General features: G+C 41.8%; 65 protein-coding genes (2 of these 65 only partly in view). 56 read left to right on the top strand and 9 right to left on the bottom strand.

Features of this window, described 5'->3' with window-relative positions:
- Positions 1-873, bottom strand: partial view of a hypothetical protein gene (locus GPM24_RS02160; RefSeq protein WP_158825095.1) — the 5' portion only. Its footprint begins 705 nt before the window's first position; the window shows 873 of its 1,578 coding nt (coding positions 1-873); it begins with the start codon at positions 871-873; the stop codon falls past the left edge of the window.
- A gap of 156 nt (positions 874-1,029) precedes the next feature.
- Between GPM24_RS02160 and gap the strand changes: the two genes are divergently transcribed.
- Positions 1,030-2,025, top strand: a complete 996-nt coding sequence (gap, locus tag GPM24_RS02155) for a type I glyceraldehyde-3-phosphate dehydrogenase (protein WP_158825094.1) — start codon at positions 1,030-1,032, stop codon at positions 2,023-2,025.
- A gap of 55 nt (positions 2,026-2,080) precedes the next feature.
- On the opposite strand, the gene GPM24_RS02150 is transcribed toward gap, so the two are convergent.
- Positions 2,081-2,704: a hypothetical protein gene (locus tag GPM24_RS02150; RefSeq protein ID WP_158825093.1), complete on the bottom strand. Its 624-nt coding sequence runs from the start codon at positions 2,702-2,704 to the stop codon at positions 2,081-2,083.
- A 235-nt stretch (positions 2,705-2,939) separates the two neighbouring features.
- Between GPM24_RS02150 and GPM24_RS02145 the strand changes: the two genes are divergently transcribed.
- Positions 2,940-3,374 (top strand): GNAT family N-acetyltransferase, encoded by a 435-nt coding sequence (locus GPM24_RS02145; RefSeq protein ID WP_158825092.1) that lies wholly within the window; start codon positions 2,940-2,942, stop codon positions 3,372-3,374.
- A gap of 105 nt (positions 3,375-3,479) precedes the next feature.
- Here GPM24_RS02145 and GPM24_RS02140 read toward each other — a convergent pair whose 3' ends face one another.
- Entirely contained in the window at positions 3,480-4,022 is a 543-nt protein-coding gene (locus GPM24_RS02140; RefSeq protein WP_158825091.1) for a glycine zipper domain-containing protein, read from the bottom strand.
- A gap of 385 nt (positions 4,023-4,407) precedes the next feature.
- Here GPM24_RS02140 and GPM24_RS02135 point away from each other — a divergent pair, with 385 nt between their 5' ends.
- The 6 genes from GPM24_RS02135 (at position 4,408) to GPM24_RS02110 (ending at position 9,311) form a co-directional block, all read left to right on the top strand.
- Positions 4,408-5,598: a phosphoglycerate kinase gene (locus tag GPM24_RS02135; RefSeq protein ID WP_158825090.1), complete on the top strand. Its 1,191-nt coding sequence runs from the start codon at positions 4,408-4,410 to the stop codon at positions 5,596-5,598.
- Between the two features lie 181 nt (positions 5,599-5,779).
- Entirely contained in the window at positions 5,780-6,076 is a 297-nt protein-coding gene (locus tag GPM24_RS02130) for a GIY-YIG nuclease family protein (RefSeq protein WP_158825089.1), read from the top strand.
- Between the two features lie 119 nt (positions 6,077-6,195).
- Positions 6,196-8,058, top strand: coding sequence for a CocE/NonD family hydrolase (locus tag GPM24_RS02125; protein ID WP_158825088.1), 1,863 nt, complete (start codon positions 6,196-6,198; stop codon positions 8,056-8,058).
- Positions 8,058-8,342 (top strand): DUF7710 domain-containing protein, encoded by a 285-nt coding sequence (locus GPM24_RS02120; protein WP_158825087.1) that lies wholly within the window; start codon positions 8,058-8,060, stop codon positions 8,340-8,342. The genes GPM24_RS02125 and GPM24_RS02120 overlap by 1 nt, the downstream gene beginning before the upstream one ends.
- 7 nt (positions 8,343-8,349) lie before the next feature.
- Entirely contained in the window at positions 8,350-8,754 is a 405-nt protein-coding gene (locus GPM24_RS02115) for a hypothetical protein (protein ID WP_158825086.1), read from the top strand.
- A 113-nt stretch (positions 8,755-8,867) separates the two neighbouring features.
- Positions 8,868-9,311: a VOC family protein gene (locus tag GPM24_RS02110; protein WP_158825085.1), complete on the top strand. Its 444-nt coding sequence runs from the start codon at positions 8,868-8,870 to the stop codon at positions 9,309-9,311.
- Between the two features lie 6 nt (positions 9,312-9,317).
- Here the strand turns inward: GPM24_RS02110 and GPM24_RS02105 are convergent, their stop codons facing one another.
- From GPM24_RS02105 to purU, 3 genes are all read right to left on the bottom strand, one after another.
- Entirely contained in the window at positions 9,318-9,878 is a 561-nt protein-coding gene (locus tag GPM24_RS02105) for a DUF4256 domain-containing protein (protein WP_158825084.1), read from the bottom strand.
- A gap of 34 nt (positions 9,879-9,912) precedes the next feature.
- Positions 9,913-10,563: a YceH family protein gene (locus tag GPM24_RS02100; RefSeq protein ID WP_158825083.1), complete on the bottom strand. Its 651-nt coding sequence runs from the start codon at positions 10,561-10,563 to the stop codon at positions 9,913-9,915.
- An 80-nt stretch (positions 10,564-10,643) separates the two neighbouring features.
- Entirely contained in the window at positions 10,644-11,471 is an 828-nt protein-coding gene (gene purU / locus GPM24_RS02095; protein WP_158825082.1) for a formyltetrahydrofolate deformylase, read from the bottom strand.
- A 141-nt stretch (positions 11,472-11,612) separates the two neighbouring features.
- Here purU and GPM24_RS02090 point away from each other — a divergent pair, with 141 nt between their 5' ends.
- The 16 genes from GPM24_RS02090 to GPM24_RS02015 all read left to right on the top strand — a co-directional run bounded on the left by GPM24_RS02090 (position 11,613) and on the right by GPM24_RS02015 (position 29,996).
- Positions 11,613-11,993, top strand: coding sequence for a hypothetical protein (locus tag GPM24_RS02090; protein WP_158825081.1), 381 nt, complete (start codon positions 11,613-11,615; stop codon positions 11,991-11,993).
- Between the two features lie 251 nt (positions 11,994-12,244).
- Positions 12,245-12,709, top strand: coding sequence for a division/cell wall cluster transcriptional repressor MraZ (mraZ, locus tag GPM24_RS02085; RefSeq protein WP_158825080.1), 465 nt, complete (start codon positions 12,245-12,247; stop codon positions 12,707-12,709).
- On the top strand, positions 12,699-13,604 hold the full coding sequence (gene rsmH, locus GPM24_RS02080) for a 16S rRNA (cytosine(1402)-N(4))-methyltransferase RsmH (protein WP_158825079.1): 906 nt from the start codon (positions 12,699-12,701) through the stop codon (positions 13,602-13,604). The genes mraZ and rsmH overlap by 11 nt, the downstream gene beginning before the upstream one ends.
- On the top strand, positions 13,601-14,008 hold the full coding sequence (locus tag GPM24_RS02075) for an FtsL-like putative cell division protein (protein ID WP_158825078.1): 408 nt from the start codon (positions 13,601-13,603) through the stop codon (positions 14,006-14,008). Before rsmH ends, GPM24_RS02075 begins: the two co-directional genes overlap by 4 nt.
- Positions 14,005-16,098, top strand: a complete 2,094-nt coding sequence (locus GPM24_RS02070; RefSeq protein WP_158825077.1) for a PASTA domain-containing penicillin-binding protein — start codon at positions 14,005-14,007, stop codon at positions 16,096-16,098. The genes GPM24_RS02075 and GPM24_RS02070 overlap by 4 nt, the downstream gene beginning before the upstream one ends.
- Positions 16,095-17,558 carry a UDP-N-acetylmuramoyl-L-alanyl-D-glutamate--2,6-diaminopimelate ligase gene (locus tag GPM24_RS02065; RefSeq protein WP_158825076.1) on the top strand — a complete coding sequence of 488 codons (1,464 nt, stop codon included), beginning with the start codon at positions 16,095-16,097 and terminating at the stop codon, positions 17,556-17,558. The genes GPM24_RS02070 and GPM24_RS02065 overlap by 4 nt, the downstream gene beginning before the upstream one ends.
- A gap of 25 nt (positions 17,559-17,583) precedes the next feature.
- Entirely contained in the window at positions 17,584-18,825 is a 1,242-nt protein-coding gene (gene mraY, locus GPM24_RS02060; protein ID WP_158825075.1) for a phospho-N-acetylmuramoyl-pentapeptide-transferase, read from the top strand.
- 19 nt (positions 18,826-18,844) lie between these two features.
- On the top strand, positions 18,845-20,236 hold the full coding sequence (gene murD, locus GPM24_RS02055) for a UDP-N-acetylmuramoyl-L-alanine--D-glutamate ligase (RefSeq protein WP_158825074.1): 1,392 nt from the start codon (positions 18,845-18,847) through the stop codon (positions 20,234-20,236).
- Positions 20,237-20,302: 66 nt separating this feature from the next.
- A complete protein-coding gene (locus GPM24_RS02050) occupies positions 20,303-21,481 on the top strand; it encodes an FtsW/RodA/SpoVE family cell cycle protein (protein ID WP_158825073.1) in 1,179 nt (392 codons plus the stop codon).
- Between the two features lie 51 nt (positions 21,482-21,532).
- On the top strand, positions 21,533-22,690 hold the full coding sequence (murG, locus tag GPM24_RS02045; RefSeq protein WP_158825072.1) for an undecaprenyldiphospho-muramoylpentapeptide beta-N-acetylglucosaminyltransferase: 1,158 nt from the start codon (positions 21,533-21,535) through the stop codon (positions 22,688-22,690).
- 29 nt (positions 22,691-22,719) lie between these two features.
- A complete protein-coding gene (gene murC, locus GPM24_RS02040; RefSeq protein ID WP_158825071.1) occupies positions 22,720-24,090 on the top strand; it encodes a UDP-N-acetylmuramate--L-alanine ligase in 1,371 nt (456 codons plus the stop codon).
- Positions 24,080-24,949, top strand: coding sequence for a cell division protein FtsQ/DivIB (locus GPM24_RS02035; RefSeq protein WP_158825070.1), 870 nt, complete (start codon positions 24,080-24,082; stop codon positions 24,947-24,949). The genes murC and GPM24_RS02035 overlap by 11 nt, the downstream gene beginning before the upstream one ends.
- A 3-nt stretch (positions 24,950-24,952) precedes the next feature.
- On the top strand, positions 24,953-26,299 hold the full coding sequence (gene ftsA / locus GPM24_RS02030) for a cell division protein FtsA (protein ID WP_199269678.1): 1,347 nt from the start codon (positions 24,953-24,955) through the stop codon (positions 26,297-26,299).
- 124 nt (positions 26,300-26,423) lie between these two features.
- Positions 26,424-28,004, top strand: a complete 1,581-nt coding sequence (gene ftsZ, locus GPM24_RS02025; protein WP_158826022.1) for a cell division protein FtsZ — start codon at positions 26,424-26,426, stop codon at positions 28,002-28,004.
- Between the two features lie 175 nt (positions 28,005-28,179).
- Positions 28,180-29,424: an aminotransferase class I/II-fold pyridoxal phosphate-dependent enzyme gene (locus GPM24_RS02020; RefSeq protein ID WP_158825069.1), complete on the top strand. Its 1,245-nt coding sequence runs from the start codon at positions 28,180-28,182 to the stop codon at positions 29,422-29,424.
- A gap of 389 nt (positions 29,425-29,813) precedes the next feature.
- Positions 29,814-29,996, top strand: a complete 183-nt coding sequence (locus GPM24_RS02015; protein ID WP_158825068.1) for a BF3379 family histone-like protein — start codon at positions 29,814-29,816, stop codon at positions 29,994-29,996.
- Between the two features lie 92 nt (positions 29,997-30,088).
- Here GPM24_RS02015 and dapA read toward each other — a convergent pair whose 3' ends face one another.
- Together dapA and GPM24_RS02005 are read right to left on the bottom strand one after the other, a co-directional pair.
- On the bottom strand, positions 30,089-30,967 hold the full coding sequence (gene dapA, locus GPM24_RS02010) for a 4-hydroxy-tetrahydrodipicolinate synthase (protein ID WP_158825067.1): 879 nt from the start codon (positions 30,965-30,967) through the stop codon (positions 30,089-30,091).
- A 75-nt stretch (positions 30,968-31,042) separates the two neighbouring features.
- A complete protein-coding gene (locus GPM24_RS02005) occupies positions 31,043-33,496 on the bottom strand; it encodes a DUF5686 and carboxypeptidase regulatory-like domain-containing protein (RefSeq protein WP_158825066.1) in 2,454 nt (817 codons plus the stop codon).
- 382 nt (positions 33,497-33,878) lie between these two features.
- Here GPM24_RS02005 and GPM24_RS02000 point away from each other — a divergent pair, with 382 nt between their 5' ends.
- The 8 genes from GPM24_RS02000 (at position 33,879) to GPM24_RS01965 (ending at position 42,802) form a co-directional block, all read left to right on the top strand.
- The gene (locus GPM24_RS02000) at positions 33,879-35,183 is read left to right on the top strand and encodes a PAS domain-containing protein (protein ID WP_158825065.1); all 1,305 of its coding nucleotides are present in this window, start codon (positions 33,879-33,881) and stop codon (positions 35,181-35,183) included.
- Between the two features lie 134 nt (positions 35,184-35,317).
- The gene (locus GPM24_RS01995; RefSeq protein WP_158825064.1) at positions 35,318-35,848 is read left to right on the top strand and encodes a hypothetical protein; all 531 of its coding nucleotides are present in this window, start codon (positions 35,318-35,320) and stop codon (positions 35,846-35,848) included.
- Between the two features lie 175 nt (positions 35,849-36,023).
- Positions 36,024-36,395: a hypothetical protein gene (locus GPM24_RS01990; protein WP_158825063.1), complete on the top strand. Its 372-nt coding sequence runs from the start codon at positions 36,024-36,026 to the stop codon at positions 36,393-36,395.
- 260 nt (positions 36,396-36,655) lie between these two features.
- Entirely contained in the window at positions 36,656-37,081 is a 426-nt protein-coding gene (rpsL, locus tag GPM24_RS01985) for a 30S ribosomal protein S12 (protein WP_158825062.1), read from the top strand.
- A gap of 19 nt (positions 37,082-37,100) precedes the next feature.
- Positions 37,101-37,568 carry a 30S ribosomal protein S7 gene (gene rpsG / locus GPM24_RS01980; protein ID WP_158825061.1) on the top strand — a complete coding sequence of 156 codons (468 nt, stop codon included), beginning with the start codon at positions 37,101-37,103 and terminating at the stop codon, positions 37,566-37,568.
- 58 nt (positions 37,569-37,626) lie between these two features.
- Positions 37,627-39,738 carry an elongation factor G gene (gene fusA / locus GPM24_RS01975; RefSeq protein ID WP_158825060.1) on the top strand — a complete coding sequence of 704 codons (2,112 nt, stop codon included), beginning with the start codon at positions 37,627-37,629 and terminating at the stop codon, positions 39,736-39,738.
- A 108-nt stretch (positions 39,739-39,846) separates the two neighbouring features.
- A complete protein-coding gene (gene rpsJ / locus GPM24_RS01970) occupies positions 39,847-40,152 on the top strand; it encodes a 30S ribosomal protein S10 (RefSeq protein WP_158825059.1) in 306 nt (101 codons plus the stop codon).
- A gap of 277 nt (positions 40,153-40,429) precedes the next feature.
- Entirely contained in the window at positions 40,430-42,802 is a 2,373-nt protein-coding gene (locus GPM24_RS01965) for an ABC transporter permease (RefSeq protein ID WP_158825058.1), read from the top strand.
- A gap of 60 nt (positions 42,803-42,862) precedes the next feature.
- Here the strand turns inward: GPM24_RS01965 and GPM24_RS01960 are convergent, their stop codons facing one another.
- Positions 42,863-43,585: a hypothetical protein gene (locus GPM24_RS01960; RefSeq protein WP_158825057.1), complete on the bottom strand. Its 723-nt coding sequence runs from the start codon at positions 43,583-43,585 to the stop codon at positions 42,863-42,865.
- A 159-nt stretch (positions 43,586-43,744) separates the two neighbouring features.
- Between GPM24_RS01960 and GPM24_RS01955 the strand changes: the two genes are divergently transcribed.
- The 24 genes from GPM24_RS01955 to infA all read left to right on the top strand — a co-directional run.
- On the top strand, positions 43,745-45,004 hold the full coding sequence (locus GPM24_RS01955; protein ID WP_158825056.1) for a prephenate dehydrogenase: 1,260 nt from the start codon (positions 43,745-43,747) through the stop codon (positions 45,002-45,004).
- A 361-nt stretch (positions 45,005-45,365) separates the two neighbouring features.
- Complete coding sequence (gene rplC / locus GPM24_RS01950) at positions 45,366-45,983, top strand: 50S ribosomal protein L3 (RefSeq protein ID WP_158825055.1); 618 nt, start codon at positions 45,366-45,368, stop codon at positions 45,981-45,983.
- Between the two features lies 1 nt (position 45,984).
- Complete coding sequence (rplD, locus tag GPM24_RS01945) at positions 45,985-46,614, top strand: 50S ribosomal protein L4 (protein ID WP_158825054.1); 630 nt, start codon at positions 45,985-45,987, stop codon at positions 46,612-46,614.
- 2 nt (positions 46,615-46,616) lie between these two features.
- Positions 46,617-46,907 carry a 50S ribosomal protein L23 gene (gene rplW / locus GPM24_RS01940; RefSeq protein ID WP_158825053.1) on the top strand — a complete coding sequence of 97 codons (291 nt, stop codon included), beginning with the start codon at positions 46,617-46,619 and terminating at the stop codon, positions 46,905-46,907.
- Between the two features lie 8 nt (positions 46,908-46,915).
- Positions 46,916-47,740: a 50S ribosomal protein L2 gene (rplB, locus tag GPM24_RS01935; protein WP_158825052.1), complete on the top strand. Its 825-nt coding sequence runs from the start codon at positions 46,916-46,918 to the stop codon at positions 47,738-47,740.
- Positions 47,740-48,006 carry a 30S ribosomal protein S19 gene (rpsS, locus tag GPM24_RS01930; protein WP_076377419.1) on the top strand — a complete coding sequence of 89 codons (267 nt, stop codon included), beginning with the start codon at positions 47,740-47,742 and terminating at the stop codon, positions 48,004-48,006. The genes rplB and rpsS overlap by 1 nt, the downstream gene beginning before the upstream one ends.
- A gap of 6 nt (positions 48,007-48,012) precedes the next feature.
- Complete coding sequence (rplV, locus tag GPM24_RS01925; RefSeq protein WP_158825051.1) at positions 48,013-48,441, top strand: 50S ribosomal protein L22; 429 nt, start codon at positions 48,013-48,015, stop codon at positions 48,439-48,441.
- Positions 48,442-48,445: 4 nt separating this feature from the next.
- A complete protein-coding gene (rpsC, locus tag GPM24_RS01920) occupies positions 48,446-49,333 on the top strand; it encodes a 30S ribosomal protein S3 (RefSeq protein WP_158825050.1) in 888 nt (295 codons plus the stop codon).
- Between the two features lie 48 nt (positions 49,334-49,381).
- The gene (gene rplP / locus GPM24_RS01915) at positions 49,382-49,804 is read left to right on the top strand and encodes a 50S ribosomal protein L16 (protein ID WP_158825049.1); all 423 of its coding nucleotides are present in this window, start codon (positions 49,382-49,384) and stop codon (positions 49,802-49,804) included.
- Between the two features lie 134 nt (positions 49,805-49,938).
- Entirely contained in the window at positions 49,939-50,148 is a 210-nt protein-coding gene (gene rpmC, locus GPM24_RS01910) for a 50S ribosomal protein L29 (RefSeq protein WP_158825048.1), read from the top strand.
- Between the two features lie 17 nt (positions 50,149-50,165).
- Positions 50,166-50,420, top strand: a complete 255-nt coding sequence (rpsQ, locus tag GPM24_RS01905; RefSeq protein WP_158825047.1) for a 30S ribosomal protein S17 — start codon at positions 50,166-50,168, stop codon at positions 50,418-50,420.
- 1 nt (position 50,421) lies between these two features.
- Positions 50,422-50,790 carry a 50S ribosomal protein L14 gene (gene rplN / locus GPM24_RS01900; RefSeq protein ID WP_158825046.1) on the top strand — a complete coding sequence of 123 codons (369 nt, stop codon included), beginning with the start codon at positions 50,422-50,424 and terminating at the stop codon, positions 50,788-50,790.
- Position 50,791: 1 nt separating this feature from the next.
- On the top strand, positions 50,792-51,124 hold the full coding sequence (gene rplX, locus GPM24_RS01895; RefSeq protein WP_158825045.1) for a 50S ribosomal protein L24: 333 nt from the start codon (positions 50,792-50,794) through the stop codon (positions 51,122-51,124).
- Positions 51,124-51,690, top strand: coding sequence for a 50S ribosomal protein L5 (rplE, locus tag GPM24_RS01890; RefSeq protein WP_158825044.1), 567 nt, complete (start codon positions 51,124-51,126; stop codon positions 51,688-51,690). Before rplX ends, rplE begins: the two co-directional genes overlap by 1 nt.
- The gene (rpsN, locus tag GPM24_RS01885) at positions 51,690-51,959 is read left to right on the top strand and encodes a 30S ribosomal protein S14 (RefSeq protein ID WP_158825043.1); all 270 of its coding nucleotides are present in this window, start codon (positions 51,690-51,692) and stop codon (positions 51,957-51,959) included. Before rplE ends, rpsN begins: the two co-directional genes overlap by 1 nt.
- A 168-nt stretch (positions 51,960-52,127) precedes the next feature.
- Positions 52,128-52,526, top strand: a complete 399-nt coding sequence (gene rpsH, locus GPM24_RS01880) for a 30S ribosomal protein S8 (RefSeq protein ID WP_158825042.1) — start codon at positions 52,128-52,130, stop codon at positions 52,524-52,526.
- A 20-nt stretch (positions 52,527-52,546) separates the two neighbouring features.
- Entirely contained in the window at positions 52,547-53,104 is a 558-nt protein-coding gene (gene rplF, locus GPM24_RS01875; RefSeq protein ID WP_158825041.1) for a 50S ribosomal protein L6, read from the top strand.
- Positions 53,105-53,109: 5 nt separating this feature from the next.
- The gene (gene rplR, locus GPM24_RS01870; RefSeq protein ID WP_158825040.1) at positions 53,110-53,460 is read left to right on the top strand and encodes a 50S ribosomal protein L18; all 351 of its coding nucleotides are present in this window, start codon (positions 53,110-53,112) and stop codon (positions 53,458-53,460) included.
- A 12-nt stretch (positions 53,461-53,472) separates the two neighbouring features.
- Positions 53,473-53,991 carry a 30S ribosomal protein S5 gene (rpsE, locus tag GPM24_RS01865; protein WP_158825039.1) on the top strand — a complete coding sequence of 173 codons (519 nt, stop codon included), beginning with the start codon at positions 53,473-53,475 and terminating at the stop codon, positions 53,989-53,991.
- Between the two features lie 6 nt (positions 53,992-53,997).
- Positions 53,998-54,177, top strand: coding sequence for a 50S ribosomal protein L30 (gene rpmD / locus GPM24_RS01860; RefSeq protein ID WP_158825038.1), 180 nt, complete (start codon positions 53,998-54,000; stop codon positions 54,175-54,177).
- A 4-nt stretch (positions 54,178-54,181) separates the two neighbouring features.
- On the top strand, positions 54,182-54,628 hold the full coding sequence (gene rplO / locus GPM24_RS01855) for a 50S ribosomal protein L15 (RefSeq protein ID WP_158825037.1): 447 nt from the start codon (positions 54,182-54,184) through the stop codon (positions 54,626-54,628).
- A 6-nt stretch (positions 54,629-54,634) separates the two neighbouring features.
- On the top strand, positions 54,635-55,993 hold the full coding sequence (gene secY, locus GPM24_RS01850) for a preprotein translocase subunit SecY (RefSeq protein WP_158825036.1): 1,359 nt from the start codon (positions 54,635-54,637) through the stop codon (positions 55,991-55,993).
- Between the two features lie 7 nt (positions 55,994-56,000).
- Positions 56,001-56,789, top strand: coding sequence for a type I methionyl aminopeptidase (gene map / locus GPM24_RS01845; RefSeq protein WP_158825035.1), 789 nt, complete (start codon positions 56,001-56,003; stop codon positions 56,787-56,789).
- Positions 56,790-56,856: 67 nt separating this feature from the next.
- Positions 56,857-56,976: the 5' portion of a translation initiation factor IF-1 gene (infA, locus tag GPM24_RS01840; protein WP_022833270.1), read on the top strand. Its footprint extends 99 nt past the window's final position; 120 of the gene's 219 nt are visible here — the first part of the coding sequence; its start codon is at positions 56,857-56,859; its stop codon lies off the right edge, out of view.

The following is a 56,976-nucleotide window of genomic DNA, read 5'->3' as shown; positions in this document are numbered from 1 at the left end:
GGGCCCATCAGGGTGGTAAATTAAACCATGTGTTAATTCATCTACCGAAAAACCTGATAAAAGAGGTGAGGCCAGCGGAAAACCAAAAGTTTCCCAAGCCAGGCGTATACCAGCATGGGTAGAAGCAGGCGTTTGGCCTTTACTTAAATAAAAAACGTAAATGGCAGCAACAGATAATATAGCCGGTGGAGCCATCCAAATGCCGTTCCTGATCCATTGCCACCAGTTTTTTTCGTAGTACGACAGGTTGATCCATAAGCACAGCAACCCAGACGCATAAATCCACATCATAGAAGATTTACAGAAAAAGCCTGCCCAACCCGATAACAGGATAAATAGCAGCATGCCCACATTTATTTTGCGGAAGCTTAAACAACCGTACAAAAACCATCCGGCATAAGCAAATAACAACACTTCGCCGCCATTATAAAATGAATAAGGTATATAAAAATACTGTTGGCAAACAATTACCGCTACGCTAATGGCTGCTATCAACCGGCTGAAGCCAACTTTTTTAAATAAGTTATAAAAACCTGCTATCCCCAATAACTGGCATGCCGTGACAGTAATTACAGCAGCTTGCGCGGTATTGGTATGAAAAAGCGTTTTAAAAAGGTAAGGTGCAAGATATTGCCCCGGCGACCACCAGGAGATAAACTCTGCCGCGTTTTTGCTAACGTCTTCGGCACTCGGGCCAATCAATAAGTTAAAACCGCCACCCCGCTCCATGCTGCGCATTACTTGAAAGCCCCAGCTGGGGTCGGGAAAAATGGCAGGCGGCCCCATATAACTGATAACACCCAATACAACTGTAAGGGTACTTAGAATATATAAAATTATACGCGGTAACTGTTTTTCTAGGGTAGAGGTCATATATAAAGTTTTGTATATGGCAGCTGCAAAGGTAAGCAATCTGGATTTAATGCGTTTTTGTGTGATTTTTACTGGATAATGCGCCTTTATAAAGCTGACATTCAAACCATAAGCAAGCTTTAATTTTTATATAGTTTTGCAACACAAATACACTATATGAGAATTGCCATTAATGGGTTTGGCCGTATAGGCCGGATCTTTTTACGAAATATATTAAACAAGCCAGGTATTGAAGTTGTGGCCATCAACGATATCACAGACACACGCACATTGGCCCACTTATTTAAATACGATTCTGTGCACCGTGGTTTTAAAGGCGATGTAAGTGCTGAAGAAAATGCTTTGATTGTGAACGGACGTGCAATTAAAGTATTGTCAGAGAGTATACCGGTGAATTTGCCCTGGGCTGAACTGGGTATTGATCTGGTTATTGAATCGACCGGCAAGTTTGCCTCTTTGCAGGGCGGTCAGCAGCACCTGGATGCCGGGGCAAAACAAGTGATTCTATCAGCACCTGCCGGCAGTAAAGGTGTGCCTACTGTAGTGCTTGGTGTTAATGATAATCAAATTGATTTGCGTTCGCCTATATTATCTAACGCATCTTGCACCACCAACAACGTAGCAGCTATGGTAAAGGTATTGGAAGATAACTGGGGCATCACCGAAGGTTATATCACCACTGTACACTCCATGACCGGCGACCAAAACCTGCACGATGCACCGCATAAAGATTTGCGACGGGCAAGAGCAGCGTCGGCTTCTATTATTCCTACCACCACTGGTGCGGCTAAAGCCATCACCTCTATCTTTCCACATCTGGAAGGCAAGCTGGGTGGTGCGGGCATTCGTGTGCCTGTGCTCAATGGTTCATTAACCGATTTTACCTGTAATTTAAAGAAGGAAACTACGGTAGAGGAAATTAATGCTGCCTTTAAGCAAGCTGCCGAAGGTGCCATGAAAAATATTTTGGAATATACCGAAGATCCAATTGTATCTACCGATATTCTGGATAATCCGCACAGCTGCATTTTTGATGCACAGCTTACCTCTATTGTAGGCGGATTAGTTAAAGTAGTAGGGTGGTATGATAATGAAATGGGCTACTCGAGCCGATTGGCGGATTTGGTTGAAAGAATTAAGCAAATAAATTAAAATTAATTACAGTCATACACTTAAATAACTGTGTGTATGACTGCAATTAAACAACCTAATTTTTTACATAAATCACCTGTGCTTTGGCAGTAGCCGGCGATATCTTTTTATCCTCCGAATAATAAAACGATGCAAAGCTGATGATATCGTTTTGACGTGCTAGTATAGCATTTTGCTCGGCAATAGCTAGTTGTGGTGTAGTATATTCTTTTGTAAAAGTGAATGCGCGTTCAATTTTTACCTTTACCTTTTTTACGCCGTTTACACTGGTATCGGCTTTGCCTTTTAATATTACGTTGTTTAAATTCTCATCTACCCAGTTCTTGGTTACGTGGCCTTCTTTAGTAACGGTGGTATAATCAAAAGATGCCAGGGCCGAGCTCGAAAAATTTTCAGTAAGGCGCAAGCCCCAAGCTCTATCATACTCCGATGGATCAACCAGTAAATTAACAGTTTCGTTATAAACCATTTTCAGGGTATTCTTATCAATCAATGTAATTACCTTTTGTACAGGTAATTCGAAACCGACATTATAAGTTAAAGTTGTGTTTACCGATGTGCTTTGCACAGGTACGCTGGTAGCAATATCCCGACTGCTGACGGTTGGTTTCACATTCTTTTCTTTTCCGCATCCCGCCAACATAACTGCTATGAAGCAGCCGCCAATTAATAGTTTCATAAAAATATCTCTCTATATCTGTGTGTATCCCGCTGATAGTATTGCAAGTGCTATGCCCCTATCTTAAGTATTGGGCCTTATGCACTTGTTTATAGTGAGTTTTGAATGTTTATTCACGATTTTATCACCAAAAGTTTTAAAAGCGACGCATATAGTAAAAGATTATGGAAACTTATATTATTAGTTTGAGTACTTATCTTCGCACATTGGGGCGTGTTTTACGCAATTGAAACTTATGGTTAAATTTATTTCAGGCGAAGATGTGCTCGCCATCCGTAATGAAGTTTTAAGGGAAGGCAGGCTGCAGTTGCATGAATGTGTTTTTCCGGGTGATGATTTGCCCGGCGCTTTTCATTTAGGCTATTTTCGGGAGGAAAAGTTGGTTGGTGTCGTTTCCTTTCATCCTCAAATTTATAAAGCCTATGCAGGTCGTGGCTACCAGCTTAGGGGGATGGCTACTTTACCAGCGTACCAAGGTAAAGGCTTAGGCACTCAACTGGTAAACTTTGCCACAGTATATCTTAAAGGCCAGGGCGTAAACTATATGTGGTGCAATGCCCGTAAAGTAGCGGTTAGTTTTTATCAGAACTCGGGTTTTGAAGTAATTTCTGATGAGTTTCAGATTGCAGGTATTGGCCCGCATTATGTCATGTATTTAAAGATACAATAGCTTGTGGTTTATAAGCTATTTTGTTAATACATGTATTGTACGAAATGATTATAAATAAAAAAAGCAACCTTATTGAGGTTGCTTTTTTTATATCTGAACTATCAATTACTGATTGTTCTTTTTCTTGTGTTCTACAATTTTACCAACACCAAAACCAGCGGCACCACCTGCAACACCGCCAATTAGCGCACCTACACCTCTGTTTTTCTTTGTAACCAGTGCACCAGTTAAAGCGCCGGCACCTGCACCTATCAACGCACCGTTACGTGCAGCGTGGCTTTTCTTCTTAGCAGTAGGGTAGTCTGCACTGCTGGCATAACCCGATGTGCCAGTTGATGTTCTTGAGCCGGATGAAGCGTACGATGATCTTGATCTGGACGTAGTAGCAGCGTAAGATGTTTTTGCACGGCGTTGCTCACGTTCACGCTGAGCACCTACGTTTTTTAAGCTATCTTCATAGCGGGCTTTCTTTTCAGCTTTAAAAGCAGCAAGTCCTGCAGTGTCTGCGTTACTAACAGCAGGGCTGTTTACAGTAGCTACCACAGTGGTATCAGATGTATTTTTTGCAACTGTATTAGGGTTTGAGTGACATGCTGCCAAACCAACCGATATGCCTGTAATTATTAACAAACGCTTAGCCTGTATCATAAAAATTGTTTTTAGGTAATGTAAATGAATATATGAATTAAGTAAATAGCAAAGGTTTAATTTACCCTAGCAATTAGTTTGCCAATTATTGAAAATAGTGACAATGTTGATAATATGCTATTTTACAACTTGTTAGTAAGTGTATAATGTTTTTATGTGTCTATTGTAAAAGAAATTGCCTTTGCGGTAACGAGTAGGCAAAGTAAGTAAACAAATACTGATGGTATCTAAAAAAGCACTAAAAACGATAGTAGCGAAACAACCTTCAAAGAATACTTAACATTCACTCACAGTGTATTTAAAACACTTTATTTCAATTTAGCGTTCAGTATTTAAATTTAATTGCTCAATTTGGCAGCATAAATTTGGACCGACATTCAATATCATGAAAACAATAGATCAAATCAGTTTTGCCGGAAAAAAGGCTCTTATCAGGGTCGACTTTAACGTTCCATTGGATAAAGAATATAATATTACAGACGATAACCGTATGACGGCGGCTTTACCAACCATCAAAAAGATTTTGAATGATGGTGGTGCCGTGATCCTGATGTCGCATTTGGGACGCCCAAAAGAAGGTCCGACTGAAAAATATTCCCTGAAACATATTGTACCGCATTTGTCTGATTTGCTAGGCACAGAAGTACAATTTGCCGACGATTGCATTGGTACACAGGCTACCGAAAAAGCTGAAGCTTTAAAAGGCGGTGAAGTTTTACTGTTGGAAAACCTGCGTTTTTATAAAGAAGAAGAAAAAGGTGATAAAGACTTTGCCGAGAAATTGTCTAAACTAGGCGATGTTTACGTAAACGATGCCTTTGGTACTGCACACCGTGCACATGCATCAACTGCCGTTATTGCCCAGTTTTTCCCTGAGTCTAAATATTTTGGTTACCTGATGGGTGCCGAGCTCGCTAATGCCGAAAAAGTACTGAATGGTGCTGCAAAACCCTTTACTGCCATTATGGGTGGTGCTAAAGTATCTGATAAGCTACTGCTGATCGAAAACATGCTCGATAAGGTAGATAACCTGATTATCGGCGGTGGTATGGCTTATACTTTTGCTAAAGCGCAAGGTGGCAACATCGGTAAATCATTGGTGGAAGATGATAAGTTGGATTTGACCTTAAGCTTAATTCAAAAAGCAAAAGATAAAGGTGTAAACCTGTTATTACCAACCGATTCTATCATTGCTGATGCTTTTGCGGCGGATGCCAATACGGATACTGCACCAAACAGCGATATCAAAGAAGGCTGGATGGGTCTGGATATCGGTCCGGATTCTATCGCTGCCTTTACCAAAGTGGTAGAAGAATCAAAAACCATTTTATGGAACGGTCCAATGGGTGTTTTCGAAATGGAAAAATTTGAGAAAGGTACCAAAGCCGTAGCCGAAGCCGTAGTTAAAGCAACTCAAAACGGTGCGTTCTCGTTGATAGGCGGTGGCGACTCAGCCGCAGCAGTAGCCAAGTTCAACCTGGTTGATGGCGTAAGCTATGTTTCAACCGGTGGCGGCGCTTTACTGGAATATATGGAAGGTAAAGAGTTGCCGGGTGTGAAGGCGATTAACGAGTAAGCTATAAATAGCATCTTAGATTTAGAGGCAGTCTGTTATGTTTTATCAACATAACAGACTGCCTTTTTTTCTTAAATTAACGGTAATTAAATCTGTTAATTTTAAATTGAAAATATATTCAGTCATGCCGAACTTGTTTCGGCACCCCACATGCTAAGTAATTAAGCTGATCTCGCAAATTATGCTGCACAAACAAGGGCATGTCTATATTATGTCTAATCAGTATCGTACTACTTTTTATATTGGCGTTACCAGTGATTTAAGAACCAGGATATGGCAACATATCAATGGAGAAGGATCAGCTTTTGTGAAAAAGTACCGCCTATATGATTTGGTTTACTATGAATACTTTGAACGTATTACAGATGCAATTGACCGCGAAAAGCAATTGAAAAACTGGCATCATGCATGGAAGGTAAATTTGATTCAATCTGTTAATGTAGAGATGAAAGACTTAAAACATGAACTGGAACTATAATAAGTCTGATTACCTGTCTTGTGGGGTGCCGAAACAAGTTCGGCATGACAACGGGTAACACTATAGATGCCGCTTTCCATAAAGCTGCCTTTTTTGTATGTTTAGCTATCTTTTATAAAATGAAAAAACTTACTTTCTTCATCATCTGCCTGTTTACCCTGCAGGCATTTGCCCAGCCCGGCAATAGTCCCGACGCTGCTTACGTTAAAGAAAACTATACCAAGTACGAATACCAGGTACCCATGCGCGATGGTAAGAAATTGTTTACCTCAGTGTATGTGCCTAAAGATCAAACTAAAAAATATCCTTTTATGATGGATCGTACCTGTTACAGCGTAGCACCGTACGGAGCAGATAAGTATAAGACGTCCTTAGGCCCGTCGCCACAATTTTCGCACGATGGTTATATTTTCGTGTATCAGGATGTGCGCGGTCGCTGGATGAGCGAAGGTATTTATGAGGAAATGACGCCCGAGCTGGAAAATCATAAATCGAACAAAGATGTAGATGAAGGCACCGATACTTACGATACTATCGACTGGCTGCTTAAAAACATTCCGAACAACAATGGTAAAGTAGGGGTTTGGGGCATTTCCTATCCTGGTTTTTACACCACCACAGCCTTGCTAAGCCGTCATCCCGCACTGGTGGCTGCGTCGCCGCAAGCGCCTATTGCCGATTTGTATCGGGATGATGCATTTCATAACGGCGCTTTTATGTTGGTGGCCAACTTTGGCTTTTATCCGGGTTTTACCAATCGACAGGATGATAAGCCTACCCAACGCAGGGGAAAGGAATTTGATCCGGGAACGGAAGATGGTTATGACTTTTTCCTGAAAATGGGTTCCATGAAAAACAGCAACGATAAATATTATAAAGATACCATCCGTCTGTGGAACGAAATGCTGGATCACCCAAATTACGATCAGCACTGGAAAGATCGCAATGTGCTTACCCATCTGCACGATATTAAAACGGCTACCCTGGTAACCGGCGGGTGGTATGATGCAGAGGATTTATATGGCGCTATTAATACCTATAAAGTACTTACCCAAAAAAATCCGAATACACCTGTATACTTTGCTATGGGCCCTTGGGTGCATGGTGGCTGGGCGCGTGGTGCCGGTGATCATTTGGGTGATGTGGATTTTGGCGGCCCGACTGGTCCGTTTTACCGTGAAAAAATTGAGTTTGCCTTTTTTAGTCACTACCTGAAAGGTACGCCGCTGGATATGCCCAAAGTATCTACTTTTGAAACCGGCGTTAACCAGTGGAAAACTTACAACACTTGGCCGCCTAAAGAAACAGAAGAAAAGAATCTATACTTTTTGCCTGGTGGAAAACTATCTTTCACTGCACCGACCGAGGCAAAGGAAACTTATAACGAGTATGTGTCCGACCCGGCCAACCCTGTACCTTTTGTAAACCGCAAAAGCATGGATATGGACCGCGATTATATGACGGCCGATCAACGTTTTGTAGTCCAGCGCCCCGATGTGCTGTCCTACCAAACCGATGTGCTGACTGACGATGTAACCCTGGCCGGTAACATCTGGGCTAACCTTAAAGTATCCACCACCGGTACCGATGCTGATTGGGTGGTAAAAGTAATTGATGTTTACCCCGACACTGCCCAAAATAACAAGTGGACCACCAAAGGCACGCAAATGGCGGGCTACCAACAAATGGTACGCAGCGAGGCCATGCGTGGTAAATTCCGCACCGGTTTTGATAGACCTACCGCCTTTGTACCCGGACAGGTATCGCCCGTAAACTTTGAATTGCAGGATGTGCTGCACACCTTCAAAAAAGGTCACCGCATTATGGTGCAGGTACAAAGCACCTGGTTCCCGCTTATTGATCGCAATACCCAGCAGTTTCAGGATATTATGAAAGCTAAAGATACTGATTTTAAAAAGGCTACCCATCGAGTGTATACCTCTAAGGTGCATCCAAGCTTTTTGAAGGTGAGGGTAATGTAATGACAGCAAAACAACAAGAAGCTGTTTGGATATTTCATGGTGCAGGCGCAAGATTTTCAAGCGGCGTATTTACGTCGCTTGAAAAAGCCCGGCATTGGATATCAAAGCACAAACTAAGTGGAGTACTAACTGAATATCCATTAGATGAAGGTGTGTATGATTGGGCGATTCAAAAGGAATTGTTTGAGGTGAAAAGTATTAAATATCAATCTGCACAATTTATACAAGCTTTTAGTAGTGCAAGTCAAGAGCACTATCATTTTGTAGATGGTAATATTGAATGAGCCTAATGTGAAAAACGGTCTTTATCATCAGCTTTTTGTTATGCTCAACTTTGTTATCATCGCTATAACAGCAGGTGAACTGGAAGCTAGTGGGCTATCATTTAACTTACTGTCTATAATCTGGATACTCACTTTGGCTGTACTGTTGTATGTGATAAACTGGATTTTTAATAAGTTTAACTTAAGTTTCAATCAAGCTTGGCAAATTTTATTACAATATGCTGTAACTTTTATTTTAGTACATTTTGTATTGTTGATTGTTGTATTAAAAAGGCTAAGCATAGGGGAAGTAGCACAAGTATATTTTAATGAAGATCTTTCAATGCTCTTCATTATTCCTTACATAATAAGTATTGTAATTACATTAGTGGCGTATTGGTGGCTACAGTTGAATGTGCATGCACAAGAGTGAGCAGCTAAGTTAACGTAGCGCTAATTTACAAAGTGCTATTTTTGTCTTTCGAAGTTTTGTAAAATATTAATGGTTGTTTAAATTGTATATTTAGCCAACCATTATTATCTTCCATGAAAAAAAGCATTATTCTCTTATGCGCATTGGCATGCTGTGCTGCTGTATTGAAAGCGCAAAGCTCGCAGACCGGCCTAGGTTACATTAAACTCAACCATGTAGCTTTACAGGTAAAAGATATTCCCACAAGCCGCAGCTTTTATCAAAATGTGGTTGGCCTAAAGCTTATTCCCGTACCAGATAGCCTGAAAAATACCCGTGCTTGGTTTGATGCCGGCAATGGTCAGCAAATACATTTGCTTAATGGTCGTAATTTTACTGTAGCCGATGACCGTAACGGCAGTCATTTCGCCATGTTTGTAGATGATATTAAAAAAGCAGAGGCTTGGCTGATTAACCAAAAAATTAAATACCACAAGCAGGTGCGCTTTGATGGCGTGGTACAAATTTACTTCGCCGACCCGGACGAATACTTAATTGAATTGCAGCAAAAGCGGTAGCAAGTATTAAACTGTCAGCATTCCACGAAAGCCCCTGGCTGCATAATATGACTCAGCCCCATTGTGATAGGTAAATACATTATCGTAACGCCTGTCACAAAAAAGAGCACCGCCAAGGTTTCTAATAGTATCAGGAGTTTTCACCCAGCTGGATGTTTTTAAATCGAATTTGCCTAACAGTTGAAGCGTCGCATATTGCTCAACTGTTAAGAGTTCAATGCCCATAGCAGCGGCCATATTCATGGCACTGTCGGCGGGCTTATTTTCCTTTCTTGCTTCCAGAGCTTTGTGGTCATAGCAAATACTTCTGCGTCCTTTGGGGCTTTCTGCCGAGCAGTCATAAAAAACGTATTTACCTGCTACAGTATCAATGTCCACAACATCAGGTTCGCCGCCGGTATTCTCCATTTCAGCAAGCGACCGAAGTTTTTCGGGATGAGCTTCCAGTTTGGTTTGTACTTCCGTCCATTTCAAGTTTGGATGGCGGTTCATATTTTTTTCAAAGCGGGCTTTTAGTATGGCTAATAAATCTTTCCGCTCCAACGGCGATGATGTTTTAGTATTCATTGTGACAGTGTTTATGTTTTAATCTAAATACAGCTTATCCCATCAACTCTTTCATCAGTTTGTTAAATTCTTCGCGCAGGTTGGTCAGTTCTTCTTCCAAATGTGCAACCCTGGCTTCCAAAGCAGTAACTGATGAGCCCGAAGGTAAAGTAGTTTCCGGCTCGTCATCCTCTGATATGTCCAGTGTTTCGCCCAGCAGGTGCATATACCGGGCTTCTTTCTGTCCGGTGCGGCGGGGCAACAGCGTAAGGTAAGGTATGTCGCCGCTACTCAGCTTTTCCAATGCCTGCTGTACATCATCCAATGATTCAAACTCGTATAACCTGCCCGAGTTGGTATTGATCTCGCCCGGTGTTTGTGGTCCGCGCAACAGTAATAAACATATAATAGCTACTTCGGATGGAATAACTGGAAACGCAATGGCAAAATTATGCTTGTATTTGGTAGCCCGGCTGGATCCGCCGGTGGCTGTTGATATCAGCCCTTTCTTTTTCAATGTGTCAAGCGTGCGTACTACGGTGTCATCATCATAATTAACCACAGGTTTGCGTGCCGATTTTTGGTTACAGGCTGTTACCAATGCGTTAAGAGTTAACGGATAATATTCGGGGGTAGTGCGGCTTTTCTCCATTAATGCGCCTAGTACGCGTATTTCTTCGTTAGTAAGTTTAGGTAAGCTTTCCATATAGTTGGCTAAAATAATTATTCATCCGTACAAAATGCACTGCGCGCATTTCTTGAGTGGTTGATTGTAACGTGTTGAATTTATTCAAATACTACCGTTTTATTCTTGTATACAAATACCCGGTCGTTAAAAACCAGGTTCAGGGCTTTGGCCAACACCGAAGTTTCAATTTCACGGCCGGCCTTAACCATGTCAGCAGCAGTATACGTATGATTTACCGGAATAATCTGCTGCGCGATGATGGGCCCTTCGTCTAAATCATTCGTAACAAAGTGAGCGGTAGCGCCAATCAGCTTCACGCCCCGTTCATAGGCCTGCCGATAGGGACTGGCACCCACAAAAGCCGGCAAAAAAGAATGGTGAATATTAATCAGCTGCATCGGATACCGCGCCACAAACTCGGGCGAGAGTATCCGCATAAATTTAGCGAGTACCACATAATCGGGTTGGTAAGTGGCTACACTCTCTGCAACACGTTCCTCAAATTCAGCTTTGCTGTAATCATTATGTGATATCAAAATAAAAGGAATGTCAAAACGCAGGCAAATATCCCGTAAAGTATCATGGTTGCCAATTACGCATTGTACCTGTGCACCTAAAGTGCCAAAATAATTGCGCACTAAAATATCTGCCAGGCAATGATATTCTTTGGTCACCAATACTACAATTCGCTTTTGTGGCTGCGGATCAATCTGAATATGGGCATTATCAGGTAATATCTGTTTTAACTCCTGTCTTAAGGCTTCATTATCAGCTATCTCTTCAACTTCTAAGCGTATAAAAAAGCGGTTTTCGGCTTTATCTACATATTCATCCATTGAAACAATGTTGAGTGAATGTTTTGCCAGCACACCCGAAACGCCGGCTACTAGTCCCACCTCATCTCGGCATTGTATTATAATGATCATATGTTGGGTAAGATAAATATAATTTATAAAAGCTTTTACCCTATGAATAGTGTAGCAGTGTATTAAACTTATGCGTAAAGGCTAAAAATATATCCTTACATGTTTAAAAAGCTATTCCTAATTATAAGTGTATTGTGCAGTATGGCCTGCAATAAATCAGGCTCAAGAAAGCCTTGTGCTACACAGGTGTGTACTCTAGAGTTTCAGTCGGTGGTAGTAAAGTTTGTGGATAAGCAGGGGCAGCCAGTTGTTGTTCAAAATTATCGTGCTGTTAACTTGACTACCGGTAGGGCGGTTAGTGGAGCAGGAGCTATTGATGCCGTTAAGAAACCCGGATATTATACTGTTATAAATGACAGTAGCATTGAACAATTATCTGGTTTAGGCAATGATATACAGGTAACGGCTGTTAATCCTGCTACAAATCAATCACTTACTGCTAATTTTGAAATTTCGGGTGGCAAATGTGCCTGCCATATAAATAAAATTTCTGGTCCGGAGCAGGTGGTTTTTTTCGAATAACGTCATGATCGTTCAAATTAATCTATCTTATAATGTTAATGTTTTAAAAATAAATTAACCGATTTAACTATATATTTAGAACCTGAAAATATAATTTAATTTGAAAACAGCCTGGTGCCAGCCAGGCTGTTTTTGTTTGGTGGGAAAAAAAGTTTTTAACATTCATGTTAATAACTTTTTGGTGGAGAAAAGTGGAGGAAAGTGGAAATTCTGTGTTACTTTTACATTTGAATTTTACCCTAGTTGTAAATATGTCTCACTTTTTAGGTGAATTTGAGTGTAAACTGGATGCCAAAGGGCGGATGATGATCCCGGCGGGCCTCAAGAAGCAGCTTCCCGAAGCTGAGCGTGAGGGCCTTGTGATCAACCGTGGCTTTGAGCGTCATCTAGTTATATACACCCGAAAAGAGTGGGACAAGATTGTTGACGACCTGAGTAAGCTTAACCAGTACGAAAAAAGAACCCGCGAGTTTATCCGCTATTTTACCCGTGGTGCTACCGAGCTAACGCTGGACGCCTCTAACCGGGTGAATTTGCCCAAAGCTTTGTTGGAATATGCCGGAATATCATCAGATGTAGTACTGGCTTGTCAGTTTAATAAAATAGAGGTGTGGGATCAGAAAGCGTACGATGAGCAAATGGACAGCGTACCCGAAAACTTTGCCAACCTTGCCGAAGAGGTAATGGGTGGTTTAGGAAGGAGGGATGGTGAGTAATTATCATAACCCGGTAATGCTGCAAGAGTGTATCGAGGCATTGGCTATTAAGCCCAACGGTACTTATGTGGATGTAACCTTTGGTGGCGGCGGTCACTCGCGCGCGATATTGAAACATTTGGATGAAGGCGGTCGGCTGATTGCTTTTGACCAGGATGCGGATGCACAACAGAATTTGATTGAAGATGAACGCTTTGAGTTTGTGGATCAAAATTTCCGCTATCTCAAAAACTTCTGCCGTTTGCATGATGCCGTTCCGGTAGATGGTATACTGGCAGATTTGGGCGTGTCGTCTTACCAGTTCGATCAGGCCGATCGTGGTTTTTCTATCCGCTTTGATGCCGAGCTGGATATGCGTATGAATCAGTCGTCGGAACTTACTGCCAAAGAGGTAGTAAACAATTACGCCGAGGCAGATTTGCATCGCATTTTTGGCGTTTACGGTGAAATTCAAAATGCCAAGTCGCTGGCTAAAACTATTGCTACGGCCCGCTTAAACGGCCCGATCAATACCATAGCCGATTTGAAAAATATCATTCAGGGCTTAATACCCCGTGGAAAAGAAAATAAATACCTGGCGCAGGTTTTTCAGGCGTTGCGTATCGAGGTAAATCAGGAACTGGAGGCTTTGAAAGAGTTTTTAACACAAGCCGCCGATGTGCTGGCACCAGGCGGCAGGTTGGTGGTGATGTCTTACCATTCGTTGGAAGATAGGTTGGTAAAAAACTTTATCGCCAAAGGAAAATTTAGCGGAGATGTGGAGAAAGATTTTTACGGAAATGATCAAAAACCTTTAGAAGCGGTTAGTCGCGGTGCGATTACAGCAACTGAAGATGAAATAAAAGAAAATAATAGGGCCCGGAGTGCTAAACTAAGAATAGCTGTAAAAAGATGAGTAACCGTTTACGTACAGAAATTCAGGAAGAGGAATTGGAAAGAGAGGTTGTAGTGAAAGAACCTTCGGTTGACGAAAACCCGGAGAGTTTCTCACTAAGCAGCCTTCTGAGCAATAGTATTGTGTCTACCGATTCGGTAACCAAGGCTTTGCCATTTTTATTTTACCTGGCTTTTTTAGGTATGGTGTATATCGGTAACCGTCACCTGGCCGAAAACAACATCCGCAGCATTGATAAACTGAACAAAGAAGTAAAGGAGTTGAGCTGGGATTACAAAAGCACCAAAGCCGATTTAGCTTACAAAAGTACCTTAACCGAAGTGGCTAAACGTGCCGATACTTTAGGCATCAGCGAGGCTGTTGAACCACCGCAAAAACTGATAGACGAGGAGGTAAAGCCATGAATATCAGAACCAATATATTACTGCGCGTGTACCTGGCCTTTGGCTTCATAGTGGTGCTTGCATTTGCTGTGTTTTTTAAAATGTGCCAGCTGCAGTTTGTGCAAGGTAAAAAATGGAAAGCCATGGCCGATAGCTTGTCTACCCGTTATGTAAACGTAGATGCAGCCCGCGGCAACATTTTTTCGGTTGATGGCAGCTTGCTGGCTACATCTGTGCCCGAGTATGAGTTGCACATGGATATGCTGGCTGGCGGCATCGAAGACGATAAGGTGTTTTATGACAAGGTTGATTCCCTCGCTATGAAACTGTCTCAGTTTTTTGGTGATAAATCTGCCCGTGAGTATTCTGCTATTCTACGCGAGGCGCGTCGTGACAGTTCAAGGTATCAATTAGTGCGCCGCAAGGTTTCTTATCAGGATCTGAAAAAAATTCGCAAGTTCCCGATTTTTAATCTGGGTAAATACAAGGGTGGGTTAATTGTTATTCAGAAAAACAAACGCATCCTGCCTTTCCGTACGCTGGCTATGCGTACCATAGGTTATAAAAATGAAAACGTTAAAAATCCGGTAGGCTTGGAAGGTGCTTATGCCGATTACATCAACGGCGAAACCGGCAAGCGCCTGATGCAGCGTATAGCAGGTGGCGTGTGGATGCCGGTGAATCAGGATGATGAAATTGCACCTAAAGATGGTGCTGATATTATATCAACTATCGATGTTAATTTTCAGGATGTAGCACAAAGCGCATTGGAAAAGCAACTTATTAAAAGCAATGCCGATCATGGTACGGTCATCTTAATGGAAGTTGCTACCGGCGAAGTACGTGCTGTAGCCAACTTTACTAAAGTAGAACCGGGTGTATATAAGGAAAAGTTTAACTATGCTATCGCCGGTAACCAAGATCCGGGTTCTACTTTTAAAGTAGCTTCATATATGGCCTTGTTGGAAGATAAAATGGTGGATACCAGCACCCGTGTGGGTACTGGTACTTACAAAATTCCGGGCCATACCATAAAAGATTCGCATGGCAGCATTGGTGTTGTCAGCGTTAAAAAGGCGTTTGAAGAGTCATCAAACGCCGCTGTAGCTTACCTGGTAAACAAAGCTTATCATGATGATCAGGCCAAATTTACCGACCATTTATATGATTGGCACTTGAACGAGAAAATGGGTTTACAAATTCCCGGTGAGGCGCAGCCGGTCGTTAAAAATCCGAAAAACACCAGCTGGAACAAAAATATGACCCTGCCACAAATGGCCTATGGTTATGAAATGCAGCTTACACCGCTTAAAATGCTAACGTTTTACAATGCTATCGCCAACAACGGTAAGTATGTAACACCAATTTTTGTGCGCGAAATCAGGCGTTTAGGTAACACCGTTGAACGTTTTCAGACCCGTGTGGTAAACGAAAAAATTTGCTCGGATGTAACTCTGAGTAAAATGAAAGGCATGTTGGAAGGGGTTGTAGATGAAGGTACAGGTAAAAGCATTATTTACAATCCGCTGTATAAAGTAGCAGGTAAAACCGGTACGGCCCAAGTGGCTGATGCTAATCGTGGTTACCGCGCCAAGTTACAGTATCAAGCTTCATTTTGCGGGTATTTCCCTGCTAATAAGCCAAAGTATTCTCTAATTGTGGTGATCAATGACCCTAAGAACGGGTATTATGGCGCAACTGTAGCCGGCCCGGTATTTCGCGAAATTGCCGACCGGGTGTACGCCAGCGATCTGGAAATTCATCAAGACCAGCCTACGCATTACGTAGGTAATACACAACTGCCAAAAATTAAAACCGGCAACTTTAAAGCGTTGCAGCAAGTGTACACAAAGCTGGGTGTAAAGCCGCTTTATGCTTCAAACACCGCTCGTAACGTAGATACCAGCAACGGTATTCCATCACAAGAAATGAAGTTTAAGCCTGGCACGGTGCCTTCGGTAACCGGTATGGGTTTAAGCGACGCATTATATGTGCTAGGCAATGCCGGATTTAAAACCACGGTACGCGGCGCTGGAGTAGTAACCAAGCAGTCGGTAACCGGTGGTAGCATTATCCCTAAAGGGTCAAGAATAATAATTGAACTAGAATGAAGTATTTAAGCGACATCATAGAAGGCCTGGCCTTTACCGAACTGCAAGGCAGCGCTGATGTGGAAATCACAGCAGTGGTTTTTGACTCGCGCAAGGTTTTACCGGGTTCGTTGTTTGTGGCTGTACGTGGTACCGCTGTTGACGGGCACGACTACATTGAGCAGGCTGTTGCTGATGGCGCTATCGCAGTTATTTGTGAAGACCTGCCCGGTCATACTATAAACGAGGCCGACTTTTTAATGGTAGCTGATTCGGCTGCTGCACTGGGTTTAGTTGCCGCTAACTTTTTTGATAATCCTTCGCAAAAATTAAAGCTGGTGGGCGTTACCGGAACTAACGGTAAAACTACTACGGCTACGTTATTATATCAATTGTTTCGCGACTTGGGTTACAAATGCGGATTGCTTTCAACCGTTGAAAATCAGATCAACGGTCAGGTTATTCCGTCAACCCATACCACGCCCGATCCGGTTGCGCTGAATGCTTTGTTAGACGAAATGGTAGCCAAAGGCTGCGATTATTGCTTTATGGAAGTAAGCTCGCATGCTGTGGCGCAGCACCGTATAGATGGTTTAACCTTTGCCGGCGGCATTTTCTCAAACCTAACACACGATCACTTAGATTATCATAAAACTTTTGATGCATACCTGAAAGCTAAAAAGGGCTTTTTTGATGCATTGCCGAAAGGTGCCTTTGCATTAACCAACGTTGATGACAGAAACGGCAACGTAATGCTGCAAAACACTAAAGCCACCAAAAAGACCTACGGCCTAAAAAATATGGCCGACTTTAAGGTAAAGATTTTGGAAAACCAGTTTGGCGGCTTGCTGCTAAATGTAGATGGCGAAGAAGTGTGGTTTAAGATGGTGGGCAGCTTTAACGCTTACAACCTGTTGGCTGTATATGCAACGGCTATGTTGTTGGGTCAGGATAAAAGCAAAGTGCTGACTAGTCTAAGTACCTTATCGGGTGCCGAAGGTCGCTTTGATTATGTAATCGCACCTAACAAAGTAATTGGTATTGTAGACTATGCCCATACGCCTGATGCTGTGCAAAATGTATTGAGCACCGTTCATGATATCCGCAAAGGTACCGAACAGGTAATTACAGTTATTGGCTGTGGTGGTGATCGTGACAAAACCAAACGCCCGGTAATGGCCAAAGTTGCCTGCGACTGGAGCGACAAAGTGATTCTCACTTCGGATAATCCGCGGTCAGAAGATCCTGCACAGATTATTAGAGATATGGAAGCCGGCGTAGACCCGTCATCCAAACGCAAAACCATCAGTATTACCGACCGACACGAAGCTATCAAAACAGCTGTACACTTAGCACAGCCCGGCGATATCATTGTGCTGGCGGGCAAAGGTCACGAAAAGTTTCAGGAAATTAAAGGCGTGAAAAATCACTTTGACGATAAAGAAGAGTTGTTGAACAACTTTAAAGAACTGGCTAATTAAAAATTAAAATTTAAGATAAAAACACATGCTATATTACCTGTTTAGCTATTTGGACCGTAACTACAATATCCCTGGTGCAGGGGTGTTTCAGTACATTACGTTCCGTATGGCTATGGCGGTAATTGTATCGCTTATTGTAACCACCGTTTGGGGCCGCCGATTGATCGACTATCTGCGCTACAAACAGGTGGGTGAAACCGTACGTAACCTGGGTTTGGAAGGCCAGATGCAAAAAGCTGGTACGCCAACTATGGGCGGTATCATTATTTTGCTGGGTATCCTTATACCAACCCTGCTGTTTGCCAAGCTGGATAACATTTATATTATCCTGATGCTGGTAACTACAGTATGGTTGGGCGCTATCGGCTTTCTAGATGATTACATAAAGGTATTCAAGAAGAATAAAGAGGGTTTAGCTGGCCGCTTTAAAATTGTTGGTCAGGTGGGCTTGTCGCTGATTGTAGGCTGGACCATGTATTTTCATTCAGATATTGTAATGCGTCAGGAAGTAAAGCTGCCGGTTAAATATGATGCACCGGTAAACTTTCATATGAAGAACAATACACCGATTTATACGCAGGATATTAAATCAACCAAAACTACTGTACCGTTTTACAAAAACAACGAGTTTGATTACGCTAAGGTGTTAAAATTCATTGGTCCGGGTTATGAACACTATGCACTGCTGGTGTTTTTGCTATTTGTGATATTCATTATCACCTTCATTTCAAACGGCGCTAACATTACCGACGGTATTGATGGTCTGGCTACTGGTACTTCAGCTATTATTGGTGTTACATTGGCTATTCTGGCCTACGTATCGGGTAACGTTTTGATATCCGATTACCTGAATATTATGTACATCCCCAATTCGGGAGAGCTGGTGATTTTTGCCGGTGCTTTTGTGGGGGCTTGTGTAGGCTTTTTGTGGTATAATTCATTTCCGGCACAAGTATTTATGGGCGATACAGGTAGTCTGGCTATCGGCGGTATCATAGCCGTATTTGCAATAGTGATTCGCAAAGAATTAATGTTGCCTATACTATGCGGCGTGTTCCTGATTGAAAATGCATCGGTATTGTTGCAGGTAGGATATTTTAAGTTTACCAAAAAGCGGTTTGGCGAAGGTCGTCGTGTTTTTCTGATGGCGCCTTTACATCACCATTATCAAAAGAAAGGTTTTCATGAAGCCAAAATTGTAACCCGGTTTTGGATTATCGGTATCATGCTGGCCATTATTACCATGATCACTTTGAAGTTGAGATAGTAAAAGAACAAAAAACTAAATGAGCAAAACAAACAACATATCTAACCAGGCTAATTCCTTCTCTTTAAAAGGAGCAGGGGCAAGGCTTGTAGTGCTGGGCGCTGGCGAAAGCGGCGTAGGCGCTGCATACCTCGCTCAACAGCAGGGTTATGATGTTTTTGTTTCAGATTTTGGTGCTATTGCTGATAAATACAAACAACAACTGCAAGGTTGGAATATCCGCTTCGAAGAAAAGCAGCACACTGAAGAAGAAATCTTTAATGCAGCCGAAGTAATTAAAAGTCCGGGTATACCCGAAAAGGCGCCAGTTATACAAGCATTGCGCGAAAAGGGTATTTCAGTAGTATCTGAAATAGAATTTGCCGGCCGCTATACCAACGCAAAAATTATTGGTATTACCGGTTCAAATGGTAAAACTACTACCACCAGTTTAACTTACCACATCCTGAAAAATGCAGGTTTGAACGTAGGCCTGGCTGGTAACATTGGTAAAAGCTTCGCCTATCAGGTAGCTACGGAAAAATTTGAGTACTACGTGCTGGAGCTGAGCAGCTTTATGCTGGATGACATGTATAAATTCAGGGTAAACATTGCCGTGTTGTTGAACATCACGCCCGATCATCTGGATCGATACGATTACCAGATGGACAACTATGTGGCGTCTAAATTCCGCATCACGCAAAATCAGAAAGCAGATGATTATTTCATTTACTGTGTCGATGATGCCGAAACCGTAAAATATATGGCGGGCCGCACGTTTGCTGCGCAGCAATTGCCATTTTCTATAAAAGAAGAATTAGCGTTAGGGGCATACCTTAACGGAGAAGAGATAAATATTACTACACCAAAAAACCATCTTCAAATGACCATCAACAAATTGGCCCTGCAGGGTAAGCACAACATCTACAATTCAATGGCGTCCGGAATTGTGTCGAAAGTACTGGAATTGAGAAATCAGTCTATCCGGGAGAGTATGGGCGATTTTAAAAATGTTGAACATCGCCTGGAGCACGTAGCGCAAATTTCGGGTATCAATTTCATCAACGATTCAAAAGCAACCAACGTGAACTCAACCTGGTACGCCTTGGAAAGCATGCCTGGCGACGTGGTTTTAATTTTAGGCGGCGTTGATAAAGGTAACGATTACAATGAACTGCGCGACTTAGTGCAAAAGAAAGTAAAAGCCATCGTATGTATGGGTACTAACAATGGTCGCATTCATCAGGCATTTGCTGAAGATGTGAAAACTATTGTAGATACCGCTTCGGCAAAAGATGCTGTACAAGCGGCTTATCAACTGGCTAAAAAAGGTGATACTGTATTGTTATCGCCAGCCTGCGCCAGCTTTGACCTGTTCAAAAGCTACGAAGACCGTGGCGAGCAGTTTAAAAAAGCGGTAATGGAGCTGTAAGCACTTTTTGAACATACAACAGAATTAATATTAGCTGATTCGTAACATATACTAATTGGGTAAAAGATGGATAGGATTTTAAGCAGAACCAAGGGCGACCGCTGGATATGGCTTATTGTGATATTGCTTTCGGTGATATCGCTGCTGGCTGTATACAGTTCAACCGGAACGTTAGCTTATAAACGTGGGGTTGGAGCAGAGTCGATACTCATGAAGCATATGTTTATGATGATTGGTGGTATAGCGCTGATGTATATCTCCCATAAACTGGATTACCGGTATTATGCAGGTATTTCTAAATTGTTGATGGTTATTACTATACCGTTACTGCTTTATACATTGGTTTTTGGTAGCCACGTAAACGGTGCAAGCCGTTGGGTGGCCATCCCTGGCACCGGCTTAACGTTCCAAACTTCGGATTTGGCAAAGCTGGCCCTGATTACCTATCTGGCGCGGACATTATCGCGCAAACAGGAAAATATCAAGGATGTAAAGCAATCATTTGTACCTATTATGGGCTCGGTATGTATTGTTTTTATTTTGATTGCACTGGCCAACTTATCAACCGCGTTAATGCTTTTTGGTGTAAGCATTTTGTTGTTGATTATTGGTCGTATCAGTGTTAAGCAAATTGCTGTGGTGTGTTTGGCAGGGGCGGTACTTTTGACAGGTGTAATATTATTGGGCCCGCGTCGTAAAACATACTATTCACGTATCAATTCGTTTTTGCATCATGATAAAGCTGACCCGGATAAGTCGTTTCAGTCAGATCATGCTAAAATTGCGATAGCTACCGGCGGTATAGCTGGTAAAGGGCCGGGTAACAGTACCGAGCGTAACTACCTACCTCACCCATATTCCGACTTTGTGTATGCCACTATTGTTGAAGAGTATGGCATGTTTGGTGGGGTTGCTATTATTATGATATACCTGTTTTTGTTATACAGGTGTATTAAAATTGTAACTAAAGCGCCAAAAGCATTTGGTGCATTGTTGGCGGCTGGATTAAGTTTTAGCTTAACCATACAGGCGTTTGCTAATATGGCAGTTGCAGTAGGGTTGGGGCCAGTAACCGGTGTGCCGCTGCCTTTGGTAAGTATGGGTGGTACATCAATACTGTTTACCAGTGTAGCCTTCGGTATCATCTTGTCGGTAAGCCGCCACATTGATGAAAATGAGGAAAATAAAAAAATAGAAGTAAAAGAAAGCCGCAAGGTTGTAGTTGGACAAATAGTAGAGGCTTAACGCCTAACCCCTTAAATGGGGCACTTTTGTTTAAACTGAATATTATAATATATGCAAAACGGACAGGGAAATACGGCAAACAGCAAACAAGCCACTCAGGGGCGTGCGCTGCGTATCATCATTAGTGGTGGTGGTACAGGCGGGCATATATTTCCGGCTGTGTCTATTGCCAATGCGCTGAAAAAGCTGCGTCCGGATACGGAGATTTTGTTTGTTGGCGCCAATGGGCGTATGGAGATGGAAAAAGTTCCGGCGGCAGGTTACAAAATTATAGGTTTAGATATTCAGGGTATTCAACGCAAATCTATCCTTAAAAACCTGATGCTACCGTTTAAGCTAATAGGTAGTATTATCAAGGCAGGCAGTATCATTAAAGAATTTAAACCTGACGCAGCTGTTGGCGTAGGTGGTTATGCTTCTGGCCCGTTACTGTATGCGGCTTCGCAAAAAGGAGTGCCTACGCTGATACAGGAGCAAAATTCATATGCTGGCGTTACCAATAAATGGCTTAGCAAAAACGCAAAAAAAATATGTGTGGCTTTTGATGGCATGGACAAATTTTTTCCTGCTGCAAAAATCATCAAAACAGGTAACCCTGTACGGCGCGAATCCGTAAATACGGCCGGCAAACGCGAGGCTGCTTTTCAGGAATATAAACTGTCATCCGGAAAGAAAACCATATTGGTAACCGGTGGTAGCTTGGGGGCACGTACACTGAACAACAGCATACTGGCTAACCTGGATAAAATTATAGCCGCTGATGTGCAGCTGATATGGCAAACCGGAAAGGTGTATTATAAAGGCATCATCGAAAAGCTGGGCGAAAACTATCATCCAAACATCCGCATTATGGAGTTTGTAAACCGGATGGATTTAGCTTATGCCGCTGCCGACGTAATTATATCACGCGCCGGTGCCGGTACCATAGCCGAGCTATGCATAGTAGGTAAGCCGGTGTTGCTGGTGCCATCGCCTAACGTGGCCGAAGATCATCAAACAAAAAATGCGTTGGCATTGGTTGAACACCAGGCGGCGGTATTGGTAAGTGATTTAGAAGCCGAAGTGCAACTGGTGCCTCAGGCATTGGCGTTGTTAAATAACGAAGCTGAGCAAGCGCAATTGAGTGCTAACATCAGTAAGCTGGCTTTGCCAAATGCTGATGAGGTAATAGCGCAGCAGGTGATAGATATAATAAATACTAAAAAATAAGAAACACCTTATTACGAGAAACTGATAACATGGAATTGCAAAACATACGCAACGTTTATTTGATTGGCATTGGTGGTATAGGCATGAGTGGCCTGGCCCGCTATTTCCATCATATTGGTTGCATGGTTTGCGGTTACGACAAAACGCCAACGCATCTTACAGACGCTTTATCTGCAGAAGGCATATCAGTTATTTTTTCGGATAACACAAGTTTCATCCCGGCAGCATTTAATACACCCGACGAAAAAACGCTGGTGATTTATACACCTGCTGTTCCAAAAGACTTGAGCATCTTAAAATCTTTTCAAGACAGGGGTTTTGAACTATACAAACGTTCGCAGGTTTTAGGTATCATCAGCAAAGGCATGTTTACAGTTGCGGTTGCCGGTACACATGGTAAAACCACTACCTCAAGCCTTATTGCCCATATCTTAAAAGAGGCGGGTAAAGATTGCTCGGCATTTTTGGGTGGTATTACGGTAAATTACCAAAGCAATGTGTTGTATGGTAAATCTAATATCGTGGTGGTAGAAGCTGACGAATATGACCGTTCATTCTTGACCTTATATCCGGATATCGCCGTTATTACCTCAATGGATGCCGATCATCTGGATATCTATGGCAGTCCTGAGCAGTTAACGGAATCGTTCCAGTTGTTTGCTTCTCAGGTAAAAGAAGATGGCAAAATTGTAGTGAAAAAGGGGTTGCCTATAACAGGTGATCACTGCACATCATATAGCATTAAAGGCGAGCCGGCTGACGCTGTAGCAGAGAATATTAATATCAGGAACGGCGATTTCTATTTTGATTTTCTGAACCGCGATATGGTGATCGGCAATATCAAATTAGGCATTCCCGGAACACATAATGTGGAAAATGCTGTGGCTGCTATTCAGGTAGCATTGTACATGGGCTTGATGCCGCACCATATTAAAAATGCGCTGGCTTCATTTACAGGCGTAAAGCGCCGTTTTGAGTACATCGTGAAAAACTCGCGGCATATTTACATAGATGATTATGCTCATCACCCCGAAGAGTTGAGAGCCTGCTTGTCATCAGTTAAAAAGTTATATCCTGATCGTAAGCTTACTACAATATTTCAGCCGCACCTGTTTTCCCGCACGCGCGATTTTGCCGATGGTTTTGCCGAGGCACTTGATTTAACAGATGAGTTGTTGATGCTGGATATTTACCCTGCCCGCGAACTGCCCATTGAAGGTGTAAATTCAAATATGATTTTATCCCGCATGCAGTTAAAAAACAAACATTTGTGCGGTAGCATGCAGGATGTGATAGACCGTGTACACAAAGAAAAACCTGAGCTGCTGTTAACAGTAGGAGCGGGTGATATTGATCAAATTATTGAACCCTTAAAAAGTGCTTTGGGACATGTGGAGTAAGATACCGTGGAAACGCATTGGAATTGCATTTAGCTGGGTAGCCAGCTTAAGTGGGTTAATTGTGCTGATGAGTTTCATCGACAGCAAAAAAGCAGCAGAGGTGTGTAAAGCGGTAAACGTTTACATTCCAGGCACGCAATCGTTTATAGACCGCGATGAGGTAGATAACATTTTAGGCGTAAACAATCATCAGCTGGTAGGCCGCCAAATGAATACTATTAATATTCATGATCTGGAAAACAAACTGAAAGCAAATCCATTTATTGAGTCGGCTACCGTTTATGCCGATATGGACGGCATTATCCGTGTGGAAATTAGCCAACGGCAACCCATCATGCGCATCTTAAATCGTTTCGATCAAGATTTTTATATTGATCAGCACGGTTTAAAAATTCCGCTGTCCAGCAATTTTACTGCTCCGGTGCTGGTAGCCAATGGTAATATTGATGAGTTGTTTGCCAACAGGGTGGATAGCTTACATTCTGCATTAGCGAAAGGACTGTACAAAACTGCCGATTTTATTCGTAAGGATACCTTATGGAATGCACAGATAGCACAGATATATGTAAATCAGGATCATGAAATGGAGCTGGTTCCACGGGTTGGCAGTCACAAGATATTACTGGGCAATGCCGATTCGCTGGATACAAAGTTTCATAACCTTAAAATATTTTACAAGCAAGCCATTCCGCAAACCGGGTGGGACAAGTATAAAATTATCAACATTAAATACGCAAACCAGGTAATTGGCATTAAAAGTGAAAACTTTAAAGCCGATAGCGCTGGTAAGCATATTAATGTAACAAAACAGGATTCAACCAACAGCAACCTAACGGAAAACACATCCCAAAAAAATTGATTTATGGAAAAGAGTATACCACAGGAAAAGAGTTCGCCAATTGTAGTAGGGTTAGATATTGGTACCACCAAAATCTGCGCTATTGTTGGCCGCCGCAGTAAAAACGGCAAAATTGAAGTATTAGGAATAGGTAAAGCCGAGTCGGCAGGCGTTACCAGGGGGATGGTATCTAACATCGATAAAACTGTACAAGGCATAAACCAGGCGGTAGAAATTGCCGGTTCACAATCTAACGTAGAGATACGTGTAGTGAACGTAGGTATTGCCGGTCAGCACATTAAAAGCCTGCAACATCGCGGTTTAATTACCCGCCGTGATTTAAATTCCGAAATCAGCCGTAAGGATATAGAAAAGCTGATTGAAGATATGTATAATCTGGTAATGCCTCCGGGCGAGGAAATTATTCATGTGTTACCGCAAGAATTTACTGTAGATAACGAGCCAGGAATTAAAGACCCGATCGGGATGTCGGGTGTGCGTCTGGAAGCAAATTTCCATATCATTTCTGGGCAGGTTACGGCTATCAAAAATATCGTAAAATGTGTAACTAAAGCACATTTGGAAAGTCAGGAGCTGATTTTGGAGCCTTTGGCATCTTCAGAATCTGTACTGAGCGACGAAGAAAAAGAAGCCGGCGTGGTACTGGTGGATATTGGTGGTGGTACTACCGACGTAGCTATTTTTCATGAAGGCATTATTCGTCATACAGCGGTAATTCCGTTTGGTGGTAACAGTGTAACGGAGGATATTCGCGAAGGCTGTGCAGTAATGCGCAACATTGCCGAGCAACTAAAGGTAAGATTTGGTTCGGCCCTGGCAGATGAGAACCGGGAAAATGAAATTGTATGCGTACCGGGTTTGCGTGGCCGTGATGCAAAGGAAATTTCAGTTAAAAACCTGGCGTATATCATCCAGGCCCGTGTTGAAGAGATCATTGAGCATGTGTATTACGAAATCAAATCATCGGGTTACGAAAAGAAACTGATTGCGGGTATTGTTATTACCGGTGGTGGTGCACAACTGAAACACTTGCCGCAATTGGTAGAATATGTAACCGGTTTGGATTGCCGTGTAGGATACCCTAATGAGCACTTGGCCAAAAACGAAGTGTTACCCAAAAATACATTTGAAGAACTGCAAAGCCCAACTTTTGCCACTGGTATCGGTTTACTGATAAAAGGTATTCAAAAAATGGAATATAACAACCAGGCTTCGGTACAACCCGAAACCAAAACCGAAAAGCCGAAGTTTAATGCTGATGAGCGCCGGTTTGGTTTGTTGGGCAAAATACTGGAAACCGGTAAAAAATTCATCAAAGACGATATCAAGGACGAAGACTTTTTGAAGTAAAATACAATTGAAGTATTTATCTGAAAATGAAAAATATTTCAAAAATGTAACCGAAAAAAGTGTTAATATTACGATTGCGAAAATTAAATATCCACGAATTCACATATTCCTGAAAATAAGAGCCATGCAGTTTGAGATGTTAAAAGAAAAATCGTCAATCATCAAAGTAGTTGGTGTTGGCGGTGGTGGCGGTAATGCGGTAAACCACATGTATAGGCAAGGTATCACCGGTGTTGACTTTATAATTTGTAATACCGATGCGCAAGCTCTTGAGCTTAGCCCTATACCAAACAAAGTACAATTGGGTGCCAGCTTAACCGAGGGGATGGGAGCAGGTTCGATACCGGAAGTGGGTAAAAATTCAGCTATCGAAAATATTGAAGATGTAAAGCGCATGCTGGGCAACAATACCAAAATGTTGTTCATTACAGCAGGTATGGGTGGTGGTACCGGTACAGGTGCCAGCCCGATAATTGCCAAAGCCGCGCGTGAACTGGATATTTTAACTGTGGGTATCATCACAACGCCTTTCTCGTTTGAAGGGAAGCGTCGTAAATTGCAAGCCGAAGAGGGATTGGAAGAGTTGAAAAAATATGTAGACTCTTTTCTGGTTATTTCTAATGACAGAATGCGCCAGATTTATGGCAACCTTACTTTAGGTTCGGCATTTGCTATGGCCGATGATATATTAACTACAGCAGCCAAAGGTATTGCTGAAATTATCACACATCCGGGTTATATCAACGTCGATTTCAAAGACGTACGTACCGTAATGAAAGACAGCGGTGTGGCCATCATGGGTAGCTATTCTGCCGATGGTGACGACCGTGCTTCAAGAGCGGTACAAGGTGCTTTGTCATCTCCATTGTTAAAAGATAACCAGATTGAAGGTGCCCGTTATATTTTGTTAAATATCAGCTCTGGTACCGATCAGGAAGTTACCATGGATGAGGTAAGCATTATTACCGATTACATTCAGGAAGAAGCTGGCTTAGCAGCCGATTTAATTTGGGGTAACTGTGTCGATGAAGCCTTGGGTAACAAGCTTTCGGTAACCATCATTGCTACTGGCTTCCAAACTAAAGACGAGCGCGAAAAAGAGCACAATAACAAAAAGGTAGTATCTATGCTGATGCCAGAAAATACACCTTTGGTAAAACCGGTAAACGAATTTATCAAACCCGGCGCCACTCCAAAAGATACTGTTTATGCCAAGGCTACACCGCAGCAAAAGCAAAACGGTTTATTTGATATGTTGCCGCAAAACGAAGAGCCGGTTGTTGTACGCCACAGCCTAATGGCCGAAGAACCGCAACAGGCTCAGGAACCTGATAACGATGATTTTGTTTATAAGGTAACTGATTCGGTAATGAACTTTGAACAGGTTAAAGAAGTGGTGCAACAGCAGCCACAGCCTGAACCGCAGCAATTAGGTGCCGATGAAAATAAAACCGACGAGTCTATTGAGGAGCAATTGCGCAAATCTCGCGAGCGTATCTTACGTTTAAAAGATTTAAGCATGAAGCTGCGTAACGGCAATATCCAAGAAATGGAAAACGTTCCGGCTTATCGTCGTAAAGAGATTGCTTTGCAGCAAACGCCTGCTTCTGACGAGAGCCAGATTTCTAAGTTTTCATTATCTGATAATGATGGGAACACCGAAATTCGCAGAAATAACTCGTTTTTGCACGATAACGTAGATTAAAACACATAACAATATAAAAAGAAAGCCCTTACTTGAGTAAGGGCTTTCTTTTTATACCGATTTTAAACTGCCGTGTCATTCTTTCGTTATAAGCTATCATAATTAGTTATAACGATTGTTTCCGCTTTTATTTTAAACTATCTTTGTGTAGATATTAGACATTATATAGAGCATAGTGGATTTATTCGAGAAAATATCAAAAAATATAGGCGGCCCTATCGGTCAACACCAAAAATGGTCGCATGGTTACTTTTCATTTCCAAAATTGGAAGGTGAAATAGCATCGCACATGAACTTCAACGGCAAAGAGCATGTTGTTTGGAGTTTAAATAACTATTTAGGTTTGGCTAATCATCCCGAAGTACGGGAAGCTGACGCTAAAGCAGCGGCCGATTACGGTATGGCGTATCCAATGGGTGCCCGTATGATGTCGGGTAACACTATCCAGCACGAAACGCTTGAACGTGACCTAGCCACCTTCGTAGGTATGGAAGATGCTTTTTTGCTGAATTATGGTTATCAGGGTATGGTATCAATTATTGATACACTGGTAGATCGTAACGATGTAATTGTGTATGATGCCGAGTCGCACGCTTGTATTATTGATGGCGTACGTTTGCACATGGGTAAACGCTTTGTTTACCAGCATAATGATATCGCCAGCTTTGAAAAGCAATTGGAACGTGCCACCCGCTTAACAGAACAATCTGGCGGCGGCATTTTGGTAATTACCGAGGGCGTGTTCGGCATGTCGGGTGCGCAAGGTAAGCTGAAAGAAATTATTGAACTGAAAAGCAAGTACAACTTCCGTTTACTGATTGATGATGCTCACGGCTTTGGCACTATGGGTAAAACCGGTGCCGGTACGCACGAAGAGCAAGATTGTATTGAAGGTGTAGACGTTTACTTCGGTACCTTCGCTAAATCAATGGCAGGTATCGGTGCTTTTGTGGCGGCTAATAAAGATATTGTAAGCTTTTTGCGTTATAATATGCGCTCACAAACATTTGCTAAAGCATTGCCAATGCCAATGGTAATAGGTTTGCAAAAGCGTTTGGAATTGTTGAAATCTCAGCCGCAGTTGCGCGAAAAGCTATGGCAAGTAGCCACCGCCTTACAAAACGGTTTAAAAGAACGTGGTTTTGATATTGGTGTAACCAATACTATGGTAACTCCTGTATTTTTAAAAGGCGAATTATTTGAAGCCACTAGCCTTACTCGCGATCTGCGCGAGAACTATGGCATTTTCTGTTCAATTGTGGTGTATCCGGTCATCCCTAAAGGATTAATTATCCTACGGTTAATTCCTACTGCAACCCATACATTAGAAGATGTGCAACGTACATTAGATGCTTACAGCGAAGTGTCTGAAAAATTGAAAGCTGGTTTTTATAAGGAAAACAGCATGGTAGAAGCCTAATCAACAAACATAATATATTAAAGGCCTCCTAAATGGGAGGCCTTTTTTTGTAATGTGTTTTTATGAAAATTTGTTAATAAGGCTACATGGTAATGTTGCTTTATAGGCTTATGAGGGCGCTTTATATTTCAATGTAAAGGTTATCATTGCAAAAATGATAATTTAAGATGCTAATTGTTATTAATGAGTGTTTTAATTGTTGCCAAAAATTAATCAATAGGCTTCTTTTAATATTATAATTTAAACAAATGCTCATCATTCTCAGAAAACCCTCAAAAACAGCTTAAAACGCAGATTTCGCGGCGTGATTTTTTTTTTATTTCAAAAAACGCTTTAGATTAGCCGTATATAAATCAACAAACCTTAATCTTAAAAAGGAGTAATTTAAAATGGAAAAATTTACTGAAGTTAAAAACCTTATCGCTTCTCTAGAAGCTGATGCTGACAAATTTTACAATAAAGGTAACAGTGCAGCTGGTACCCGTGTACGTAAAGGTATGCAAGACCTGAAAAACCTAGCGCAAGCTATCCGCCTGGAAGTTCAGGAGTCTAAAAATAAAGCTGAAAAATAAGGTAAACTTTTACTACTCTATAAAAAAAGCCGGTTGTTTATTAACCGGCTTTTTTTGTATAGGCACATTTTTAGTGCAGCGTACTGCTAGTATTAAAATAATCTTTTCAGTTCGGCGTCAATACTTTCAGCTGCTTTAGCGCTTACTTGTACTAATGGTAAGCGCAGTGCATCACCACAAACGTTTAATTGCTTTAAAGCGGTTTTGATACCGCCCGGGCTACCTTCTGCAAACATTAGTCGGGTAAACTCAATCATCGAATAATGTGCTTGCTGTGCCGCTTTAAAATCGCCTGCTAAGCAAGTGCGAATCATATCAGAAAACTGGCGTGGCAAAGCATTGCCTACAACCGAAATGACACCCACGGCACCCATGGCAATCATAGGCAAGGTAACCGGATCATCACCCGAAATAAACAGAAAGTCTTCCGGTTTATCGCGCATAATTTGGTTGAACTGATCAAAATTGCCCGATGCTTCTTTAATACCGATGATGTTTTTAAAGTCGTTAGCCAGGCGCACGGTGGTTTCGGCACTTACATTGCTGCCGGTACGGCCCGGAACGTTGTATAACAGTATTGGCAAAGACGATGCTTCGGCAATGGCTTTATAGTGTTGGTAAATGCCCTCTTGAATTGGTTTGTTATAGTAAGGGCTGGCCGATAAAATAGCATCATAACCAGTGGTGTCAAATTGTTTTACTGCTTCAACCACCTCGTAAGTGTTATTGCCGCCTATACCCGCAACCAGGTTAACACGCTTATTTACTACCTCGGCGGTAAACGCCCATATCTTCTTTTTCTCTTCCTTACTCAATGTAGCGCTTTCGCCGGTGGTGCCTAATGATACCAGGTATTCTACACCACCGTCAATCAAATAGTTAATCAAGTTTTTCAGGCCGTTATAATCAACCTGTCCACTTTCATCAAACGGGGTAACCATGGCTACTCCGGTTCCGTGAAACATTTCCATGTTATGTAATTAAAAAGGCTGCTAAGATACGTTTTTGGTAATTAGTTACAGGTAAAATTATTGATAGCAAACGTTCTAAAAATTGAGGTCTAAACGCAGGCTCGATTTATCATTAATACCCCGGTTAAACGACCATCCATACAGCATGCGGAAATTTAAATACTTTACTCCTAAACCCAGTTCTGTATAATTTTTTAAATCAGGTGTTGTTAGATAATTAAGCACAATCAGCTCCTGCAGTTTAAGTTTGCGAACAACCGGAACTTTACTAAGCACTGCACCGCCAAAGGTATGTTCAATGTGGCCTTCTAAATATTTATCAGCGGTGCTATATTGATAATAATTGAGCATTAGAAACGCGTTGATACCACGTTGGTACAATACAATCTGGTTGCCTAAAAAGTGTTTATAATCCGGGTAATAAAGCTTGTTATTGTTCAGAAATTTGCCGGCGCCTATATAAAAAGAAAAATTACCCCATAACCCCAGGTTGATATTTTCTTTAGTAACGCTTGCCGAAAGCTGATCATAGTCAACATCAGAACCCAGTACATCTTTAATGCCCTTAGTGTACGATAACGCTACCGTAGGGTAGGGCGATGGCAAGTAATAGCGACCGGTTGGATAAGTTACGTATTTGTTGCTAAAGTTGTAGCTTGTGCGTACGTTGATTTTAAAAGACTGATTGCGATCAAATAGCGGAACATTCTCGCTATTGGGCACGAAAGGGTTATTGCTGGTATAATTTCTTTCTTTGTGAAATAAGCTGAAGTAATTGGTATTGTTGAGCCAGCGCCTGTCCGCAAATTCGGCCAGCACATTGCCTTGCCAGCCGCCTGCTATGCGGTGTGATAAGGAAATGGATGCAAAACGCTTGTCGTACAATTTTTGATAATTGCGACGGTACAGCAAGCTTGATACCATGTTGGAAAAAGGTGTAATCGGGTTGGTATTATTCAAATCTACCACATCGGTACCAACGTCAAAACCCCAGGTATAATTCTTAACGGGCACAATAGCATTTAATCCGCCATGTAGCTGCTGATTGCTAAAGCCATAGCGCAGGTATCCACCGAGCCGAAGATACTTGTTGTTGATACTATCGATTTGTTTGATGTAGCTGGCTCCATATTTAATGGCCGGTCCCTCAACCGTATTGTAAAACATCGAGCCAATAATGGGGTCTATCCTAAAAAACGATTTGTCGTAACGGTTACGAATGGTTACACCGGTTAGTAATATCTTACCTGGTGTAACTTTATTAAACGCACGGTCAAGCGAATCAAGGTACGGCTTCGACTCACGTTTTTGGGCCAGTACTTCTTTTTTGTTGTAATCAGTCTTTTCTTCGTCGGTAAGCGGGATAGGGCGGGCTTGTTGCCAGTAAGTGCTATCCTTTTTATTTACACCCGTGGGTACACGCATTACCTCAGCAAACTGCTTTTTGCTAAGGTTAGGATTGATATCGTAATTTTTATACAATATCACAAAGTAACCGCCAAGCCTAAAGCCAAACAAACCGCCACTAAAATCAAAACGGGTAAGCGATGGCATCCAGGCTTTGCGCTCAACCGGAATAAACTGCTGCTTTACCCGAATCGTATCAGCAAAGTTGATACCGGCCGATTTGTTGAGTTCCAAATCTAAGCTGTGCAGGCGCCAGCTGTCTTCCATAATATAGATATAACCGGTAAAAGCAGGATCGTATTGACGTTTGGGCGTAACGCTTATTTTGTTGATAGTCTCACCGTTTTCAACCGTTAAGCCCATCCATTTATAATTGTAAAAAGATAACGCATTATCTGCAATAGGCGACACTAGCGGACGGTTGCTGATACCTTCCCAGGTTTGCAGGTTATCGTAAAAGTTCACATTCAAATCAGACGCCCGGTTGATACTGAATGCCCGATTGCTGCCTGATACTTTAGAAGATATCATTTCCTCGTGCGTAAGGTTGGGCTGCATAAAGCTATATTTAGATTCCGACTCAGACAGGTACACAATACCTTGTCGATTAGAATCCAACCCCATTTCCCGCGTCATTTGACCAATATCCCGGCCCATAAAGCGCTTGGGTGCAGCCAGTAGCTTTTGCAAACCTTTAATGTAGGTGTCACATGTGTAAGCCTGCACCTCATGCAAATAGCCCTTGCGTTTGCGGATGGCTTTGCGAATGATGGCATAGGCAGGGTCTTCGCCACCAGCCTTAACCGTTACATTTTGCAGTTGATAAGCCTCGCCCGCTAGTATGATATTAATGGTTTGGTTGCCCTGAACGTTTACCTCGCGGCTTTCCTGCCGGTAGCCGATAGCTTTAAACAGAAAATTGTAAGTGCCATTATTTAGTCCGAGCGTAAAGCGCCCTTCGCTGTTGGCCGACGTGCCTTTACTGGTACCTTTAACTAATACCGTTGCAAACGGTACAGGATAGCCGTTATTATCTTTAATGGTTCCGCTTAAAACAGATTGCTGTGCAAAAGCTTGTAGAGTGGTTATGAAAAATAGCAGTGTCGATAAGATAACTTTCATTCTTGCAATTAAGGGGGTTGACGCCTACAAGATGAGAATATTTTAAAGAAAAATGGAGGTGTGGAAAATGTTAAATTTTGTTAAAGCTATTTCATTTGGTGGTATAAATTAAGGCATATATTGCTATTTAAGATTAGGCTATTTTCAGAATTGACACCATTCAATTTTAGGATTTAACTAAAATGTTGATACATATTTAATATCTACCTACAAATCTTAATAGTTAGCCATTGTAAACTATCTATCGATATTACTTTTATAAAAATTCACTTTTTTGATAGAATGGTATAACTTTTTGCCAGAAATACGTAGAATTAAACCTGCAATAGTTTTACAGCAACATGTAAATAAGTTAAATGAAACATCTATCCTTCATCACTATATGAAATCGGTTACCCACTACCCATCGGCTATATGGTACCGCTACAAAAATTTTGTAGAACAAGCGGTAGGAACTCATGATACCGATGATATTAATGACATAGAGTACTGGCGCGAAAAGATGCTTACCAATTGCATCCTTTATGCAATACCGGTAAGTTTTTTAGCGTTAATTCCCAGCGTAAGTGTTTTGGTAGATGCGGGGTACCAGTTTTTACCCCTATTTGATGTTTTTATGGTAATAGCTATTACGCTGGTTACCTTCAATAAGCGCATATCCTTGCGTTTTCGTAAAACTTTTATTGTGGTAATGTTTTACCTGCTGGCCACAACGCTTATGGGTACGTTGGGTTCGTTTGGTATTGGTAGCATTTATTTGCTGGCTTTATGTGTATTCATTTCGCTGTTATACTCGTCAAGGTCTGTGTTTTGGTCAATCATAGCTAATATTACGGTATATGCTGGCTTTGCAGTGGTAATGTACTTAAAGTTGTTCGATACGCCCCTTATAAAACATTACAGTGTCGGCTTTTGGATAGCCTATTCATGTAACTTTATTTTTTTGAATATTGCTACGGTAGTTCAGGTTCGGCACGTAATTAACAAATTAGAGAACAATATAGCACAAGAAGCCAAATTACGTCAGGATTTGGAAGTGGAAATTGGCGAACGTGTGCGCCGTACCGAACGGCTGGCAGAATCGGAAGAGCACTACAAGACCTTGTTTCACCACAATCCCTCACCCATGTGGATTTATGATGTCGACACGCTGGCATTTTTGCAGGTCAACGAGTCGGCCATGTACAAGTACGGATACACGCATGAAGAATATATGGGCATGACTTTAAAAGATATCAGGCCGGAGGGGCAGGTAGATGAGCTGTTTGCTATGTTGAAACGAGAACAACACGCCACCGCACCCACCCGAAACACGGCAATTCATCGGCGTAAAAACGGCGAGGAGTTTTATGTAGATGTGCGTTGTAATGCCATACCGTTTAGAGGTAAGAACGCACGCCTGGTTATCGCCAATGATATATCAGCACAAATTAAGCATTTGCAGGACATTGAAAAACAAAACCATAAGCTGCAGCAAATAGCGTTTATGCAATCGCACATTGTAAGGGCGCCTTTGTGCCGTATAATGGGGTTGGTAGACTTAATTATGAAATATAAAGAGAACGGGGTTGATTATGAGATGATGGAGTATTTAAATATATCGGTTAAGGAGCTGGATGAAGTAATTAAAACCATTATTCTTACAACTGATAATTCAGATCAGGACCCGGAGGAAATAGCTTCATGATAAACCTCCTACTCATCTAATTCATGTAATGTACGTTTAAGTGCTCATGGTTTGAGTATTCAATTTACCACAAATTTGTTACTTAAACCATCAGCCATATTTTTCATCTATTCATAAAACAAAGAATAAAAAAGATGAAAAAGTTCATAAAATCAATTTCACTGGTAACCTTAGTGGTTGCCGCATTTGCAGTTGGTGCACAAGCACAAACCAAAACAGACAGTGTTAAAGTTAAGCGTCACCGCTTCGGTGCACATGCACAGGGTGCGGCTGACAGCAGCAGGGTAGGGCATCATCGTTTTGCCGCTTTTAAAGCTTTTAAAGATAAACTAACTGCCGACCAGCAGGCTATGTTGAAAACTAACCATAAAAAGCAAAAAGAAGCCATGAAAGCTTTCCGTGCTACACTGACTGCCGACCAGAAATCGGTAATGAAAGATAAAGCTTTGTCACGTAAAGATCGTCATACCAAATTGACATCTTTGCTAACTGCCGATCAGAAAAAAATGATGGCTGCCAACCGCGAATTGCGTAAAGCCAACCGCCAAGCTTTTTTAGCCACCTTAACTGATGCGCAAAAAGCGGAGATGAAAGAAATGTTTAAAGGCCGCCGCGAGCATGGCGGGTTCCGTCATCACAAAGCAGATAAAACTGATAAAGTCTAATTGTTAGCATGATGTTTCATAGAGCTGCCTATAACCTGCAAGGGTTAGGGCAGCTTTTTTGTTTTGTGGCATATTGAAGTATCGGGCGTATTGGTTTACAGTTTGGAAACAACGGGTGACGTCAAAGCAAGTAAATTATTATTCAATATATTTACAAAATAAATAATTGAGATAAATGGAAGCCGATACTTTTGAGGCTAGATGGCGTAATAAAATATTGTCCTTTGGAGGCGTTATAGTATTGATAATTATTATTATATTATACCTACATGATAGAAAATTAGATCAATATTTGGATAATGGAGGCAGCGTTCAGGTAGTCGCTAAAATCACACGTAAGCTTTCTTTTCGAGGAACTACTTATATAGATGTAGAATTTGATTATAACGGAAAAAAATTTAAATCGGACTTTGGTACGTCTGATGTTCATGCAGATAGTTTAAAGGAAGGTGATAAAGTAAGATTATTAGTTTCTAAAAAGCAGCCCATAGAAAATTTCAGATATATTGGCGTTGGAGAAGAAGCGCCTGATCTAGACAGTCAGTAATAAGTTTGTTTTATTGATATAATTAAGGGCGCTTAAACATTCATTTTGGAAAGCCATAAGTTTTTCCAGTAGTCCTTTATTTTAGATTTGCCAAATTGGTTTCAAACAGAGGACTTACTACTTGAACTTCGTTCACCCTCTAACCTTCCTCGCTCTTCACAATAAAAAAACTTCACTCAACTGCTTGAAAATCAAAAAATATGTTCGTACTTTTGCAGTCCCGAAATGCGGGTTAATAAAAGTAAAACAAAAAGGAAGAAATGCCTACTATTCAACAATTAGTTAGAAAAGGTAGAGTAGCTCTGGAGGATAAGAGTAAATCCCCAGCGTTGGACAGCTGTCCACAGCGAAGAGGCGTGTGTACCCGTGTATACACCACTACCCCTAAAAAACCAAACTCAGCAATGCGTAAAGTGGCCCGTGTGCGCCTAACCAACGGTAAAGAGGTGAATGCCTACATCCCTGGTGAAGGTCACAACTTACAGGAGCACTCTATCGTGTTAATCCGTGGCGGCAGGGTTAAAGATTTACCAGGTGTTCGTTACCACATCATCCGTGGTGCATTGGATACCTCAGGTGTAAACGGTCGTAACCAACGTCGTTCTAAATATGGTACTAAACGCCCTAAACCAGGTCAACCGGCAGCAGCAACTAAAGGTGCACCAGCTAAAGGCAAAAAGAAATAATTAAAGGAGGATAGTAACAATGAGAAAGTCAAAACCAAAAAAGAGAATCCTTCTTCCTGATCCAAAATTTAATGATGTTTTGGTAACCAGGTTCGTAAATAACATGATGTATGACGGTAAAAAATCTACCGCATACGGCATTTTCTACAACGCTGTTGAAATCGTTGAGAAAAAAACCAGCGAAAACGGTCTGGAAACTTGGAAAAAAGCATTAAACAATGTTATGCCTGCTGTTGAGGTTAAATCTCGTCGTGTGGGTGGTGCTAACTTCCAGGTACCTACCGAGGTTCGTCCGGAGCGTAAAATCGCTTTAGGTATGAAATGGTTAATTAGCTATGCCCGTCGTCGTGGTGAAAAAACCATGATGGAGAAACTGGCCGGCGAAATCATCTCTGCTGCTAAAGGTGAAGGCGCTGCTGTGAAGAAAAAAGAAGATACGCACAAAATGGCCGAGGCCAACAAAGCGTTCTCGCATTTCCGTTTCTAATAAAAGAAATCTGTAAGGGAGTGATGAATAATTACTCCCTTACTTAATAAAAAAGAAAATGTCAAGAGATCTTAAATATACTAGAAACATTGGTATTGCCGCTCACATTGATGCCGGTAAAACCACTACTACCGAGCGTATTCTTTACTATGCGGGTGTTAGCCACAAAATTGGCGAGGTGCACGAAGGTGCAGCTACCATGGACTGGATGGCACAAGAGCAGGAGCGTGGTATCACCATCACTTCGGCTGCTACTACCGTATTCTGGAACTACCGCGGTAACAAATATCAGGTAAACGTAATTGATACTCCCGGACACGTGGACTTTACCGTAGAGGTAAACCGTTCATTGCGTGTACTGGACGGTTTAGTGTTCCTGTTCTCTGCTGTTGACGGTGTTGAGCCTCAGTCAGAAACTAACTGGCGTTTGGCTAACAACTATAACGTACCTCGTATCGGTTTTGTTAACAAAATGGACCGTTCTGGTGCCGACTTCTTAAAAGTTGTTAAACAAGTACGTGATATGCTGGGTAGCCACGCGGTTCCTCTGCAAATCCCTATCGGTGCTGAAGACGGCTTTAAAGGTGTTGTTGACTTGATCAACTTCCGTGGTGTGGTTTGGAATGAGCATGATAAAGGTATGACCTTTACCGAAGTGCCAATTCCTGACGATTTGTTAGACGAAGCTACCGAGTGGAGAGAGAAATTACTGGAAGCTGTTGCTGAGTACGATGATACGTTAATGGAGAAATTCTTTGACGATCCGACTACTATCACCGAGCGCGAAGTATTAGACGCTTTACGCCAAGCTACTTTAGCTGGTAAAATCGTTCCGATGACTTGTGGTTCATCTTTCAAAAACAAAGGTGTACAAACCATGCTGGATTATGTAATGGAGTTGTTGCCTTCACCAATTGATTCAAAAGGTGTGGTAGGTACTAACCCTAACACCGGCGAAGAAATTTTGGTTAAACCAGACGTAAAAGAGCCTTTTGCTGCTTTAGCGTTTAAAATTGCAACCGACCCGTTTGTAGGCCGTTTGTGCTTTATTCGCGTTTACTCTGGTAACCTGGAAGCAGGTTCGTATGTGCACAACATGCGTTCAGATAACAAAGAACGTATCTCTCGTATCTTCCAAATGCACGCCAACAAGCAAAACCCAATCCCTAACGTAGGTGCTGGTGATATTGCTGCGGTAGTAGGCTTTAAAGATATTAAAACAGGTGATACCCTGTGCGACGAAAAGAACCCAATCGTTCTAGAGTCAATGGTATTCCCTGAGCCGGTAATCGGTTTGGCAATTGAGCCTAAAACTCAGGCCGACGTTGATAAACTGGGTATGGCTTTAGGTAAATTAGCTGAAGAGGATCCAACCTTCCGTGTAAACTCTGATGAAGAGACCGGCCAAACCGTTATTTCGGGTATGGGTGAGTTACACTTGGATATCATCATGGACCGCTTAAAACGTGAGTTTAAAGTGGAAGTAAACCAAGGTGCTCCTCAGGTAGCTTACAAAGAGGCTATCACAGGTCAAGCGCAACACCGCGAAACTTATAAGAAACAAACCGGTGGTCGTGGTAAATTCGCGGACATCCAAATCGTTGTTTCTCCGGCTGATGAAGGTAAAGAAGGTTTACAGTTTGTGAACGAAATCACTGGTGGTGCAATCCCTCGCGAGTTCATTCCATCTGTTGAAAAAGGCTTTGCTGCTGCCATGGCAAATGGTGTATTAGCAGGATATCCTTTAACCAGCTTAAAAGTACGTTTGATTGATGGTTCATTCCACGCAGTCGATTCAGATGCATTATCTTTCGAGATTGCAGCACGTTCGGCTTACCGCGAGGCATTACCAAAATGTCGTCCTGTACTATTAGAGCCTATCATGAAAATCGAAATCTTAACCCCTGAAGAAAACATGGGTGATGTAATCGGTGACATGAACCGTCGTCGTGGCCAGCTGCAAGGTATGGACAGCCGTAACGGTGCTCAGGTAATTAAAGCGATGGTTCCACTTTCTGAAATGTTTGGTTACGTAACTCAATTACGTACTATCACTTCAGGCCGTGCAACTTCAACCATGGAGTTTGACCATTATGAAGAAGCACCACGTAACGTACAAGAAGAAGTGGTTGCTAAATCAAAAGGTAAATCAAAAGGCGCTATTGCTTAATTGATATAATTAAACAGATGTGCTGATGCTAAATCAGTACATCTGTAAATAAATAACCGCCATGCTGTAATAAATAGCTCTTACACATGGTTAAAACAAATAAATAAAATGAGCCAAAGAATCAGAATCAAATTAAAATCTTACGATTATAACTTGGTTGATAAATCAGCTGAAAAAATCGTTAAAACTGTAAAGCCAACCGGCGCTGTAGTAAGCGGACCGCTTCCTTTACCTACTGAAAAGAAAACTTTTACTGTATTACGTTCACCACACGTAAACAAAAAAGCTCGTGAGCAATTCCAATTGTGCAGCTACAAACGCCTGTTGGACATTTATAGCTCTAACTCTAAAACAGTAGACGCTTTAATGAAACTTGAATTACCTAGCGGTGTTGAAGTAGAAATCAAAGTGTGAGTTTTTGATTTTATAACGATACTTAATACAAAGGCTACCTTGCAAAAGGTAGCCTTTGTTATTTTATGGTTGGCTGTAGTTTGTTATATCCAGGTGCATGCTCGCATCATTGCGCTATAAATGTTCGTTTATGAAACAAGCTTCTGTATCATATCCGAACAATAATTTATGTATATATTTTATAAATATCCTGAAAGACAGATGTTTGTGAATTGGGTATCTTTTTAGTACTATTAAAGCCGTACATATTGATATTCAAACTAATCCGCTATCACTCATGTTTAAAAACTACATCAAAATTGCCTGGCGTGGCCTTTTAAAAAATAAGGTATACTCACTTATTAATATTGTAGGACTTGCACTAGGCATGGCGGTAGCTATACTTATAGGCTTATGGATTTGGGACGAAGTATCATTTGACCGTTACCATGATAACCATGACCGCATTGCCCAGATCATGACATCACAAACCTTTAATGGACACCGCGGCACGCACCCTGCAGTAGCTATCCCATTGGCTAATGAGTTGAGATTAAAGCATTCGGCCGATTTTAAACACGTGGTATTGGCCACTTGGAACAGCGACTATATAATAGCTGTAGGTGACAAAAAGATATCTAAACAAGGTATGTGGGTTGAGCCGGGTTTTCCGGAGATGCTTACCCTAAAGATGCTTAAAGGAAGGCGAAACGCATTAAAAGACCAAACGTCCATGTTACTGTCAGAGACAGTAGCTAAAGTGCTGTTTAACGACGCTGATCCTATGGGTAAAACGGTACGTATCAATAATCAGACAGATATGAAGGTAGCCGGTGTTTATGAAGATATACCCACTAACGCTACTTTACATACCACCCAAATACTAATGCCTTGGAGTAAGTATGTGGATGAGAACCCATACGTAAAATCATCCAGTACATACTGGGGCGATCATAGCCATCAGTTGTTTGTACAAATTTCAGAACAAGCCGATTTTAACAAAATCACCGCAAAGGTAAAAAGTATACCCGGCCAGTATTTTAAGGCTGGCGATGAGGAGATATTGTTGCACCCTATGAACAAATGGCGGTTGCAAAGCGAGTTTAAAGAAGGTAGGCTGGTTGGCGGCCGTATAAAATTCGTATGGTTGTTTGGTATTATCGGTGTATTTGTGTTACTGCTGGCCTGCATCAATTTCATGAATCTAAGCACGGCCCGTAGCGAAAAACGATCTAAAGAAGTAGGCATTCGCAAGGCTATCGGGTCAATGCGCCAGCAGCTCATTGGGCAGTTTTTAAGCGAGTCAGTTGTTATGTCGGTATTGGCATTTGTGTTGGCAATGGCATTTGTGTTGTTATTTTTACCTTTCTTCAATAGCTTATCTGAAAAAGATATTCACCTGCCGTGGAGCAATCCTGTGTTTTGGCTATTGGCTTTAACCTTTACGGCTATCACCGGTTTAGTTTCGGGCAGTTATCCCGCTTTCTATTTATCCAGTTTCAATCCAGTTGCCGTTTTAAAAGGAACCTTTAAAGCAGGCCGTTTTGCAGCGGTGCCGCGTAAAGTGTTAGTGATTATTCAGTTTACCGTATCTGTTACTTTAATCATCGGCACTATCATCGTGTTTAAGCAAGTACAATTTGCCAAGAGCAGACCGGTTGGATATGATAGAGAAGGGCTAATAACAATTGCCATGAATACGCCCGAAATAAGAGGGCATTATGATGCGCTCAGAGATGATTTACTGAAAACAGGCGCAGTTGAAAATATGGCTCAGTCATCTAGTCCATCAACCGATATATACAGCAATAATATTGGTTTTGATTGGAAAGGTAAAGATCCAGGCACCAATCCCATATTTGGAACCATAGCCATAAGCCATGATTACGGAAAAACAATAGGTTGGCAAATTAAGGAAGGGCGCGATTTTTCAAGAAGCTTTACTACTGATACCAGCAGTATGTTAGTGAACGAAGCCGCAGTAAAATTAATTGGTATCAAAAATATCATCGGCGAAACAATAAAATGGAATGATAGGCCTTATACCGTAATAGGGGTAGTAAAAGACATGATTATGCAATCGCCCTACCGCGAAATGGTTCCTACTGTGTTTATGCTCAATTATGGGTGGTCTAATTTAATAACCATTAAAATGAAACCTTCTTTGCCTGTAAATGATGCACTGGGCAAGGTAGAGGGGGTTTTTAAAAAATATGATCCGGGCAGCTCATTTGAATATAAATTTACTGATGATGAGTATGCTCAAAAGTTTTCTGACGAAGAACGTATCGGAAACCTCGCTACATTTTTTGCAGTATTGGCTATCTTTATCTCTGCATTGGGACTGTTTGGTTTAGCATCATTTGTAGCCGAACAGCGCACTAAAGAAATAGGTGTGCGCAAAGTGTTGGGGGCATCTGTTTACAACTTATGGAGTATGCTATCACGTGACTTTTTAACCTTGGTTATCATTTCCTGTTTTATCGCTATTCCGCTGGCTTGGTATTATCTTAACCAATGGTTGCAAGGTTATGATTATCACACCTCTTTATCAGGGTGGGTGTTTTTGGCAGCAGGAGCGGGTGCAATGGTAATTACTTTGTTAACCGTAAGCTTCCAGGCCATAAAGGCGGCTATTGCTAATCCGGTAAAAAGTTTACGAACAGAATAAAAAGACTTAAAAAAGGCTGCCCATTGAGTGAGCAGCCTTTTTTTATGTCTTTGGGAATCGTTAGCTTCTTCCCAGCAATTCATCCAATTTATTCCGCTCGGTTTGCAATTCACGGGCTAGCTTCTTCTCTTTCTCGTTAGCTTTTACTTTGTAAGTTTTATACTCTTCATCCAGCTCGTCATACAACTTGGTGCGGTAACGGGCCTCGCGGCGGGCGCTGGTAGATTGGAACAGCACAATAGCTGTCACTATGCCAAATACAAGCACCAATCCCCACATTATTAAGTTGTAAGTAGACTTTGTTACCGGTATTCCCAAGAAACTGATGGCGTCTGCCTTTGAATTGGATTCATTCAAACTTTGTTCTTTAGCAGATACATCAGACTGCAGGTCTTGTACGGCTTTGCCTTGAGCGGTTAGCTTGCGTTGTACGTCTTGCAGCTTTTGACGCTGCATGCGAATCGTATCAGTTATATTCTTATAAAACGCCGACAGTTGCGGACGCTGGTAGCCGTATATTTTAGTCAGCAAATATTGGTACTGGCCGTTTAAGCTTTTGTCATTAGGCGCTACAGGTGACGGTGTTACCGGCCGACCGGCATATGGGTTGACTGGCGTTGCCGGGCGATTAGCTGTTGCACCTGCTGGCTGACTAGCGGCAGATCTGGGTGTTGCAGCCGGAACCTTGGGCTTGGCTCGTGCCGAGTCTTGCGCCGAGGCCGTTACCACAGTAGCCGCAAATATAATGGCGGTTAGGCTTTTTAATATATATGATTTAGTCATAAATAGCTTATGGAATGTATAGATGTAAAATTAAGTAACCTCAAAATTGTTTAGGGGATGTGATAAATGATGCAATCAAGTGCTGTATTGGCCACGTTGTGCAAAAAACGAAAATAGCATATCTACCTTAAATTTACCAATCATAATTATATTAGCAGCATGAACATCGGAATAATTGGTTTGGGTGATATGGGTAAGGTTTATGCAAAGGCGTTTGCTAAAGCCGGTTATACCGTATGTGGATGCGATTTACCGCAAAATCGCGAAGCGCTAGAACATGAATTAATTCCACTAGGCGTTGCATTGCTCGACGACGGCAAACAAGTATCCCGCACCTGCGACTTGATCATTTATTCTGTAGAAGCCGATCATATGGCTAAAGTGGTGGCCGAGTGCAGCCCATCAACCAAATATGGCGCTATAGTAGCCGGTCAAACTTCGGTAAAAAGTCCGGAGATTGCCTTGTTTGAGGCACATTTGCCGGCCGATGCGCAGATTGTCACTTTTCATGCCATGCATGGTGGCGGCTTCGAACCCGAAGGGCAAAAGCTGATTCTCATCCGCCATCGTGCTACCGATGAGGCCTATCAGCGCATGTTAGATTTGTTCACCGCTATCAAATCTGATGTTGTAGAATTGCCCGACTATCACGAGCATGACCGCATTGTGGCCGATACGCAAGCTGTTACGCACGTAGGTTTCGAAAGCATGGGTACGGCTTGGGCATCAGCTGGCTTTTTCCCATGGGAGAATGCTTCTTATCTCGGAGGAATTGATAATGTTAAGATTCTCATTACCCTCCGCATATTTAGCTACAAAGCGCACGTATATGCCGGGCTGGCTATTCTTAACCCTTACGCTCGTCAGCAGGTAAAGCGCTATGCGCAATCCGAATCGGAATTGTTTAAGTTGATGATACAGGAAGAGGAGGAAGCCTTCAGAGAACGGTTATATAAAGCCCGTGACTTCGTATTTCATGAAAGCCGCAAGCCGATCATGCTCAATGATTCGGTTATGGATGAATTCACCTTTCATGGAAATGTGAGCGAACGTAAGCCAAATTCGCACTTAAGTATATTGAGTATGGTAGATGCATGGTATCACCTGGGCGTAAACCCGTATGATAACTTGGTAGGGCAAACGCCGCCTTTCCGTTTGCGCCTGGGCATTGCCGAATATTTATTTAAGGATGAAGAATTGCTGGAAGAATCTATCCAGGCTGCTTTGTATGATAAATCTATACGTGGAGATGACCTGGAGTTTCATTCTGCTGTGCGCGAATGGGCGTCGATCATCAACTACGGTGATATGGAAGGCTATAAAAAGCATTTTAACCAGGTACAAACATTTTTTCAGGACCGCTTAAAAGAGGGGCAAAAGCAAAGTGCCGACCTGATTAGACGATTAACAGTTAAATAACAATATCCGAGTCAACCGACCTGAATTTGCCTACGTGCATCAAAAAACGCAAGGAAGCACTACCGTATCGATACCATTATACAGTAACCACTTAATAAGCCAACAGTCAATAAATACTACCAAAATAGAAGAAGATTTATCGCACTTATTTATATTTATGACGTTGTTTCTCAAAGCAACATTTTACCGTCGAAAACTGCACAGTCTAAACACTGAGAATCAGACTAAAAAACAACGAAAAATTATTTTGTAACTGTTTGATAGTTAATTAAAAATTCCTATCTTTGCCGTCCCTTTCGGGGGCAACTATGCCTTGAACGAAGCCCTACTGCTTCGATGGGCAAAACAAAAAAACAAGAAAATGTCAGGAATTATTGGTAAAAAAGTAGGAATGACCAGCATTTTCGATGAGACAGGAAAGAATATTCCTTGTACAGTAATCGAAGCTGGGCCTTGTGTAGTTACACAAGTGAAGTCTGTAGATGCAGACGGGTATGCAGCTGTTCAGCTGGCATATGATGAGCAAAAAGAAAAAAACACCCCTGCTCCTTTAAAAGGCCACTTCCAAAAAGCCGGTACTACGCCAAAACGCAGACTGGTAGAATTCAAAACTTTCGAAGATCAAAAAAATCTAGGTGACACTGTTACCGTAGATATTTTTGCTGCCGGAGATTTTGTGGATGTAGTAGGTACCTCAAAAGGTAAAGGTTTTCAGGGTGTTGTAAAACGTCACGGTTTCGGTGGTGTGGGTATGCAAACTCACGGTCAGCACAACCGTTTGCGTGCGCCAGGTTCACTGGGTGCTTCATCATGGCCTTCACGCGTATTTAAAGGTATGCGTATGGCCGGTCAAACTGGTAATGCTCGTGTTAAAGTACAAAACCTTGAAGTGGTTAAAGTATTTGCTGAGCAAAACCTGCTGGTAGTTAAAGGTTCTATCCCAGGAGCTAAGGGTTCATTCGTAATCGTAGACAAATAAGATGGAAGTTAATGTATTAAATGTATCAGGTAAAGAAACGGGTGCCAAGGTGCAGCTTCCTGATTCGGTTTTCGCGGTAGAACCCAACGATCACGCTATCTATCTTGATGTTAAGCAATTTTTAGCTAACCAACGTCAAGGTACACACAAAGCAAAACAACGTAACGAAATTGCAGGTTCAACCCGCAAATTACATAAACAAAAAGGTACTGGTGGCGCCCGCGCAGGTAGCATCAAATCACCTTTGTTTAACGGTGGTGGCCGTGTATTCGGTCCGCAACCTCGCGACTATAGCTTTAAGCTGAACAAAAAACTTAAGCAATTAGCTCGTAAATCAGCACTGACCTATAAAGCTCAGGATAACAGCATCGTAGTATTAGAAGATTTTAACTTTGATTCAGTTAAAACCAAAAACTACATACAACTGGTAGCCGACTTGAATTTCACTAATGAGAAAACATTGCTGGTATTGCCTGCTGCAAACAACAATATTTATTTATCAAGCAGAAACCTGAAAAAAGCTAAGGTTATCACTGCCGATCAGTTGAACACTTATGATGTGTTAAACGCAGGCAAGGTATTGCTAACTGCTGGTTCTGTTAAAACTCTGGAGGAAGCGTTCGCTAAGTAATTATGGAAATTTTAAAGAAACCTTTACTTACTGAAAAAGTATCTCTGCTTACAGAGAAACTTAATCGTTATGCTTTTAAAGTTGATCCCAGAGCTAACAAAATTCAGATCAAGGGAGCAATTGAAGCAATGTATGGTGTAAACGTGAAAGCGGTAAACACTATGAAATATTCTGGAAAGCTGAAAAGTCGCAACACTAAAGCAGGTATTGTAACCGGTCGTCCGGCTACCTTCAAAAAAGCGATCATCACTTTACAGGATGGTGAAACAATAGATTTTTATAGCACAATATAAAAAGAGAAATGGCAGTTAAAAGATTTAAACCGGTTACTCCGGGTACCCGCTTCAGAGTGGGCGCCGATTACTCTGATGTGACTACTAATGTTCCAGAAAAATCATTAGTGGTTTCACACAAAAAATCAGGCGGACGTAACAACACCGGTAAAATGACCATGCGTTACATCGGTGGGGGACATAAGAAATCATACCGATTGATCGACTTTAAACGTGACAAGTTTGACATCCCCGCTACTGTTGCGACTATCGAGTACGATCCAAACCGTTCAGCACGTATCGCCCTGTTACATTATGCAGATGGCGAAAAACGCTACATGATTGCTCCAGAAGGCTTGACCGTAGGTCAGGTAGTTCTTTCAGGTTCAGGTTCACCTCCTGAAGTAGGTAATACCTTGCCGTTGAAGAACATTCCTTTAGGTTCTATCATTCATAACATTGAACTGAACCCTGGCCAGGGTGGCACTATTGCCCGCTCAGCAGGTACATACGCACAACTGTCTGCACGTGATGGTAAATACGCCATTATTAAATTGCCTTCAGGTGAAACCCGCATGATCCTTTCAACTTGTTTAGCAACTATCGGTACTGTATCAAATGCCGAGAAAGCTAACGAAGTGTTAGGTAAAGCAGGTCGTAAACGTTGGATCGGTCGTCGTCCAAGAGTACGTGGTGTTGCCATGAACCCTGTCGATCACCCTATGGGTGGTGGTGAAGGCCGTTCATCAGGTGGTCACCCACGCTCACGTAAAGGTTTGTTAGCTAAAGGCTACAAAACCCGCGACAAGAAAAAAACATCTGATCGTTATATCATAGAAAGAAGGAAGAAATAATGGCACGTTCGATTAAAAAAGGACCTTACATTGATCATAACCTGGAAAGAAAAGTTCTTACCTTGAATGAATCAAGCAAGAAATCAGTTGTAAAAACATGGTCACGTCGTTCCATGATCTCTCCTGATTTCGTTGGTCATACATTTGCAGTACATAACGGTAATAAATTTATACCTGTGTATGTAACAGAAAACATGGTAGGTCACAAGCTGGGAGAGTTTGCGCCAACCCGTACATTCCGTGGTCACGCAGAAAAGAAAAAATAATAGGCAATGGAAGCAACAACAAAAATTAAAAAGTCTGTATTAATCAGACAACGCAAAGAGCAAGAGAAAGCTCAGCAAGGAGGAGCTTCTGTTGCCAAATTACAGAACTGCCCAACTTCGCCGCGTAAAATGCGCTTAGTGGTAGATCTGATTCGCGGTGAGCAGGTTGAAAAAGCACTGTATATCTTAAAATATACCAATAAAGAAGCGGCTATCCGTGTTGAGAAATTATTGCTGTCAGCTATCAAAAACTGGGAAGCAAAAAATGAAGGCAAACGCGTTGAAGATAGTGCTTTATATGTAAAAGAAGTTTCAGTAGGTGGTGGCCGTCAGTTGAAAAGATTGCGCCCAGCTCCTCAGGGCCGCGGATACCGTATCCGTAAACGCTCTAACCACGTAACTTTAATTGTGGATAGTAAAACCGAAATTAACTAATATAATGGGACAGAAAGCACATCCAATAGGTAACCGTTTAGGAATCATCAGAGGTTGGGATTCTAACTGGTTCGGTGGCAACAACTACTCCGATAAATTAGTTGAGGACGAAAAAATCCGCAAATATCTTTCAGTTCGTATCGCTAAAGGCGGCGTATCTAAAGTTGTTATTGAGCGTACTTTAAAACGCATCACTGTTACTATTCACACTGCTCGTCCGGGTATTGTAATTGGTAAAGGTGGTCAGGAAGTTGACAAGATTAAAGAAGAGCTAAAAAAACTAACTAAAAAAGATGTTCAAATTAACATCTTCGAGATTAAACGTCCTGAACTGGATGCTCAGTTAGTTGCTGAAGGCATTGCAAAACAGCTGGAAGCCCGTATCTCTTTCCGTCGTGCAATGAAAACTACCATCGCTTCAACCATGAGAATGGGTGCTGAAGGTATCAAAGTAATGACATCTGGCCGTTTAGGCGGTGCTGAGATGGCGCGTACTGAGCAATACAAAGAAGGTAGAATTCCATTGCATACACTGCGTGCTGATATCGATTACGCTTTGGCTGAAGCTTTAACTACTTATGGTAAAATAGGTGTTAAAGTATGGATCTGTAAAGGTGAAGTTTACGGTAAACGTGATCTTTCTCCAAACATTGGTTCTACTAGCAGCGCAAGCGGCAGAGGTGGACGTCCGGAAGGCGCAGCAGCGTTTGGTAACGAGCGTGGTGGTAACGACCGCAGAGGTGGTGGCGACCGTCGTCAAGGTGGTGGTGACCGCAGAGGTGGTAACAACAACCAACGTGGTGGCCAAGGTGGCGGTAACCGTCCAGGTGGCCAAAACCGCCAAGGTGGTGGCAATCGCCCAGGTGGCAACCGTCCAGGCGGAAACAGATAATTAATCAAAGTCGAGACAGACATCGTTTAGATATAAAAAGCTAATAAAATGCTACAGCCAAAAAGAACGAAGTTCAGAAAGATGCAAAAAGGCAGGATGAAAGGAACCGCTTCTCGTGGTGCTGAACTTTCATTCGGATCTTTCGGTATAAAATCACTCGAGCCGGCTTGGATCACCAGCCGTCAAATCGAGGCCGCCCGTATCGCTGTAACACGTTTTATGAAACGTGAAGGCCAGGTATGGATCAGAATATTTCCTGACAAGCCTGTAACCAAAAAACCAGCAGAGGTACGTATGGGTAAAGGTAAAGGTGCTCCTGAGTACTGGGTAGCGGTAGTACGCCCTGGTCGGATCATCTTCGAAGCAGAAGGTGTGCCATTAGAAGTTGCTAAAGAAGCACTTCGCCTGGCTGCTCAAAAACTGCCGGTGCAAACTAAATTTGTGGTGCGTAGAGATTACGCCGAAGCATAATAAGTTTACAGGTTGTAAGTTGTGAGTCGCTTTTATAAGCTTACAACCTGTAACCTGAAAAGTAATAATAATAACAGAAGAAAGGTGACGTAAGCCTCCAGCTTACCTCTCACAAGTCAAAAACTCACAAGAAAATGAAAAGCTCAGAAATATCAGCGCTGTCAACTGAAGAGTTGGTTGCAAGAATTAGCGAGGAGAAAACCAACTTGACGAAACTGAAATTTGCTCACGCCGTTTCAGCTATCGAAAACCCAATCCGTATCAAAAATGTACGCCGGGAGGTTGCTCGTTTAAATACTGAATTAACCAAGCGCAAAGCGGCGTCAGCTTCTGAACAGCAATAATTTAAGCGTCGAAGAAAATGGAAAGAAATTTAAGAAAAACACGTACCGGCCTGGTAGTTAGCAATAAGATGGATAAATCTATTGTTGTAGCAGTAGAACGGAAAGTGAAACACCCGATCTATGGCAAGTTCGTAAATAAAACTGCCAAGTTCATGGCTCATGACGAAGCTAATACTTGTGGTATTGGTGATACCGTATTGATTATGGAAACCCGTCCATTGAGTAAAAATAAAAACTGGAGATTAGTTCAAATTTTAGAAAGGGCTAAATAAGATGGTACAACAGGAATCAAGATTAAACGTAGCTGATAACAGCGGCGCAAAAGAAGTGTTGGTTATCCGCGTATTAGGCGGTACTGCTAAACGCTATGCCTCTGTTGGCGATAAGATTGTAGTTACTGTAAAAAGCGCTATCCCATCAGGTAACGTAAAAAAAGGTACCGTATCTAAAGCCGTAGTAGTAAGAACTAAAAAAGAAGTTCGCCGTAAAGACGGTTCATATATTCGTTTCGACGATAACGCAGCTGTTTTGTTAAATAACCAGGATGAGCCTCGTGGCACACGTATCTTCGGTCCGGTAGCAAGAGAGTTACGCGAGAAACAATTCATGAAAATTGTATCATTAGCACCGGAGGTATTGTAACATGGAAAACAAGAAAGTAAAATTAAAGATCCGCAAAGGTGATTTGGTTAAGGTTATTGCCGGCGACTCAAAAGGTCAGCAAGGTAAAATAACTGAAATTATTGTAGCCACTAACCGTGCGGTTGTTGAAGGTGTCAACATGATATCTAAACATACTAAACCAAATGCAGCTAATCCTAACGGCGGTATTGTAAAAAAAGAAGCTCCTATTCATATTTCAAACCTGGCATTGGTTGACCCTAAAACAGGTGCAGCAACACGTGTTGGCCGCAAGAAAAATGACGCTGGTAAATTAGTTAGAGTAGCAAAAAAATCAGGGGAGGAAATTAAGTAATGGCATACGTTCCAAGATTAAAATCTAAATATAAAGACGAGATCCGCACTGCATTGAAAGATAAATTTCAGTACAAAAGCGTAATGCAAGTTCCAAAGCTGGAAAAAATTGCAATCAACCAAGGTGTTGGTGCTGCTACAACAGACAAAAAGTTAATAGAAACTACAATTTCTGAATTGTCTACCATAACTGGTCAAAAAGCAGTTGCTTCAAAATCTAAAAAAGATATCTCGAACTTCAAATTGCGTAAAGGTATGCCAGTAGGTGTACGTGTAACTTTACGTGATAATAACATGTACGAGTTTTTGGATCGTTTGATCGCTGTAGCTTTGCCACGTATCCGTGACTTCAAAGGTATCAACGATAAAGGTTTTGACGGAAAAGGTAACTATACTTTAGGTATCACCGAGCAAATTATTTTCCCGGAGATAAATATTGATAAAATCAATAAAATCCAAGGTATGGATATTACCTTTGTAACTTCAGCAACTAATGACGTTGAGGCGTTAGAATTGTTGAAACAATTTGGTTTACCGTTTAAGAATCAAACTCAAAATAATCAATAATGGCTAAAGAAGGTGTAAAAGCACGTGAACGCAAACGTGCTCAATTAGTAGCTAGATATGCTGAGAAAAGAGCAGCCCTTAAAGCCGCTGGCGATTATGCAGCTTTGGATAAATTACCAAAAGCATCATCTCCAGTAAAATTGCACAACCGTTGCAAGCTTACCGGCCGCCCTCGTGGATATATGCGTCAGTTTGGTATTTCACGTGTTACATTCCGTGAAATGGCTTTAGCTGGTAAAATCCCAGGAGTAAAGAAAGCTAGCTGGTAATAAACGGCATTACAGGTATAAAATTGCCGGTTGCAGGTTGAGAATTAATTTCTTACCTTTGCGGCCGGCAATTTGCAAATTATACCTGCAACTGTCTGAACAGAATTTTTAACCGATGGCAGGTCGCCGCCGGGAGGCGAAGGAAACCACCATCACATTTTTATAATAATGAATACAGATCCAATCGCAGATTATCTTACCAGAGTAAGGAATGCTATTAAAGCCAACCAAAGGGTTGTTGAAATTCCTGCATCAAATCTGAAAAAGGAAATCACTAAAGTGCTTTTCGACAAAGGTTACATCGCTAACTACAAATTTGAAGACAACGGTCCTCAAGGAAACATCAAAGTAGCGTTAAAGTATCATCCTGTAACCAAAGTTCCTGCAATCCGCACGTTAACCCGTGTTAGCAAACCAGGTTTGAGAAAATATGCAGGCATGGACACTATGCCAAGAGTATTAAATGGTTTGGGTATCGCTATCCTGTCAACTTCAAAAGGAGTAATGACAGATAAAGAAGCCCGTCAGCAAAACATCGGTGGCGAGGTATTATGCTTCGTTTATTAATTGCAAGTAGAAACTAAGAAATGTCAAGAGTAGGAAAAGCCCCAATTACTATCCCTGCAGGTGTTACCGTTACTGTTTCAGACAGCAACGTAGTAACCGTTAAAGGCCCTAAAGGCGAATTGCAGCAGGCGGTAGACAGTGATATCACTGTATCTCAAGAAGAAGGCGTGTTATCAGTAACTCGTCCAACTGATCAAAAACGTCACAAAGCATTACATGGTTTGTATCGTGCGCTTATCAACAACATGGTTACAGGTGTAACTACTGGTTACAAACTAGAGCAAGAGTTGGTAGGTGTAGGTTACCGTGCTACCAATACAGGTAATACTTTAGACTTAGTGCTGGGATATTCTCACCACTATGTGTTTGAATTACCAAAAGAAATTAAAGTATCCACTACTGCTGAGAAAGGTAAAAACCCAACCATCATCCTGGAGTCTATTGACAAACAGTTAATTGGCCAGGTTGCTGCCAAAATCCGCTCACTGCGTGCTCCAGAGCCTTACAAAGGTAAAGGTATCAAGTTTGTAGGCGAAGTATTAAGAAGAAAAGCAGGTAAATCAGCATCTAAAAAATAATCGTCATGGCAGGTAAATATTCAAGAAGAGAAAGAATTAAAAAAGGAATCAGAAAGCGTCTTTCAGGTTCTGCGGAACGTCCGCGCTTGTCAGTGTACAGAAGCAACAAAGGCATCTATGCACAAATTATTGACGATGTTGCCGGCAAAACCCTAGTATCAGCTTCATCTTTATCAAAAGATTTTAACGCACAAGGTACTAAAGGCGAACAGTCAGTAGCAGTAGGTAAATTAATCGCTGAGAAAGCGAAAGCAGCTGGTATCGAAGCCGTGGTTTTCGATAGAAATGGATACTTGTATCATGGCCGTGTTAAACAACTGGCTGAAGGTGCACGTGAAGGTGGTTTAAACTTTTAACCGAAACGAGTAATGTCAACTATAAATATTAAAAGAGTAAAAACGAGCGAGATTGAATTAAAAGATCGCTTGGTGAGCATACAACGCGTTGCCAAAGTAACCAAAGGTGGCCGTACCTTCAGCTTTTCTGCTATCGTGGTAGTGGGTGATGAGAACGGCGTTGTTGGTTACGGTTTAGGTAAAGCAAAAGAGGTAACTGAAGCAATTGCTAAAGGTATTGATGATGCTAAAAAGAACTTGGTAAAAGTTCCTATCATTAACGGTACTGTACCTCACGAGCAAATCGGCAAATTTTCTGGTGGCTTCGTTTTCATCAAACCAGCTTCTAACGGTACCGGTGTAATTGCTGGTGGTGCAATGCGTGCTGTATTAGAGTCAGCAGGTGTTCACAACGTATTGGCAAAATCAAAAGGTTCATCAAACCCGCACAACGTGGTTAAAGCAACCGTATCAGCGTTAGCGCAATTACGCGACGCTTATACCGTAGCTCAGCACCGTGGCGTTAATTTAGGTAAAGTATTTAACGGATAATCAGTCATGGCGAAAATCAAAATAACTCAGATTAAAAGCGTGATCGATAGAAGCGAGCGCCAGAAAAAAACCATCGAGGCTTTAGGTTTAAAGAAAATTAACCATAGCGTTGAAGTTGAAGCTAATCCTGCAATCATTGGCATGATTAGAAAAGTTAATCATTTGGTAGCAGTAGAAAACATTTAATGTTATGAATTTAAGTAATCTTAAACCTGCAGAAGGTTCTACTAAAAATAGAAAAAGAATTGGCCGTGGTACTGGTTCAGGCCGTGGCGGTACATCAACCCGTGGTCACAAAGGTGCGGGCTCACGTTCAGGTACCAGCACAAAAGTTGGTTTTGAAGGTGGTCAGATGCCATTACAGCGTCGCTTACCTAAGGTAGGTTTTAAAAATCCTAACCGCGTTGAGTACAATGGTATCAACTTAGATACTTTACAACAATTAGTTGATACTTATTCAGTATCTTCTATTAACTTTGATACATTAAAAGAACACGGTTTAGTGTCAAAAAACGACATAGTGAAAATTCTGGGTCGTGGTACACTGACTGCTAAAGTTGATGTTCAAGCCCATGCGTTTTCTGCTTCGGCTCAAAAAGCAATTGAAGCAGCAGGCGGTTCAATCGTTAAGTTGTAATTTTAAATGAAAAATTTTTTCAACACATTATCCAATATTTGGAAGATTGAAGATTTAAGAGTGCGTATTATAAACACACTCTTATTTCTTTTAATATACCGTGTAGGTTCATATGTAGCACTTCCGGGTGTTGATGCGAATGCTTTAGGTAGCCAGGCCAATAAAGAAGGCTTGCTAGGTTTATTGAATATGTTTGCTGGTGGTTCGTTTTCACGTGCCTCCATTTTTGCATTAGGGGTAATGCCATATATTTCTGCATCAATTGTGGTGCAGTTATTAGGTATTGCTGTACCTTATTTTACCAAGTTGCAAAAAGAAGGCGAAAGCGGCCGTACTAAATTAAACCAGTGGACCCGTTATCTAACTATCCTAATTACCTTATTACAAGGTGTTGGATATGTTCGTTCGCAAATCAATCCAACGGCTATCAGCCCGGTTATGGGTCAGGGCTTGTTTACTTTTTCATCAGTAATCATTTTAACCGCCGGTACATTATTTGTAATGTGGTTGGGAGAAAAAATTACAGACAAAGGTATCGGAAACGGTATATCTTTAATCATCATGACGGGGATCATTGCACAATTGCCGGCTGCTATTGTTGACGAGTTTACGTCACGGGTTAGCGGTAAAAATGCTACCGGTGGTCCGTTATTATTCATTGTTGAAATATTGGCACTCGTTGCGGTTATTATGTTTACCATCTTGGTGGTGCAGGGTACCCGTAAAATTGCTGTTCAATATGCTAAGCGTATTGTAGGTAACAAACAATATGGTGGCGTTCGTCAGTACATTCCGTTAAAAGTGAATGCAGCTGGTGTAATGCCTATCATCTTTGCGCAAGCATTAATGTTCATCCCGGCTACGATTTCATCATTCTTTCCTAATGTTGCTTCTAACAGTGTAATGATTGCTCTGTCAAGTTACACATCATGGTTGCACAACTTAGTATTTGGCATTCTGATTATCCTGTTTACGTATTTCTATACAGCAATTACTGTAAATCCTAAACAAATGTCAGATGACATGAAGAAGAACGGCGGTTTCATTCCGGGTGTTGCACCAGGTAATGCTACGTCTGAATTTATAGATAATGTTATCTCACGTATTACCTTACCAGGCTCTATCTTTTTAGCGATCATTGCAGTTATACCTGCTTTGGCTAATATGGCACATGTGAATAGTCAATTTTCCCGTTTCTTTGGCGGTACCTCGTTGATCATTCTGGTAGGTGTAGTGTTAGATACTCTACAACAAATTGAGAGTCATTTGCTAATGCGCCATTATGACGGTTTGATGAAAACCGGTAGAGTAAAAGGCCGTACAGCAGTTCCAACTGCTGCTGGTACCGTACCTCCGGCTATCTAAGTTTGACATGGCAAAAATTCATTTCAAGTCTGCTGAAGAAATAGAGCTGATTAGAGAAAGCGCTCTACTTGTGTCGAAAACTTTGGGCGAGATGGCCAAGATGATTAAACCTGGTATCAAGACCATTGATTTGAATAAGGCAGCAGAAACTTTTATACGGGATAACGGTGGTGTTCCGGCGTTCTTGAACTACCACGGTTTCCCGTTTTCTTTGTGCATATCCATGAACGATCAGGTAGTGCACGGTTTTCCTGGTGACCACGTTTTAAAAGAAGGCGATCTGCTTTCCATAGATTGCGGTGTTGTCAAGAACAACTACTATGGCGATTCTGCCTATACTTTTGCAGTGGGCGAGGTAAGCGAAACAGCTAAAACATTGATGAAGGTAACACAAGAATGTTTAGTACGCGGCGTTGAAAAGGCCGTGTCGGGCATGCGTGTTGGCGATATCGGTTACGCTGTGCAGGAGCATGCTGAAAAGCATGGTTTCGGCGTTGTTAAAGAATTGGTTGGCCATGGTGTTGGCTTAAAACTGCATGAAAAGCCGGATGTTCCTAACTACGGTAAAAGGGGTGCTGGTACTAAACTGGAAGAAGGGATGGTGATTGCCATCGAGCCGATGATCAACGCTGGTAAAGCCGGTGTTAAATTTTGGAAAGATGGTTGGACAGTTTCGACAGTTGACGGCAAGCCTTCGGCGCATTATGAGCATACAGTAGCTGTTAAAAAAGGGCAGCCTGATATTCTATCTACTTTTTCTTACATCGAAGAAGTTTTAGAAAAAAATAACAATTAATAAAATATTTTTTATATTTTTGCAACCCGATTTAGGTCGGTTATAAACAAGTAATAATCAGTAAAATATGGCGAAACAATCCTCGATTGAGCAAGACGGTACTATCAGAGAAGCATTATCAAATGCTATGTTTAGGGTGGAACTGGAAAATGGTCATGAGATTATTGCGCATATATCAGGCAAGATG

The sequence above is a fragment of the Mucilaginibacter lacusdianchii genome, from assembly GCF_009770985.1.
In the GTDB taxonomy this organism is placed as follows: domain Bacteria; phylum Bacteroidota; class Bacteroidia; order Sphingobacteriales; family Sphingobacteriaceae; genus Mucilaginibacter; species Mucilaginibacter lacusdianchii.
The sequence above is the reverse complement of the archived record's forward strand: the minus strand, read 5'-3'. Positions and strand labels throughout refer to the sequence as shown.

Coding starts and splice junctions, on each gene's coding strand:
- gap (WP_158825094.1), top strand. CDS start 1,030: ATGAGAATTGCCATTAATGGGTTTGGCCGTATAGGCCGGATCTTTTTA.
- GPM24_RS02150 (WP_158825093.1), bottom strand. CDS start 2,704: ATGAAACTATTAATTGGCGGCTGCTTCATAGCAGTTATGTTGGCGGGA.
- GPM24_RS02145 (WP_158825092.1), top strand. CDS start 2,940: ATGGTTAAATTTATTTCAGGCGAAGATGTGCTCGCCATCCGTAATGAA.
- GPM24_RS02140 (WP_158825091.1), bottom strand. CDS start 4,022: ATGATACAGGCTAAGCGTTTGTTAATAATTACAGGCATATCGGTTGGT.
- GPM24_RS02135 (WP_158825090.1), top strand. CDS start 4,408: ATGAAAACAATAGATCAAATCAGTTTTGCCGGAAAAAAGGCTCTTATC.
- GPM24_RS02130 (WP_158825089.1), top strand. CDS start 5,780: ATGCTGCACAAACAAGGGCATGTCTATATTATGTCTAATCAGTATCGT.
- GPM24_RS02125 (WP_158825088.1), top strand. CDS start 6,196: ATGAAAAAACTTACTTTCTTCATCATCTGCCTGTTTACCCTGCAGGCA.
- GPM24_RS02120 (WP_158825087.1), top strand. CDS start 8,058: ATGACAGCAAAACAACAAGAAGCTGTTTGGATATTTCATGGTGCAGGC.
- GPM24_RS02110 (WP_158825085.1), top strand. CDS start 8,868: ATGAAAAAAAGCATTATTCTCTTATGCGCATTGGCATGCTGTGCTGCT.
- GPM24_RS02105 (WP_158825084.1), bottom strand. CDS start 9,878: ATGAATACTAAAACATCATCGCCGTTGGAGCGGAAAGATTTATTAGCC.
- GPM24_RS02100 (WP_158825083.1), bottom strand. CDS start 10,563: ATGGAAAGCTTACCTAAACTTACTAACGAAGAAATACGCGTACTAGGC.
- purU (WP_158825082.1), bottom strand. CDS start 11,471: ATGATCATTATAATACAATGCCGAGATGAGGTGGGACTAGTAGCCGGC.
- GPM24_RS02090 (WP_158825081.1), top strand. CDS start 11,613: ATGGCCTGCAATAAATCAGGCTCAAGAAAGCCTTGTGCTACACAGGTG.
- mraZ (WP_158825080.1), top strand. CDS start 12,245: ATGTCTCACTTTTTAGGTGAATTTGAGTGTAAACTGGATGCCAAAGGG.
- rsmH (WP_158825079.1), top strand. CDS start 12,699: ATGGTGAGTAATTATCATAACCCGGTAATGCTGCAAGAGTGTATCGAG.
- GPM24_RS02075 (WP_158825078.1), top strand. CDS start 13,601: ATGAGTAACCGTTTACGTACAGAAATTCAGGAAGAGGAATTGGAAAGA.
- GPM24_RS02070 (WP_158825077.1), top strand. CDS start 14,005: ATGAATATCAGAACCAATATATTACTGCGCGTGTACCTGGCCTTTGGC.
- GPM24_RS02065 (WP_158825076.1), top strand. CDS start 16,095: ATGAAGTATTTAAGCGACATCATAGAAGGCCTGGCCTTTACCGAACTG.
- mraY (WP_158825075.1), top strand. CDS start 17,584: ATGCTATATTACCTGTTTAGCTATTTGGACCGTAACTACAATATCCCT.
- murD (WP_158825074.1), top strand. CDS start 18,845: ATGAGCAAAACAAACAACATATCTAACCAGGCTAATTCCTTCTCTTTA.
- GPM24_RS02050 (WP_158825073.1), top strand. CDS start 20,303: ATGGATAGGATTTTAAGCAGAACCAAGGGCGACCGCTGGATATGGCTT.
- murG (WP_158825072.1), top strand. CDS start 21,533: ATGCAAAACGGACAGGGAAATACGGCAAACAGCAAACAAGCCACTCAG.
- murC (WP_158825071.1), top strand. CDS start 22,720: ATGGAATTGCAAAACATACGCAACGTTTATTTGATTGGCATTGGTGGT.
- GPM24_RS02035 (WP_158825070.1), top strand. CDS start 24,080: ATGTGGAGTAAGATACCGTGGAAACGCATTGGAATTGCATTTAGCTGG.
- ftsA (WP_199269678.1), top strand. CDS start 24,953: ATGGAAAAGAGTATACCACAGGAAAAGAGTTCGCCAATTGTAGTAGGG.
- ftsZ (WP_158826022.1), top strand. CDS start 26,424: ATGCAGTTTGAGATGTTAAAAGAAAAATCGTCAATCATCAAAGTAGTT.
- GPM24_RS02015 (WP_158825068.1), top strand. CDS start 29,814: ATGGAAAAATTTACTGAAGTTAAAAACCTTATCGCTTCTCTAGAAGCT.
- dapA (WP_158825067.1), bottom strand. CDS start 30,967: ATGGAAATGTTTCACGGAACCGGAGTAGCCATGGTTACCCCGTTTGAT.
- GPM24_RS02005 (WP_158825066.1), bottom strand. CDS start 33,496: ATGAAAGTTATCTTATCGACACTGCTATTTTTCATAACCACTCTACAA.
- GPM24_RS02000 (WP_158825065.1), top strand. CDS start 33,879: ATGAAATCGGTTACCCACTACCCATCGGCTATATGGTACCGCTACAAA.
- GPM24_RS01995 (WP_158825064.1), top strand. CDS start 35,318: ATGAAAAAGTTCATAAAATCAATTTCACTGGTAACCTTAGTGGTTGCC.
- GPM24_RS01990 (WP_158825063.1), top strand. CDS start 36,024: ATGGAAGCCGATACTTTTGAGGCTAGATGGCGTAATAAAATATTGTCC.
- rpsL (WP_158825062.1), top strand. CDS start 36,656: ATGCCTACTATTCAACAATTAGTTAGAAAAGGTAGAGTAGCTCTGGAG.
- rpsG (WP_158825061.1), top strand. CDS start 37,101: ATGAGAAAGTCAAAACCAAAAAAGAGAATCCTTCTTCCTGATCCAAAA.
- fusA (WP_158825060.1), top strand. CDS start 37,627: ATGTCAAGAGATCTTAAATATACTAGAAACATTGGTATTGCCGCTCAC.
- rpsJ (WP_158825059.1), top strand. CDS start 39,847: ATGAGCCAAAGAATCAGAATCAAATTAAAATCTTACGATTATAACTTG.
- GPM24_RS01965 (WP_158825058.1), top strand. CDS start 40,430: ATGTTTAAAAACTACATCAAAATTGCCTGGCGTGGCCTTTTAAAAAAT.
- GPM24_RS01960 (WP_158825057.1), bottom strand. CDS start 43,585: ATGACTAAATCATATATATTAAAAAGCCTAACCGCCATTATATTTGCG.
- GPM24_RS01955 (WP_158825056.1), top strand. CDS start 43,745: ATGAACATCGGAATAATTGGTTTGGGTGATATGGGTAAGGTTTATGCA.
- rplC (WP_158825055.1), top strand. CDS start 45,366: ATGTCAGGAATTATTGGTAAAAAAGTAGGAATGACCAGCATTTTCGAT.
- rplD (WP_158825054.1), top strand. CDS start 45,985: ATGGAAGTTAATGTATTAAATGTATCAGGTAAAGAAACGGGTGCCAAG.
- rplW (WP_158825053.1), top strand. CDS start 46,617: ATGGAAATTTTAAAGAAACCTTTACTTACTGAAAAAGTATCTCTGCTT.
- rplB (WP_158825052.1), top strand. CDS start 46,916: ATGGCAGTTAAAAGATTTAAACCGGTTACTCCGGGTACCCGCTTCAGA.
- rpsS (WP_076377419.1), top strand. CDS start 47,740: ATGGCACGTTCGATTAAAAAAGGACCTTACATTGATCATAACCTGGAA.
- rplV (WP_158825051.1), top strand. CDS start 48,013: ATGGAAGCAACAACAAAAATTAAAAAGTCTGTATTAATCAGACAACGC.
- rpsC (WP_158825050.1), top strand. CDS start 48,446: ATGGGACAGAAAGCACATCCAATAGGTAACCGTTTAGGAATCATCAGA.
- rplP (WP_158825049.1), top strand. CDS start 49,382: ATGCTACAGCCAAAAAGAACGAAGTTCAGAAAGATGCAAAAAGGCAGG.
- rpmC (WP_158825048.1), top strand. CDS start 49,939: ATGAAAAGCTCAGAAATATCAGCGCTGTCAACTGAAGAGTTGGTTGCA.
- rpsQ (WP_158825047.1), top strand. CDS start 50,166: ATGGAAAGAAATTTAAGAAAAACACGTACCGGCCTGGTAGTTAGCAAT.
- rplN (WP_158825046.1), top strand. CDS start 50,422: ATGGTACAACAGGAATCAAGATTAAACGTAGCTGATAACAGCGGCGCA.
- rplX (WP_158825045.1), top strand. CDS start 50,792: ATGGAAAACAAGAAAGTAAAATTAAAGATCCGCAAAGGTGATTTGGTT.
- rplE (WP_158825044.1), top strand. CDS start 51,124: ATGGCATACGTTCCAAGATTAAAATCTAAATATAAAGACGAGATCCGC.
- rpsN (WP_158825043.1), top strand. CDS start 51,690: ATGGCTAAAGAAGGTGTAAAAGCACGTGAACGCAAACGTGCTCAATTA.
- rpsH (WP_158825042.1), top strand. CDS start 52,128: ATGAATACAGATCCAATCGCAGATTATCTTACCAGAGTAAGGAATGCT.
- rplF (WP_158825041.1), top strand. CDS start 52,547: ATGTCAAGAGTAGGAAAAGCCCCAATTACTATCCCTGCAGGTGTTACC.
- rplR (WP_158825040.1), top strand. CDS start 53,110: ATGGCAGGTAAATATTCAAGAAGAGAAAGAATTAAAAAAGGAATCAGA.
- rpsE (WP_158825039.1), top strand. CDS start 53,473: ATGTCAACTATAAATATTAAAAGAGTAAAAACGAGCGAGATTGAATTA.
- rpmD (WP_158825038.1), top strand. CDS start 53,998: ATGGCGAAAATCAAAATAACTCAGATTAAAAGCGTGATCGATAGAAGC.
- rplO (WP_158825037.1), top strand. CDS start 54,182: ATGAATTTAAGTAATCTTAAACCTGCAGAAGGTTCTACTAAAAATAGA.
- secY (WP_158825036.1), top strand. CDS start 54,635: ATGAAAAATTTTTTCAACACATTATCCAATATTTGGAAGATTGAAGAT.
- map (WP_158825035.1), top strand. CDS start 56,001: ATGGCAAAAATTCATTTCAAGTCTGCTGAAGAAATAGAGCTGATTAGA.